Annotated in this window: 50 protein-coding genes and 1 pseudogene (2 of these 51 running past the window's edge); 28 read left to right on the top strand and 23 right to left on the bottom strand. The window is 65.8% G+C overall.

What is annotated here, in order from left to right; translation table 11 throughout:
• The 8 genes from PI87_RS23315 to PI87_RS23280 all read left to right on the top strand — a co-directional run.
• Positions 1-488: the 3' portion of a GNAT family N-acetyltransferase gene (locus tag PI87_RS23315; RefSeq protein ID WP_039600089.1), read on the top strand. 37 nt of this gene lie to the left of the window's left edge; the window shows 488 of its 525 coding nt (coding positions 38-525); its start codon lies beyond the left edge, outside the window; its stop codon occupies positions 486-488.
• A gap of 99 nt (positions 489-587) precedes the next feature.
• A complete protein-coding gene (locus PI87_RS23310) occupies positions 588-1,097 on the top strand; it encodes a methylated-DNA--[protein]-cysteine S-methyltransferase (RefSeq protein ID WP_039600088.1) in 510 nt (169 codons plus the stop codon).
• Complete coding sequence (locus PI87_RS23305) at positions 1,094-1,798, top strand: 2OG-Fe(II) oxygenase (protein WP_052321702.1); 705 nt, start codon at positions 1,094-1,096, stop codon at positions 1,796-1,798. The genes PI87_RS23310 and PI87_RS23305 overlap by 4 nt, the downstream gene beginning before the upstream one ends.
• Positions 1,799-1,808: 10 nt before the next feature.
• Positions 1,809-2,474 carry a DNA oxidative demethylase AlkB gene (gene alkB, locus PI87_RS23300; protein ID WP_039600086.1) on the top strand — a complete coding sequence of 222 codons (666 nt, stop codon included), beginning with the start codon at positions 1,809-1,811 and terminating at the stop codon, positions 2,472-2,474.
• A gap of 13 nt (positions 2,475-2,487) precedes the next feature.
• Entirely contained in the window at positions 2,488-3,126 is a 639-nt protein-coding gene (locus tag PI87_RS23295) for a DNA-3-methyladenine glycosylase family protein (protein ID WP_039600085.1), read from the top strand.
• A gap of 95 nt (positions 3,127-3,221) precedes the next feature.
• Positions 3,222-4,301: a bifunctional DNA-binding transcriptional regulator/O6-methylguanine-DNA methyltransferase Ada gene (gene ada / locus PI87_RS23290; RefSeq protein ID WP_039600084.1), complete on the top strand. Its 1,080-nt coding sequence runs from the start codon at positions 3,222-3,224 to the stop codon at positions 4,299-4,301.
• Positions 4,298-4,561: an Ada metal-binding domain-containing protein gene (locus PI87_RS23285; RefSeq protein ID WP_039600083.1), complete on the top strand. Its 264-nt coding sequence runs from the start codon at positions 4,298-4,300 to the stop codon at positions 4,559-4,561. The genes ada and PI87_RS23285 overlap by 4 nt, the downstream gene beginning before the upstream one ends.
• Positions 4,562-4,599: 38 nt before the next feature.
• A complete protein-coding gene (locus PI87_RS23280) occupies positions 4,600-5,037 on the top strand; it encodes a hypothetical protein (protein ID WP_039600082.1) in 438 nt (145 codons plus the stop codon).
• 82 nt (positions 5,038-5,119) lie between these two features.
• On the opposite strand, the gene purM is transcribed toward PI87_RS23280, so the two are convergent.
• Positions 5,120-6,181 (bottom strand): phosphoribosylformylglycinamidine cyclo-ligase, encoded by a 1,062-nt coding sequence (gene purM / locus PI87_RS23275; RefSeq protein WP_039600081.1) that lies wholly within the window; start codon positions 6,179-6,181, stop codon positions 5,120-5,122.
• 154 nt (positions 6,182-6,335) lie between these two features.
• Between purM and PI87_RS23270 the strand changes: the two genes are divergently transcribed.
• The 9 genes from PI87_RS23270 to PI87_RS23230 are packed head-to-tail and all read left to right on the top strand — an operon-like array spanning position 6,336 to position 13,949.
• Entirely contained in the window at positions 6,336-7,406 is a 1,071-nt protein-coding gene (locus PI87_RS23270) for an AI-2E family transporter (protein WP_039600080.1), read from the top strand.
• A gap of 35 nt (positions 7,407-7,441) precedes the next feature.
• A complete protein-coding gene (gene hda, locus PI87_RS23265; RefSeq protein ID WP_039600079.1) occupies positions 7,442-8,143 on the top strand; it encodes a DnaA regulatory inactivator Hda in 702 nt (233 codons plus the stop codon).
• Positions 8,144-8,195: 52 nt separating this feature from the next.
• Entirely contained in the window at positions 8,196-8,870 is a 675-nt protein-coding gene (locus tag PI87_RS23260; RefSeq protein WP_039600078.1) for an HAD family hydrolase, read from the top strand.
• 12 nt (positions 8,871-8,882) lie between these two features.
• Positions 8,883-10,472 (top strand): polynucleotide adenylyltransferase PcnB, encoded by a 1,590-nt coding sequence (gene pcnB / locus PI87_RS23255; RefSeq protein ID WP_039600077.1) that lies wholly within the window; start codon positions 8,883-8,885, stop codon positions 10,470-10,472.
• Positions 10,469-10,984: a 2-amino-4-hydroxy-6-hydroxymethyldihydropteridine diphosphokinase gene (folK, locus tag PI87_RS23250; RefSeq protein WP_039600076.1), complete on the top strand. Its 516-nt coding sequence runs from the start codon at positions 10,469-10,471 to the stop codon at positions 10,982-10,984. The genes pcnB and folK overlap by 4 nt, the downstream gene beginning before the upstream one ends.
• Before the next feature lie 24 nt (positions 10,985-11,008).
• Entirely contained in the window at positions 11,009-11,653 is a 645-nt protein-coding gene (locus tag PI87_RS23245) for a deoxynucleoside kinase (protein ID WP_039600075.1), read from the top strand.
• 54 nt (positions 11,654-11,707) lie between these two features.
• The gene (gene panB / locus PI87_RS23240; RefSeq protein ID WP_039600074.1) at positions 11,708-12,526 is read left to right on the top strand and encodes a 3-methyl-2-oxobutanoate hydroxymethyltransferase; all 819 of its coding nucleotides are present in this window, start codon (positions 11,708-11,710) and stop codon (positions 12,524-12,526) included.
• 11 nt (positions 12,527-12,537) lie between these two features.
• The gene (locus PI87_RS23235) at positions 12,538-13,245 is read left to right on the top strand and encodes an ABC transporter permease (protein WP_039600073.1); all 708 of its coding nucleotides are present in this window, start codon (positions 12,538-12,540) and stop codon (positions 13,243-13,245) included.
• Positions 13,242-13,949 (top strand): energy-coupling factor ABC transporter ATP-binding protein, encoded by a 708-nt coding sequence (locus tag PI87_RS23230; protein ID WP_039600072.1) that lies wholly within the window; start codon positions 13,242-13,244, stop codon positions 13,947-13,949. Before PI87_RS23235 ends, PI87_RS23230 begins: the two co-directional genes overlap by 4 nt.
• On the opposite strand, the gene PI87_RS23225 is transcribed toward PI87_RS23230, so the two are convergent.
• The 3 genes from PI87_RS23225 to dnaK form a co-directional block, all read right to left on the bottom strand.
• Positions 13,893-15,782 carry a bifunctional chorismate-binding protein/class IV aminotransferase gene (locus PI87_RS23225; RefSeq protein WP_039600071.1) on the bottom strand — a complete coding sequence of 630 codons (1,890 nt, stop codon included), beginning with the start codon at positions 15,780-15,782 and terminating at the stop codon, positions 13,893-13,895. The two genes, PI87_RS23230 and PI87_RS23225, sit on opposite strands and share 57 nt — an antisense overlap.
• Before the next feature lie 39 nt (positions 15,783-15,821).
• Positions 15,822-16,964, bottom strand: a complete 1,143-nt coding sequence (gene dnaJ / locus PI87_RS23220; RefSeq protein WP_039600070.1) for a molecular chaperone DnaJ — start codon at positions 16,962-16,964, stop codon at positions 15,822-15,824.
• A 140-nt stretch (positions 16,965-17,104) separates the two neighbouring features.
• On the bottom strand, positions 17,105-19,057 hold the full coding sequence (gene dnaK / locus PI87_RS23215) for a molecular chaperone DnaK (RefSeq protein WP_039600069.1): 1,953 nt from the start codon (positions 19,055-19,057) through the stop codon (positions 17,105-17,107).
• A 271-nt stretch (positions 19,058-19,328) separates the two neighbouring features.
• On the opposite strand from dnaK, the gene PI87_RS23210 reads away from it, so the two are divergent.
• Positions 19,329-20,624 carry a phospholipase A gene (locus PI87_RS23210; RefSeq protein WP_039600068.1) on the top strand — a complete coding sequence of 432 codons (1,296 nt, stop codon included), beginning with the start codon at positions 19,329-19,331 and terminating at the stop codon, positions 20,622-20,624.
• A 50-nt stretch (positions 20,625-20,674) separates the two neighbouring features.
• Here the strand turns inward: PI87_RS23210 and rnk are convergent, their stop codons facing one another.
• The 4 genes and pseudogenes from rnk to grpE form a co-directional block, all read right to left on the bottom strand.
• A complete protein-coding gene (gene rnk / locus PI87_RS23205) occupies positions 20,675-21,079 on the bottom strand; it encodes a nucleoside diphosphate kinase regulator (protein WP_039600067.1) in 405 nt (134 codons plus the stop codon).
• 163 nt (positions 21,080-21,242) lie between these two features.
• Entirely contained in the window at positions 21,243-21,383 is a 141-nt protein-coding gene (locus tag PI87_RS29705; RefSeq protein WP_232314067.1) for a hypothetical protein, read from the bottom strand.
• Between the two features lie 13 nt (positions 21,384-21,396).
• Positions 21,397-21,537, bottom strand: a pseudogene (locus PI87_RS23200) (thioredoxin family protein); the annotation flags it as partial.
• A 93-nt stretch (positions 21,538-21,630) separates the two neighbouring features.
• Entirely contained in the window at positions 21,631-22,269 is a 639-nt protein-coding gene (grpE, locus tag PI87_RS23195) for a nucleotide exchange factor GrpE (RefSeq protein ID WP_039600066.1), read from the bottom strand.
• Between the two features lie 261 nt (positions 22,270-22,530).
• On the opposite strand from grpE, the gene PI87_RS23190 reads away from it, so the two are divergent.
• Positions 22,531-22,725, top strand: coding sequence for a hypothetical protein (locus PI87_RS23190; protein WP_039600065.1), 195 nt, complete (start codon positions 22,531-22,533; stop codon positions 22,723-22,725).
• A 24-nt stretch (positions 22,726-22,749) separates the two neighbouring features.
• On the opposite strand, the gene PI87_RS23185 is transcribed toward PI87_RS23190, so the two are convergent.
• Entirely contained in the window at positions 22,750-23,145 is a 396-nt protein-coding gene (locus tag PI87_RS23185) for an RNA-binding S4 domain-containing protein (protein ID WP_039600064.1), read from the bottom strand.
• Complete coding sequence (gene hemH / locus PI87_RS23180) at positions 23,142-24,257, bottom strand: ferrochelatase (protein WP_039600063.1); 1,116 nt, start codon at positions 24,255-24,257, stop codon at positions 23,142-23,144. The genes PI87_RS23185 and hemH overlap by 4 nt, the downstream gene beginning before the upstream one ends.
• Positions 24,258-24,496: 239 nt before the next feature.
• On the opposite strand from hemH, the gene PI87_RS23175 reads away from it, so the two are divergent.
• Positions 24,497-25,555, top strand: coding sequence for a CsgG/HfaB family protein (locus PI87_RS23175; RefSeq protein ID WP_084210067.1), 1,059 nt, complete (start codon positions 24,497-24,499; stop codon positions 25,553-25,555).
• Between the two features lie 64 nt (positions 25,556-25,619).
• On the opposite strand, the gene hutI is transcribed toward PI87_RS23175, so the two are convergent.
• The 4 genes from hutI to hutU all read right to left on the bottom strand — a co-directional run bounded on the left by hutI (position 25,620) and on the right by hutU (position 31,200).
• A complete protein-coding gene (gene hutI, locus PI87_RS23170; RefSeq protein WP_039600061.1) occupies positions 25,620-26,843 on the bottom strand; it encodes an imidazolonepropionase in 1,224 nt (407 codons plus the stop codon).
• Positions 26,836-27,822, bottom strand: coding sequence for a formimidoylglutamase (hutG, locus tag PI87_RS23165; RefSeq protein WP_039600060.1), 987 nt, complete (start codon positions 27,820-27,822; stop codon positions 26,836-26,838). The genes hutI and hutG overlap by 8 nt, the downstream gene beginning before the upstream one ends.
• Positions 27,823-27,824: 2 nt before the next feature.
• A complete protein-coding gene (gene hutH, locus PI87_RS23160) occupies positions 27,825-29,381 on the bottom strand; it encodes a histidine ammonia-lyase (protein ID WP_039600059.1) in 1,557 nt (518 codons plus the stop codon).
• A 100-nt stretch (positions 29,382-29,481) separates the two neighbouring features.
• On the bottom strand, positions 29,482-31,200 hold the full coding sequence (gene hutU, locus PI87_RS23155; protein ID WP_039600058.1) for a urocanate hydratase: 1,719 nt from the start codon (positions 31,198-31,200) through the stop codon (positions 29,482-29,484).
• A 153-nt stretch (positions 31,201-31,353) separates the two neighbouring features.
• Here hutU and hutC point away from each other — a divergent pair, with 153 nt between their 5' ends.
• Positions 31,354-32,067 carry a histidine utilization repressor gene (gene hutC, locus PI87_RS23150; RefSeq protein ID WP_039600057.1) on the top strand — a complete coding sequence of 238 codons (714 nt, stop codon included), beginning with the start codon at positions 31,354-31,356 and terminating at the stop codon, positions 32,065-32,067.
• Here hutC and PI87_RS23145 read toward each other — a convergent pair.
• The 7 genes from PI87_RS23145 to hrcA all read right to left on the bottom strand — a co-directional run bounded on the left by PI87_RS23145 (position 32,064) and on the right by hrcA (position 40,328).
• Positions 32,064-32,732, bottom strand: a complete 669-nt coding sequence (locus PI87_RS23145) for a DUF1266 domain-containing protein (RefSeq protein ID WP_039600056.1) — start codon at positions 32,730-32,732, stop codon at positions 32,064-32,066. The genes hutC and PI87_RS23145 overlap by 4 nt on opposite strands.
• 12 nt (positions 32,733-32,744) lie before the next feature.
• Positions 32,745-33,974, bottom strand: coding sequence for a hypothetical protein (locus PI87_RS23140; RefSeq protein WP_198139609.1), 1,230 nt, complete (start codon positions 33,972-33,974; stop codon positions 32,745-32,747).
• Positions 33,971-36,316, bottom strand: coding sequence for a hypothetical protein (locus PI87_RS23135; RefSeq protein ID WP_039600055.1), 2,346 nt, complete (start codon positions 36,314-36,316; stop codon positions 33,971-33,973). Before PI87_RS23135 ends, PI87_RS23140 begins: the two co-directional genes overlap by 4 nt.
• A 106-nt stretch (positions 36,317-36,422) precedes the next feature.
• A complete protein-coding gene (locus tag PI87_RS23130) occupies positions 36,423-37,292 on the bottom strand; it encodes an ABC transporter permease subunit (protein ID WP_039600054.1) in 870 nt (289 codons plus the stop codon).
• Positions 37,289-38,080, bottom strand: a complete 792-nt coding sequence (locus tag PI87_RS23125) for a taurine ABC transporter ATP-binding protein (RefSeq protein WP_039600053.1) — start codon at positions 38,078-38,080, stop codon at positions 37,289-37,291. The genes PI87_RS23130 and PI87_RS23125 overlap by 4 nt, the downstream gene beginning before the upstream one ends.
• Positions 38,077-39,141, bottom strand: coding sequence for a taurine ABC transporter substrate-binding protein (gene tauA, locus PI87_RS23120; protein WP_039600052.1), 1,065 nt, complete (start codon positions 39,139-39,141; stop codon positions 38,077-38,079). Before tauA ends, PI87_RS23125 begins: the two co-directional genes overlap by 4 nt.
• Before the next feature lie 128 nt (positions 39,142-39,269).
• Entirely contained in the window at positions 39,270-40,328 is a 1,059-nt protein-coding gene (gene hrcA, locus PI87_RS23115) for a heat-inducible transcriptional repressor HrcA (protein ID WP_039600051.1), read from the bottom strand.
• A gap of 111 nt (positions 40,329-40,439) precedes the next feature.
• Here hrcA and PI87_RS23110 point away from each other — a divergent pair, with 111 nt between their 5' ends.
• The 6 genes from PI87_RS23110 (at position 40,440) to PI87_RS23085 (ending at position 49,919) form a co-directional block, all read left to right on the top strand.
• Positions 40,440-41,366, top strand: coding sequence for an NAD kinase (locus tag PI87_RS23110; RefSeq protein ID WP_039600050.1), 927 nt, complete (start codon positions 40,440-40,442; stop codon positions 41,364-41,366).
• Positions 41,367-41,388: 22 nt separating this feature from the next.
• Positions 41,389-43,095 (top strand): DNA repair protein RecN, encoded by a 1,707-nt coding sequence (gene recN, locus PI87_RS23105; protein WP_039600049.1) that lies wholly within the window; start codon positions 41,389-41,391, stop codon positions 43,093-43,095.
• 93 nt (positions 43,096-43,188) lie between these two features.
• Positions 43,189-43,647, top strand: a complete 459-nt coding sequence (locus tag PI87_RS23100) for a hypothetical protein (RefSeq protein ID WP_039600048.1) — start codon at positions 43,189-43,191, stop codon at positions 43,645-43,647.
• A 273-nt stretch (positions 43,648-43,920) separates the two neighbouring features.
• Positions 43,921-45,564: an MprA protease, GlyGly-CTERM protein-sorting domain-containing form gene (gene mprA / locus PI87_RS23095; protein WP_039600047.1), complete on the top strand. Its 1,644-nt coding sequence runs from the start codon at positions 43,921-43,923 to the stop codon at positions 45,562-45,564.
• Between the two features lie 180 nt (positions 45,565-45,744).
• Positions 45,745-47,721 (top strand): MprA protease, GlyGly-CTERM protein-sorting domain-containing form, encoded by a 1,977-nt coding sequence (gene mprA, locus PI87_RS23090; RefSeq protein ID WP_039600046.1) that lies wholly within the window; start codon positions 45,745-45,747, stop codon positions 47,719-47,721.
• A gap of 215 nt (positions 47,722-47,936) precedes the next feature.
• Entirely contained in the window at positions 47,937-49,919 is a 1,983-nt protein-coding gene (locus tag PI87_RS23085; protein WP_039600045.1) for a S8 family serine peptidase, read from the top strand.
• Positions 49,920-50,001: 82 nt separating this feature from the next.
• Here PI87_RS23085 and rrtA read toward each other — a convergent pair whose 3' ends face one another.
• Complete coding sequence (rrtA, locus tag PI87_RS23080; protein WP_039600044.1) at positions 50,002-50,619, bottom strand: rhombosortase; 618 nt, start codon at positions 50,617-50,619, stop codon at positions 50,002-50,004.
• Positions 50,619-53,498, bottom strand: coding sequence for a bifunctional [glutamate--ammonia ligase]-adenylyl-L-tyrosine phosphorylase/[glutamate--ammonia-ligase] adenylyltransferase (glnE, locus tag PI87_RS23075; RefSeq protein ID WP_039600157.1), 2,880 nt, complete (start codon positions 53,496-53,498; stop codon positions 50,619-50,621). Before glnE ends, rrtA begins: the two co-directional genes overlap by 1 nt.
• 178 nt (positions 53,499-53,676) lie before the next feature.
• Between glnE and PI87_RS23070 the strand changes: the two genes are divergently transcribed.
• A protein-coding gene (locus PI87_RS23070; protein WP_039600043.1) for a YhdP family protein crosses the window boundary here: on the top strand, positions 53,677-57,671 show its 5' portion. Its footprint extends 265 nt past the window's final position; the window shows 3,995 of its 4,260 coding nt (coding positions 1-3,995); its start codon is at positions 53,677-53,679; the stop codon falls past the right edge of the window.

Raw genomic sequence — 57,671 nt, 5'->3', positions numbered from 1 at the left:
GCCCTGCCACGCCGGATGATTGCGCGGCGCTGGTCCGCCTGATCACCGCGCTGGCCGAGTACGAGAAGCTCACGCACCTCGTGCAGACCACGCCCGAGGCGCTCGCCACGATGCTGTTCGGCCCACGCCCCTATTGCGAGGCGGTGCTGGCGGAAGTCGAGGGCCGAGCCGTCGGCTTTGCGCTGTTCTTCCACAACTTCTCGACCTTCCTGTGCAAGCCGGGCCTGTACCTGGAAGACCTGTTCGTGGAGCCGGAGCAGCGCGGCCTGGGCATCGGCCGTGCATTGCTGGTGCACCTTGCACGCTTGGCGCAAGAGCGTGATTGCGGCCGCTTTGAATGGAGCGTGCTTGACTGGAACGCACCGTCGATCGCCTTCTATGAAGCCATGGGTGCCGACGTGCTGCCCGAGTGGCGCATCTGCCGCGCGACCGGCGATGCACTCGACAAGATGGCCGCCATCCCCATGCCCGCCGCGCTGGCAGCGTAGAACACAACGCCCCGAATTTGACCGCAAGTCCCGGAGTGCCGCGTGCATGCCGGGCGCCTAACCTTCGCTTCATCCAACACCACGTTGATGGAGCGAACCATGAACACCCCCACCACTCTCCGCTACGCCATCGGCACCAGCACGCTCAGCCAGGTGCTGGTTGCGGCCAAGGAACGCGGCATCTGCGCCCTGCTGCTCGGTGATCAGGCCGATGCACTGCGCACCGAACTCGCCCAGGCATTTCCCGATGCACTGCTGACACATGATGAGGTTGCGCTCGCGTCGCAACTTGCGCAGGCCATCGCCTTGGCAGAGACGCCTTCGCGTAGCTTCGAGGGTGTACTCGACATTGGCGGCACGTCATTCCAGCAGCAAGTCTGGCAGGCACTGCGCGACATTCCGCCGGGCAGCACCGCCACCTACACTGAAATTGCCAAACGCATCGGCCGGCCCGACGCAGTGCGCGCTGTCGCCACGGCGTGCGCGGCCAACCTGCTGGCCATTGCCATCCCCTGCCACCGCGTTGTGCGCGCTGATGGCGACCTGGCAGGCTATCGCTGGGGCATCGCGCGCAAGCGCGCACTGCTCGCCATGGAGCACCGGGCATGACTCGCACACGTGTTGACCTCATCGACTGGCACGCCATTGAAGATGCCCTCAACGACGTCGGTAGCGCCATACTGCCCGGCCTGCTCACGCACGACACGTGCGATGCCCTGGCCGCCCTCTACCCGCGCGACAAGCTCTATCGCTCGCGCGTGGTGATGGCACGCCACGGCTTCGGACGTGGTGAATACAAGTACTTCGCTTATCCGCTACCCGATGTCATCGCGCAATTGCGCGGCGCGCTGTATCCGCAACTCGCGCCCATCGCCAACCGCTGGAACCAGGCGATGGGCATCGACGTGCGTTACCCCGCTGAGCATGTCGACTTCCTGCGCCGCTGCCACGAAGCGGGGCAACTGCGCCCGACGCCGCTGATCCTGCAATACGGCCCCGGCGACTACAACTGCCTGCACCAGGACCTCTACGGCGAACACGTCTTCCCGCTACAGGTAGCGATCCTGCTATCCGAACCCGGCGTCGATTTCACCGGCGGCGAATTCGTGATGACCGAGCAGCGCCCGCGCATGCAGTCGCGGCCCGAAGTCGTACCGCTACGCAAGGGCGATGCCGTGATCTTTGCCGTGCACCACCGCCCCGTACAAGGCACACGCGGCGTGTACCGCGTGAACATGCGCCACGGCGTGAGCCGCTTGCATTCCGGACAGCGGCATACTGTGGGCATCATCTTCCACGATGCTCTGTGAGGCCGCGCACATGACAACCGGCGATCTCTTTGCCGACCACGAACACATCGACGACGCGCCCGCGGCACCTCTTGCGCTGGGGCCGGCATCGTTCGTGCTGCGCGGCTTTGCACTGGCCGACGCGCCCGCACAGCTCGCCGCCGTGGAGGCCATCGTGCAGCAGGCACCGTTCCGCCACATGGTCACGCCGGGCGGCTTCGAGATGTCAGTTGCGCTCACCAACAGCGGCACGCTGGGCTGGACATCCGATCGCCACGGCTACCGCTATGCCACACAAGATCCGTTGAGCAACCAACCGTGGCCCCCGCTACCTGACGTGTTCCTGCGCCTCGCACGCGATGCCGCAGCCGAGGCCGGTTTCCCCGGCTTCACACCCGACGCCTGCCTGATCAACCGCTACGTGCCCGGCGCACGGCTGTCGCTGCATCAAGACCGCGATGAGCAGGACTACGGTGCGCCCATCGTCTCGGTGTCGCTTGGCATGCCGGCGATCTTCCTGTTCGGCGGGCACAAGCGCACGGACAAGACACAGCGCGTACCGCTCTTTCACGGTGACGTCGTCGTCTGGGGCGGCCCCGACCGCCTGCGCTATCACGGCGTTGCGCCGCTCAAGGAGCACGCGCATCCGCTGATGGGCGCGCAGCGCATCAACCTGACCTTCCGCAAAGCCGGCTGACCGCATTCGACTCATGACCATCGCCGCCGATCTGTCTGACGACGCGTACACGCGTGCCGCAGATTTCCTCTCATCCCTCGACGACGACTGGGCGCGCCATATCGCTGCTACTGGCCCGTGCCGCCACGCCGCCAAACCCGCACGCGAGCCCTACGAGGCGCTCGTGCGTGCCATCGCCTATCAGCAACTGCACGCCAAGGCGGGGGACGCTATCCTCGGCCGGTTCCTGGCGCTCTACCCCGGCACGGGCTTTCCTTCGCCCGCGCAAGTACTGGCCACAGATGAAGCGACACAACGTGATTGCGGCTTCTCGGCGACCAAGCTGGCCACCATCCGTGGCATTGCACAAGCCACGCTCGATGGCGTGGTACCCACGCGTGATGCGGCGCTCGCCATGCCGGACGAAGCGCTCATCGACCAGCTCGTCACCCTGCGCGGCGTCGGCCGTTGGACGGTCGAGATGCTGCTGATCTACACGCTCGAGCGCTCCGACATCCTGCCCGCCGACGACTTCGGCGTGCGCGACGGTTACCGCCGCCTGAAACGCCTCGACAGCACGCCCACCCGCAAGCAGATGGCGGACATCGGCCGGGCGTGGAGCCCCTACCGCACAATCGCAGCGTGGTATCTCTGGCGGATGCCCGCCAAGTGACACATCCGCCGCGCCGAATTTGACCGCAAGACGCGGAGTGTCCCTGCCGGGACACGCGCCTACAGTACGGGTATTGATCTCTGGAACCTGACGCCATGTCCAACCTGCCGTTCTCCGTCGAAGACGACCCGCGCTGGGCCCGTGTGCTCGCGCGCGATGCCTCCGCCGACGGCACGTTCGTCTATGCCGTGAAGACCACCGGCGTGTACTGCCTGCCGAGCAGCCCGTCGCGTCTGCCGCGCCCGGAGAACGTGGCGTTCTTCGACACCGCCGCCGACGCCGAAGCTGCTGGCTACCGCCCGAGCCGCCGCGCCAGTCCCGACCAGACCACGGCGCGCGCACAGCAAGCCGCGCTGGTCGCCGCTGCATGCCGTCGCATCGAAGCGTCGGACACGCCGCCCTCGCTCGACGTGCTGGCGCAGGACGCCGGCCTGAGCACATATCACTTCCATCGCCTGTTCAAAAGCGTGACGGGCCTCACCCCCAAGGCCTATGCCGACGCCCACCGCGCCCGCAAGCTGCGCGCGCAGTTGGGGCGCGGCAGCTCCGTCACCGAAGCCATCTACGATGCCGGCTTCAACGCCAGCAGCCGCTTTTACGAGGCCTCGGACCACGTGCTCGGCATGACCGCCAGCCGCTACCGTGCGGGCGGCGCGCAGACCACGATCCGCTTTGCCGTGGGTGAATGCTCGCTCGGTTCGATCCTAGTGGCGCAGAGCGACCGGGGCATCTGCGCGATCCTGATGGGCGATGACCCGGATGCCCTCGCGCGCGATCTGCAGGACACCTTCCCCAAGGCCGAGTTGATTGGCGGCGATGCCGGTTTTGAAGACTTGGTGGCCAAGGTGGTGGGACTGATCGAAGTGCCGTCCCTTGGCCTGGATCTGCCGCTGGACGTGCGTGGCACGGCCTTCCAGGAGCGGGTGTGGCAAGCGCTGCGCGAGGTGCCGCCCGGCAGCACCACCAGCTATGCGGAGATTGCCGCACGCATCGGCGCGCCCAAGGCGGTGCGTGCGGTGGCGCAGGCATGCGCGGCCAACCATATCGCCGTGGCCATTCCGTGCCATCGCGTGATCCGGCGGGACGGCAATACCTCCGGCTATCGCTGGGGCGTGGAGCGCAAGCGCGCGCTGCTGGAGCGCGAAGCGCATCCCGAAGCCCTGCCCGTGGCGTGAGCACCTGGACACTGCTGGGCGCCAACGGCCAGCCCTATGAGAGCGCCGTGCCCGGTGCTCTGGGTGGTCACCGGCGTGCGCGCATCTACGGCCAACTCGATTGCCGCGCGGCACGCCAAGCCATCGCGCGCGGCGGTTATGTTCGGCACCGGGTGTTCTTCCTGACTGAAGCCGACGCGCGTGCCGCCGGCTACCGCCCCTGCGCGGTCTGTATGCCGCAGGCTTACGCGGCGTGGAAAAGATCAATGCATTCCGGGTAAAGTCGCGGTCTTATCTTCGAACACACGCTCCGCGCGCCATGATCAAACCCCTGTTTCTTGCCGTGCTCGCCGCCGTTGCGCTGGCGGGCTGCGGCCGTTCTGACGACGCACAAAAGTCCGCTGCGCCGGCATCTGCCCCGGCCTCTGCTCCTGCTGGCCAGCCTGCGAGCGCACCTGCAGCGCCTGGCGCCAGCACTCCCGAACTCAGCGAAGCCGAACAGTCCAAGGCCGCCGACATCGCCCGCGCTGCCATCGAGAAGTACAAGCTGACCAGCCTGTCGCCCGAATGCCTGTCGTTCATGGCCGGCCTGGAAGACGACACGCACTACAACGTCGAAGTGCTGGAGAACCACACGCCGGCTTGCGGTGGCGATCCGAACACCGCGCCGCACGTGGTCACGCTGCTGATCGACAAGAACACCGGCGCGCTGCAGAAGGACGATCCGGCAAACGGCGACTACGTGCCGCTGAAATAAGCCGCTCGCCAGCGCCGCGCATAAAAAAAACCGCCGAACGTATCGGCGGTTTTTTGTTGGGCGCGCGCTTCGCGTCAGCGCATCAGACCACGATCGTCTGCGCTTCGCCAGCCTGGCGGGCGCGGATCTCACCAATCTGGTAGACCGTCTCGCCCGCGTCCTTCAGGTGGGCGATGGCTGCCGGTGCATCCGCTGCCGACACGATCACGACCATGCCGATGCCGCAGTTGAACACGCGGTGCATCTCATCATCAGCCACGTTGCCAGCCTTCTGCAGCCACTGGAACAGCGGCGGCAGCGTCCAGGCGTCCTTGTGCAGCACGGCGGTCAGGTTGTCTTGCAGCACGCGCGGCACGTTCTCGGTCAGGCCACCACCGGTGATGTGCGCCATGCCCTTGACGGTCAGCTTCTCGATCAACGACAGCAGCGGCTTCACGTAGATGCGCGTCGGCGCCATGATGGCGTCCTGCAGGCGCTGGCCGTGGAAATCCGCATTCAGGTCCGGGCGCGACACCTCGATGATCTTGCGCACCAGCGAGTAGCCGTTCGAATGCGCACCCGACGAGGCCAGGCCCAGCACCACATCGCCCTCGGCAATGGTGGTGCCGTCGATGATCTTGCGCTTCTCGACCGCGCCAACGGCAAAGCCGGCCAGGTCGTATTCGCCGTCCGGGTACATGCTCGGCATTTCAGCGGTTTCGCCGCCAATCAGTGCGCAGCCGGCCAGCTCGCAGCCCTGGGCGATGCCCTTGACCACGGTGGCGGCGGTGTCGACGTCCAGCTTGCCGCAGGCGAAGTAGTCCAGGAAGAACAGCGGCTCGGCGCCCTGCACCAGGATGTCGTTCACGCTCATGGCGACCAGATCCTGGCCGACCGTGTCGTGGCGGTTCAGTGCAAAGGCCAGCTTGAGCTTGGTGCCCACGCCGTCGGTGCCGGACACCAGCACCGGCTCTTGATACTTCTTGGACAGCTCAAACAGCGCGCCGAAGCCGCCGATGCCGCCCAACACGCCTTCGCGCATGGTGCGCTTGGCAAACGGCTTGATGCGGTCGACAAGGGCGTCACCCGCCTCGATGTCGACGCCCGCGTCGCGGTAGGACAAACCGCCCGATGCGGATGCGGATGGGGTTTCGGAAGCGCTCATACAGTCGTCTGAATTGAAGAAATCCGGGGGCGCGCGGCGGGAAGTCACAAAATTCGGACCCGCCGGTCCAGTAAAATCGCGATTTTACCGGATGCGGCCCTCCCGATGGCTGCTTTTCGGCTCAGCCCACCCACTTCAGGAACCGTCGTCGCCCATGAACGCCCCCTTGCTGTCGCAGGAGACCAAGCGCACGCTCGCCTGGGTAGCCGTGGCGATCGTCTTCCTGGCCCTGCTCAAGGTGCTGGCGCCGACGCTCACGCCCTTCGTCTTTGCGTTCATCCTGTCGTACATCCTGCACCCCGGCGTGGAATGGCTGCAACGCCATCGCGTGCCACGCGTGCTGAGCGTGTTCCTGATGATCCTGTTGCTGACGGTGGTGGGCGTGGCGCTCACGCTGCTGGTGCTGGCGGTGCTGCAGAAGGAGATTCCGGCCATCCGCGAACAACTGCCCGGCATGCTGGGCAAGATCAATGCCGCCGTCTCGCCCAAGCTGGCGGAGATGGGCGTGCAAGTCCGCTTTGACTTTCCTGGCCTGCGCAAGCTGTTGACCGAGCAACTCGCCTCCAGCCCGGAAGACGTGATGTCCACGGCGCTGGGCTATCTGCGTGTGTCGGGCTCGGCGGCCATCCAGGTGCTGGGCATCTTCTTCCTGGTGCCCATCGTCATGTTCTATCTGCTGATGGACTGGAACATGCTGATGCGCCGCCTGGAAACGGCTGTGCCGCGCCGTTGGCTGGCCAAGACGCGCGAGCTGGCCAGCGAGACCGACGGCCTGCTCTCCCAATACCTGCGCGGGCAGATCATCGTGATGCTGGTGCTGGCGGTGTACTACTCCACCGGCCTGGCACTGGCGGGCTTTGATGTGGCGCTGCCGGTTGGCATCTTCACGGGCCTGGCGGTGTTCATCCCGTACATCGGCTTCGGTATCGGCCTGACGCTGGCGATCCTTTCCGCACTGTTGCAGTTCGGCAACCTGTACGGTTTGCTGGCGGTGGCGGTGGTCTACGGCATCGGCCAAGTGCTGGAAGGCTTCTATCTGACACCACGCCTGGTAGGCGAGCGCATCGGCCTGCACCCGCTGGCCGTGATCCTCGCCTTGCTGGCTTTTGGCCAATTGTTCGGATTTTTCGGTATCCTGCTGGCCCTGCCGATCAGTGCTGTACTACTGGTTGGTTTGCGGCAGATCCGGCAGCTTTATCTCAGCAGCAGGCTCTACCGCGAATAACTTCACCCGCTGCCTTACCGCCTGTTTCACGCCTCATGGCCCAACCAGAACAGCTACCGCTCGAACTCGGCGCGCCACCCGCCCCGACCTTCGACAACTTCGTCGCCGCAGGCAACGAAGAGGCGTTGCTGCGCCTGCGCGCCCTGGTTCCGCAGGTGGTGGACGGCACCGCCACCGACCGCCTCGTCTACCTGTGGGGCGAAGAAGGCAGCGGCCGCAGCCATCTGCTGCAGGCCATCTGCGCCCAGGCAGAGGCCGGCGGCTACGAAGTCCGCACGCTTGAGCCCGACGCACCGGCCGAAGCCTACGACTTTGACCCGGACGTCACTGTCTGGACCATCGACGACGCCGAGCACCTGGACGAATGGGCGCAGATTGCCGTGTTCAACCTCGTCAATGAAGTGCGCGCGCACCCGCATGCCGCCATCGCCATCGCAGGGGCTGCGGCCCCCATGTCGATGCCGCTGCGTGAAGACCTGCGCACCCGCCTGGGCTGGGGCCTTGTGTACTGGCTGCGCCCGTTGTCCGACGCCGACAAGGTCGAAGCCCTGCGCCAGGCAGCCCGCGAGCGCGGCATGCAGCTCTCGGCCGACGTACCCCAGTGGCTTGTCACGCACTCCTACCGCGACATGCCAAGCCTGATGGCCCTGCTGGACGCCCTCGACACCTATTCGCTCGCCCGCAAGCGCGCTGTCACCCTGCCGCTTGTGCGCGACATGCTCGCGCTGATGAAGTGAATCCAGGGGCCTGCGCGGCTGGTTACGTAACCTTCGGGTAAAATCGCGCCCCATGAATCTGGCCCTCTTCGACCTCGATCACACCCTCATCCCCACCGACAGCGACCACGAGTGGGGGCGTTTCCTCGTCCGCCGCGGCGTGGTGGATGAAGCTGAATACCAGCGCAAGAACGACCAGTTCTATGCCGACTACAAAGCCGGCACGCTGGACGTCCACGCCTTCCTGCGCTTTGCGCTGGCGCCGCTGGCAGCGCACTCGCGCGACACGCTGGCCCAGTGGCACGCGGAGTTCATGCACGACGTGATCCGCCCGAGGATCACCCCGCAAGCCCAGGCGCTGGTCTACAAGCATCTGGACGCCGGCGACCTGTGCTGCGTGGTCACCGCCACCAACAGCTTCGTGACCCGGCCCATCGCCGAGGCATTCGGCATCAAGCACTTGATCGCCACCGAACCGGCGACTGCAGACGGCACGCCTGACGGCGCCTTCACCGGCGACGTGTCCGGCACACCGAGCTTTCGCGAGGGCAAGGTCACGCGCGTGCACGAATGGCTGGCCGACATGGGCCGCGGCTGGGGCGACTTCGAGCACAGCACCTTCTACAGCGATTCCGCCAACGACGTACCGCTGCTGGAAGAAGTAACCGACCCCGTGGCCACCAACCCGGACGACACCCTGCGACACCTCGCAGCTTCGCGCAATTGGCGCATCATGGATCTTTTCTAAGCTGAGCGCGGCGTGATCAAGAAACTCATCAACCGCCTGCTGGGCAAGACCACCGCGGAATCCGAATCGACCACCCAGGCCGTCGAGCCGGGAACGCCTCCTGCCAAGAAGGCCCGTGCTCCCAAAGCGCCCAAAACGGCCAAGGCGCGTGGCAAGTCCACCGGCGGTGTGCCGCGCCAGGCGCGCGTGTGGAACGTGGAGGAGCACGGCATCGATCCGAAGCTGCTCTCGCGCAACGCGGTCAAGGTCACCTCTACGCTGCAGGAAGCGGGCTACGATGCCTTCATCGTGGGCGGCGCCGTGCGCGACCTGCTGCTGGGCATCAAGCCGAAAGACTTTGATGTGGCCACCAACGCCACGCCCGAGCAAGTGCAGGCGCTGTTCCGCCGCTCGCGCATCATCGGCCGCCGCTTTCAGATCGTGCACGTGACGTTCTACGGCGGGCGCGATCAGGAAATCATTGAAGTCTCGACCTTCCGTGCGCTGGTTGACGCAGTGGAAAGCGAACAGGTACCGGCCGGCAAGCGCGTCAAGCGCACCGATCTGGACCACCACACGCACGCTGTCGATGCCAGCGGCCGTGTGCTGCGCGACAACGTCTGGGGCACCCAGGCTGAAGATGCCACCCGCCGCGACTTCACCGTCAACGCGATGTACTACAACCCCGCCGACGAAACCGTGCATGACTACCATCACGGCATGGAAGACATGCGCGCCCGCACGCTGCGCATGATCGGCGACCCGCACACCCGTTACCGTGAAGACCCGGTGCGCATGCTGCGCGTGGTGCGCTTTGCGGCCAAGACCGGTTTCGATATCGACCCCGACACGCGCGCGCCGATCGCCGAACTGGGCCCGCTGATCCACAACGTGCCGGCCGCCCGCCTGTTCGACGAGATGCTCAAGCTGCTGATGTCGGGCCACGCCTGGGCATCGCTGCAGGAGCTGCGCAAGGCCGGCCTGCACCGCGGTCTGCTGCCGCTGCTGGACGTGGCGCTGGAGCAGCCGATGGGCCAACGCTTCGTGCAGTTGGCACTCGACAACACGGACGAGCGCGTGAAGGCCGGCAAGCCGGTCTCGCCGGGCTTCCTGTTTGCCTCGCTGCTGTGGCACCACGTGGTCGAGCACTGGAACCGCCGCCGCTCCGCCGGCGAGCCGCTGATCCCCGCACTGCACACCGCCATGGACGAAGTGCTCGACCGTCAGACCGAGCAGCTTGCCATCCAGCGCCGCTTCACGTCCGACATGAAGGAAATCTGGAGCATGCAGCCGCGCTTTGAAAAGCGCTCGGGCCGCATGCCGTATCGCCTGCTGGAGTCGCCGCGTTTCCGCGCGGGGTATGACTTCCTCGTCCTGCGCTGCGCCTCGGGCGAGCTGCCGCAGGAACTCGCCGACTGGTGGACCGACTTCCAGAATGGTGACGGCGAAGCCCGCGATGCCCTCATGACCCAGGCCAAGCACGCCCCAAGCGGCGGGGCCGGCGGTGGCGGCGGAAATAGCGGCAACTCCACCGGCCCGGCCAAGCGCCGTCGCCGCCGACGCGGTCCGGCAAAATCGGATACAGTCGAACGCGTAAGTCCGGAAGGTTCGGAGGGAACGTGAAGACAGTGGCGTACATCGGCATCGGCGCCAACCTGGGCGACGCTCGCCAGGCTGTGAAAGACGCCGTGGTCTGCCTTGCGCAGCAGGTGGGCATCACCATCACCGGCAAATCGAGCCTGTACCGCAGCGCGCCCGTCGATGCCAGCGGTGACGACTACATCAACGCCGTGGTGCGCATCGATACGCATTTCACGGCGGGGCAACTGCTCCGCATCTGTCATCACATCGAAGACCAGTTCGGCCGCGAGCGCCCGTTCCGCAACGCGCCGCGCACGCTGGACCTGGACCTGCTGCTCTACGGCGACCATGTCCTCACCTCACCCGAGCTGATGGTGCCGCACCCACGCGTGGGCCAGCGCGCCTTCACGCTGCTGCCGCTGCATGAGCTCGCGCCCGATCTCGTGATCCCAGGCATCGGCGCAGTGGCCGACCTGCTGGCAGGCGTGGCCGACCAACGCATCGAGAAAACCACGATGTGCCAATGCATGCGCGCCAAGCAGCCCGCTGCCTAACTCTGAATTCTGCATCACCGCCTGATGGCACTTGATCATCTGCGCCGCATCGTTGTTGAAGGGCCCATTGGCGTGGGCAAGACCACGCTGGCCCAACGCTTGGCCGACCACCTGCGTGCAACGACGCTGTTTGAGACACCCGCCGACAACCCTTTCCTCGCCCGCTTCTACGCCGAGCCCGCACGCTATGCGCTGCCGGTGCAGTTGCGCTTCCTGCTGCAGCGTGCGGAGCGGGTCGCCGCATGGCAGAAGGCCACGCTCACGGGTGAGCGCATCGTGGCCGACAGCTTCCTGCCGCGCGATCGCCTCTTCGCCCAGCTCACGCTGCCGGCCGATGAACTCGCGCTGTACGACGCCATGGCGAAAGCGCTGGCGCTGCCGCAGCAACGCATCGATCTCGTCATCTGCCTGCAGGCGCGTGCCGAAGATCTGCTGCCGCGCATTGCCAAGCGCGCCGTTCCTTACGAAACGGGCATCGATGCCGACTACCTTGAACGCATCTGTGCCGCATACGGCGAGCTGTTTCTGTATTACGATGCCGCACCGACGCTGATCGTCGACACCGCTGCCTTCGACCCCGCAGGCAACGACGACGATTTCCGCACCTTGCTCGCCCGCATCGACGCGATGCGCGGCCCCAAGGAATTCATCAAGCTCGCGACCCGGTAGCAGACCCACACGTGGTCTGCCGGATGGTCGCGACGACCAACTGGATCCCAGTCCATGAGCTATCTCCAGGAATCGAACCGCAAGGCTGTCACGGTGACGTCGCTGCAGGCCATGCGTGCCGCCGGCGATCGCATCGCCATGCTGACGGCCTACGACGCCAGCTTCGCCGCCCTGATGGACCGCAACGGCACCGACGTGCTGCTCGTTGGCGATTCGCTCGGCAACGTGATGCAAGGGCAGAAAACCACGCTGCCGGTTACGCTCGACCACATCGTCTATCACACCGAGTGCGTATCGCGCGGCATCGACAAGGCGCTGCTCGTGTCGGACCTGCCCTTCGGCACGTATGGCACGCCTGAGCAAGCGTTCCACAGCGCCGTGCGCGTGATGCAGGCCGGCGCACAGATGGTGAAACTGGAAGGCGGGGTATGGCTTGCGCCTACGATCCAGTTCCTGGTTGAACGCAGCATTCCGGTGTGTGCGCACATCGGGCTGACGCCGCAGTCGGTACATGCCTTTGGTGGTTTCAAGGTGCAGGGCCGTGGCGATGAAGCGGCCGCGCAACTGAAAGCCGACGCGCTGGCGGTGCAGGATGCGGGCGCGCAACTCGTCGTCATGGAAGCGATTCCCGCCGCGCTGGCCGGCGAGGTGACGCGCCTGCTGGCGATTCCCACCATTGGCATCGGCGCCGGGCTGGAATGCTCGGGCCAGGTGCTCGTCATGCACGACATGCTGGGCGTGTTCCCTGGCCACCGGCCCAAGTTCGTGCGCAACTTCATGGATGGGCAGACCACCATCGATGGCGCGGTCGCCGCCTACGTTGCGGCCGTCAAGGACGGCACCTTCCCGGGCCCGGAACACACCTTCGCCTAAGCAGCGCCTGCATGGAAATCTGGTCGGCCACCGTCGACGCGTTCGCCCTGCTCGCCAACGGCGACGCGGCGTTGTGGATGATCGTCTGGGTGTCGTTGAAGGTGGCGATTGCCGGGCTGCTGCTGGCCGCGCCACCGGGCCTGTTGATCGCTTACACCATCGCCATGCACCGCTTTGCCGGACGTCGTGCGCTGGTGGTATTGGCACAGGCGTCGCTATCGTTTCCGACGGTGCTGATCGGGCTGCTGCTGTATCTGCTGCTCTCGCGCCAGGGGCCGCTCGGCGGTTTCGGGCTGCTGTTCACGCAAGGCGGGATGATTCTCGGGCAGGCGGTGCTCGGCCTGCCGGTGATCATCGCGTTTGCGCTGACGACGCTCGAACGCGCTGACCCGCGACTCGTCGAAACGGCACGCGTGCTGGGCGCCGGACGCGTGCGCCTGTTGCTGACCGTGTTTCGTGAACTGCGCTTCGGCTTGATGGCCGCAGTGGTGGCGGGCTTCGGCCGCGTCATCGCAGAGGTGGGCTCTGCACTGATGGTCGGCGGCAACATCGAAGGCGTCACACGCACCATGACCACGGCGATTGCGCTGGAAACCAGCAAGGGTGAATTCGCACAGGGCATTGCACTGGGCATCGTGCTGATTGCGCTGGCGTTGCTCGTCAACCTGGTGCTGGCGTGGTTGCAGGGCGCAGGCACGTACCGCCGCGAGGTCGCATGAACACGCCCGCGCAGCCGATGATGGTCTTCGAACGCCTGCGCTGCCAGCACGGCACGCGTGTGCTGTTCGACATTCCGCGTCTGGCGCTGTCGGCGGGCAATGCGATTGTCATCACGGGCGCCAATGGGGTCGGCAAGACGACGCTGCTGCGTATGCTGGCGGGGCTCGCGCCGGCCAATGGCGCGACGGTCGACCTGCTGGATGGTGGTCGAGGGCCACAACCGCTGTCGCCCTACCCTGCCGATCTGCGTGCGCGGCTCACCTATGTGCATCAGCATCCGTATCTGTTCCGCACGTCGGTGCGGGCCAATCTCGGCTATGGGCTGACCACCGGAGCACATCGCGTGCCGCGCGCCGAACTGACTGGACGCATTGACGAGGCCATCCGTTGGGCCGGGTTGCAGCACGTGGTGGATGTGCCGCCTGAACGCCTGTCCGGCGGCGAGACACAGCGCCTCGCACTGGCCCGCGCTCGCGCACTGCGCACGGATGCGCTGCTGCTTGATGAACCGACTTCAAACCTGGATGGCACCGCGCGCGAACAGGTCATTGCACTGGTGCAGGAGTTGGCCGCAGAAGGCCGCGCGCTGCTGATGGTGTGCCACGACCGCGAACTCATCAACCTGCCCGGCGTGGCGCGCTGGAAACTAGAGAACGTCGACGGCCAGGGGCGACTCGAAATACGCGGGCACCACACCGCGTAGAGCGTTGCACACGGCGACGGCCTCGGCGCGGGCAACATCGGCGCGGGTCAGCGCACGCTCGTGCAGCGGGGCACCCAACCAAGGTGTTGCGTCTTCCAGCAGCACGGCGCGCATCACGCCCGGCAGGACACCCGCCGACAGCGGTGGCGTCCACCATGCCCCATCGAGTTTGACCAGCACAGTACTGCGCCCGCCTTCGGCCAGCGTGCCGTCGGCATTGAAGAACACGGCATCGAACGCACCTTCGCGCTCTGCGGCTTGCCAGGCGGCATCATAGCCCGCGCGCAAGGTGGTCTTGTGCATCGGCAGACTGTGCGTAACTTCGCGCGATTGGGTGGCGACCACCAAGCGCGCAGGCGCCTCCCACGTTGCATGCAGCGGCGGCAACGGCGCTGCCGTTACGGTGGCGGCACCATCCGGTGTGAGCGACAGGCGCATGCGATACGCGCCCTCGCCTTCCAGTGACGCACACACGCGCGCGACTTCATCGGCCAACGCGGCTTGATCCAACGGAAAACCGAACGCAGCCGCTGAGCGCGCCAATCGGTTGAGATGCCGATCCAGCAACGGCACGCCCTCACGCGTAGCACGCATGGTCTCGAACAGCGACAGCGCCGGATCGAGCGCGGTAATGAAACGCGCCTTCAGCTGACACTCCGCGTACTCCTCATCGGCGACGCTGTCATGCACGATGCCCGAGCCGACGCCGAGTTCGCCGCTGCGCAGGCCATCTGTGCCGGGCGCGCTCAGCACCAGCGTGCGGATCGCCACGGAGAAGCACGCATTGCCCATCGCGCGGTCATCGGCAGGTGCGTCGATCCAGCCGATGGCGCCGGTGTAAAGGCCGCGCGGCTCGGGCTCCAGCGCGTCGATGATCTCCATTGTCCGCCGCTTGGGCGCGCCGGTAATCGAGCCACACGGGAACAACGCACGCAGGCAATCGGCGAGGCCGGTGGCGGGCGGAATCTCCGCTTCCACGGTGGAGGTCATCTGCAGCACGCTGCCAAACGGCGTCACCTCGAACAACGCCGGCACACGCACTGAGCCCGGGCGCGCGAGGCGGCCCAGGTCGTTGCGCAGCAGGTCGACGATCATCAGGTTCTCGGCGCGGTTCTTCTCATCGGCGGCCAGGGCGATGGCGCGGGTCTCGTCGACTTCCACATCACCGGTGGCGGGCGCGGTGCCCTTCATCGGTCGCGCGACCAACCGACCTGCGTGATGCGAGAAGAACAGCTCCGGCGAGCACGACAGAATCGCCCCGCCCTCCGGCAACCCGATAAACGCGCCGTACGGCACTGGCTGACGCGCACGCAGACGCCGATACAGCGCAGCCGGCGCGCCAAACGCCGTCATGCGCAGGCGGTAGGTGTAGTTGACCTCGTAGGTGTCGCCCGCCGCAATCCAGTCGTGGATGCGCGCGATGGCGTGGGTGTAGGTGGCATGATCGACGCTGGCGGTGCAATCGAACAGACCGGCTGCGCCCGCCGCTTCGGGCCACGCGTCAAATAGCGCATCGACCTCAGCCGGCGACAGCACCTGCAGCGAGCGGAACAACAGCACGCGCAAGCGGCCATCGTGGCCGGGCAATGATGAGGAAATTTCAGTGGAGGCCGGCAGACCGACCAGCGGCCCACCAAACTCATAGGGCGCGATGATCAGCGCATGCAAACCCTGGCGCCACGCGGCACGAAGATCATCGTCCAGGCCATCGAGCATGCCGGCCGGCCGGAAGAACTCGCCGGCATAGCCGGTGTACCAGCGCGAACACGGTGCGCCGCCCGAGGTGGCATCGTCCAGCAGCGCGAACGGCGCGCCGGCTTGCGGCAACTGCATGACGATGTCCCCCGAATCTCTACTGCGGTAACGCTGTGCTTACGACGAGAAGAAGTTCTTCACCTTGTCCATCCACGTCTGCTCTTGCGGGCTGTGCCGCGAGCCGCCTTCGTGCACGGACTTGTCGAACTGCTTGAGCAGGTCTTTCTGATGCTCGGTCAGCTTGACCGGCGTCTCGATGTTGATATGCACATAGAGATCACCCGCATAGCCCGAGCGCACGCCCTTGATGCCCTTGCCGCGCAGGCGGAACGTCTTGCCGGCCTGCGTGCCTTCCGGCACCGGAAACGCGACGCGACCGCCCAGCGTCGGCACTTCAATGTCGCCGCCAATCGCCGCCGTCGCGAACGAAATCGGCATCTGGCAGTGCAGATCGTCACCGTCGCGCTCGAACACCGGGTGCTGCTTGATGTGGATTTCCACATACAGGTCGCCCGGGGGGCCGCCGTTGATACCCGGCTCGCCGTTGCCCGACGAGCGGATGCGCATGCCCTCGTCGATGCCGGCCGGGATCTTCACTTCCAGCGTCTTCTGGCTCTTCAGCTTGCCCTGGCCGTGGCACTTCGTGCACGGCTTGGGAATGTACTTGCCGCTGCCGTGGCACTTCGGGCAGGTCTGCTGCATCGTGAAGAAGCCCTGCGACACGCGCACCTGGCCGGCGCCGTGGCAGGTCGGGCAGGTCTCCACGCTGGAGCCGGGCTCGGCGCCCTTGCCGTGACAGTGGTCGCACTCGTCCCAATGCGGCACGCGGATCTGCGTGTCATAGCCGTTCGCGGCCTGCTCCAGCGTGATCTCCATGCTGTAGCGCAGGTCAGCGCCACGGTACATCTGCGGGCCACCGCCACGACGGCCTCCCTGGCCCTGTGCCTGGCCAAAGATGTCGCCAAAAATATCGCCGAATGCTTCGGCAAAGCCGCCGCCAAAGCCGGCACCGCCCGCACCAAAGCCGGCGTTAGGGTCAACACCGGCGTGGCCGTACTGGTCGTACGCAGCCTTCTTCTCCGGCTCGGAGAGCATCTCGTAGGCCTCTTTGGCCTCCTTGAACTTCTCTTCCGCTTCCTTGCTGTCCGGATTGCGGTCCGGGTGGTACTTCATCGCGAGCTTGCGATAGGCCTTCTTGATCTCGTCGTCGCTCGCGTTTTTGCCCACCCCGAGCACTTCGTAGTAATCACGTTTTGCCATAGTGGCTTAACTCGTTGCCTGTTCTTACTGCTTGTCGAATAGCAAAAAAGCCGAGCTTGGCATCAGGTGCGTCCCGCGCCACCCGATAGCCACTGCCCGGCGTACCCTCACGTCCGCTTGGCGGACGATTCGGTTGCTGCTTACTTCTTGTCGTTCACTTCCTTGAACTCAGCGTCGACGACGTTATCGTCGTGCGGTGCGCCTTGTCCTGCCTGCGCGCCTGCTTGGGCACCTGCGGCGTGTTCAGCACCACCGGCTTCGCCCTTGGCTTGCATGTCGGCGTAGACCTTCTCGCCCAGCTTCTGCGAGGCCGTGGCCAGCGCTTCAGTCTTGGCGTCGATTGCGGCCTTGTCAGTGCCCTTCAGGGCTTCTTCCAATTCCTTGATCGCAGCGTCGATCTTGTCCTTCTCGCCCGCTTCCAGCTTGTCGCCGTACTCGCCCAGGGCCTTCTTGGTCGAGTGCACCAGCGCTTCGCCCTGGTTACGGGAATCCACCAGCTCACGCAGCTTCTTGTCTTCCTCGGCGTTAGCCTCGGCGTCCTTCACCATGCGCTCGATCTCAGCTTCCGACAGGCCGGAGCTTGCCTTGATCGTGATCTTGTTTTCCTTGCCGGTCGCCTTGTCCTTGGCGCCCACGTGCAGGATGCCGTTGGCGTCGATGTCGAACGACACTTCAATCTGCGGCGTGCCGCGCGGTGCCGGCGGAATGCCTTCCAGGTTGAATTCGCCCAGCATCTTGTTGCCGGAGGCCATCTCACGCTCGCCCTGGTAGACCTTGATCGTCACGGCCGGCTGGTTGTCGTCGGCAGTCGAGAAGGTCTGCGAGAACTTGGTCGGGATGGTCGTGTTCTTGCCGATCATCTTGGTCATCACGCCGCCCAGCGTTTCGATGCCCAGCGACAGCGGCGTCACGTCCAGCAGCAGCACGTCGGTACGGTCACCGCCCAGCACCTGACCCTGGATGGCAGCGCCCACGGCAACGGCCTCGTCCGGGTTCACGTCCTTGCGGGCTTCCTTGCCGAAGAACTCCTTCACCTTCTCCTGCACCTTCGGCATGCGGGTCATACCGCCGACCAGGATCACGTCGTGGATGTCCGACACCTTCACGCCAGCGTCCTTGATGGCGGTGCGGCACGGATCGATCGTACGGGCGATCAGGTCTTCAACCAGCGCTTCCAACTTGGCGCGCGTGATCTTCAGGTTCAAGTGCTTCGGGCCCGAAGCATCGGCCGTGATGTACGGCAGGTTGATTTCGGTCTGCTGCGTGCTCGACAGCTCGATCTTGGCCTTTTCAGCGGCTTCCTTCAGGCGTTGCAGCGCGAGCACGTCCTTGCTCAGGTCGACGCCCTGGTCCTTCTTGAACTCGCTGATGATGTAATCGATGATGCGCTGGTCGAAGTCTTCGCCGCCCAGGAACGTATCGCCGTTGGTCGACAGCACTTCGAATTGCTTCTCGCCGTCCACGTCGGCAATCTCGATGATCGAGATGTCGAACGTACCGCCGCCCAGGTCATACACGGCGATCTTGCGGTCGCCCTTCTCGTTCTTGTCCAGGCCGAAAGCCAGTGCAGCCGCGGTCGGCTCGTTGATGATGCGCTTGACGTCCAGACCGGCGATGCGGCCGGCATCCTTCGTGGCTTGGCGCTGCGAATCGTTGAAGTACGCCGGCACCGTGATCACGGCTTCGGTCACTTCCTCGCCCAGGTAGTCCTCGGCGGTCTTCTTCATCTTGCGCAGGGTTTCGGCCGAGATTTGCGGCGGGGCCAGCTTCTGACCGCGCACTTCCACCCAGGCGTCGCCGTTGTCGGCCTTGCTGATGGTGTACGGCATCAGGCCGATGTCTTTCTGGACTTCCTTCTCTTCAAACTTGCGGCCGATCAGGCGCTTGACGGCGTACAGCGTGTTGCGCGGGTTGGTCACCGCCTGGCGCTTGGCCGGAGCACCGACCAGAATTTCGCCGTCTTCCATGTAGGCGATGATCGACGGGGTGGTACGCGCGCCTTCGGCGTTCTCGATCACCTTGGGGGTGTTGCCCTCCATGATGGAAACGCAGCTATTGGTGGTACCCAGGTCGATACCGATGATTTTGCCCATGGTCTTACTCCTCGAATTTGGTGTCAGGACTGCACTGAATACAAACTTGGATCGGATGTGGGAGTGCAGCCCGGCTTTTCAAGGCCGAATTTTGAAAAGTTGAGCATTTTGGCCGGTTTTTCTCGGGAAAGCACCCGAAAACATGCCCTCCTTGGCAAGAACCAAGCGTTTGCGGCGTCCAAAGCGCGGCAAACAGGGGCGAAAAGGTCGCGATGGTACCCTTGGCCGCATTGCCACTCGCCGGGAGCACAACCCGGCCCCTCATCCCCCGATGCATTTGCCCCCGTTCCGATCCGCTCTGGGCGCGGCCGTGCTTGCCGCCTGCGCCGTGCCCTCCGCCGATGCCGCCGTCGCCCTGCTCCAGCCCGCACGCCGCGTCGACGCCACCCAGCCGTTCACCCTCACGCTCGTCATTTCGGGCGACGCAGCCCAGCGCAGCTATACCGTGCCCGCAAGGCTGCGCGTGACGGCCACCGCTGATCTGCAGGGGCCGGTGGAAGTGATGCTGGATCGACATAGCGCGGGTTCGGAAACGCTCCACCTGCGCCCAGGCCAAGTCCGAACCATCACTTACAGCGGCACGCTACCGGAGGTGCTGCGCGGCGCGGTCCGCATCGACGTACCAGAACTGGATGCCGCACCCGTGCTGGTAACGCTCGTACGCGGCGCAGACGCCACGCAGATTGCCGCCGAAGGCGCGCCGGCCGGCGCGGCCCGCAATGCCGCCGCAGACGCCACGCGCCCAGGTGGCGCGCTGGGCACCAACCCGAGCGCAATCGCAAGCAGCGCCAACGCCGCCCCGACTGCTGCCGTGGCAGTCGCCGGCGCCGGTGAGGCACCCCGCCCGCCCGAAGAAACCGCCCGCCTGACCTTCCACGAACCGATGTTCGCGGCCCTGGGCGCGCACGAAGGCCTGAACATGAAGTTCCAGTTGAGCTTCAAGTTCCGCATTTTCCAGCCGGAGAACCCGGCGTCGACAGCGCTGCTCGACAACCTGTACTTCGGCTACACACAGTTCTCGTTGTGGGATCTGGGCAAGGAATCGGCGCCATTCCGGGATACGAACTATCGGCCGAGTCTCTTCTATTACCGGCCTGATACCGGCATCCGGGGTGGCGCGCTCTCGCGGCTGTCGTTCGCCGGCGGCATCGAGCACGAATCGAACGGCCGTGACGGCGACGCCTCGCGCGCCATCAACACCGTGTTCGTACGCCCGACCTTCCATTTCGGTGACCTGACCGACTATCACTGGAAGTTCGAGCCCAAGCTGTACGCCTATCTCACGCGCACCGGCAACACCGACATCGCGCACTACCGCGGCTTTGGGGATTTCCGCGTGTCGTACGGTGCGCCCAATGGCTGGGAATTGGCGGCCACGCTGCGCAAGGGCACGCGCAAGGGCTATGGCAGTGTGGATGCGCAGCTCTCCTACCCGATGAGCCGCATCTTCAGTGGCACGGCCGGCTACCTGTTCATCCAGTACTTCACCGGCTACGGCGAGAGCCTGCTCGACTACAACCACAAGCTGGGCTCGCAGTTGCGCGTCGGGTACAGCCTCTCGCGTTAAGAACCCACTCGCTGCGGAGCGTGAGCAGGTTCTAGAACACCTCGGCCGCGTTACAGCGTGTGCTGGCCGCTGGCCTCAGGCTGGAAGGCGACGCGCTCGATGCGCAGCGCATGCTTGGCACCGTTGGGTGCGGTGTACTTGACGGACTTGCCCTCGCGCTGCCCCAGCAGCGCCGCGCCCATCGGCGAAAGCACCGACAGTTTGGCCGACGCCAGGTTGGCCTCTTCCGGATAGACCAGCGTCCACTCCTGCGCCGCGCCGGCGTCGTCCACCACACGCACCACCGAGTTCATCGTCACCACGTTGGCGGGAATCTTGCTGCCCGGCACAACGTTGGCACGGGCGATGAGGTCGTCGACGAGTTCGGCCAGTGGCGAGTTGCTGCCAGCGCGGGCTGCGGCGTTTTCCAGGCGGGTGAGGTCGAGCTCGGTCAGGTAGATGACGGCTGCGGACATGGCAATCTCCTACGGAATTGTCTTGAACACTAGGTAAAGCCGCAGCCGATGGCATGGCAGCCGTGGGCATTGGCAAGAAAACCGGCGGGCGCAAATGCCGGCCGGCGGTGATACCGAACTGCAGGTGTGGGGATGAGCCCGGCGGCGACGTGCCGCTAGGGCACTAGAACAACCGCCGGGCGGCGGCAAGGGCCGCGGTCATCGCCTGAGCGGCGCGCGGCAAGGTGCGCGCCACGCGCTTCGGGCGCACGGCACGGGAAGAAGAAGCAATGAGGAAGGCCGCAGCCATCGGCATCGACGTCATGGTGGACGGTGCCTCAGACGAGCGGCTTGCCTGCCAGCGTGTTGCGCGCATTGGCAACCGCGGCAGCGAACTGCGCGTGGCCATGCCAGCCGGTTACCCGGCCGAGCTTTTTGCCACGATGAGCGGACAGGAACACCGGAACGCCACGCATGCCAAGCGCCGCGACCGCGGTCGTATCGACCGGGATCACGGCGGGCGCTGCATGCAACGAAGTAGTGTTCTGGATCATGAACGTGAACGCGTTGGCTTACTTGGGCGCGGCCACCGTCACCAGGGCCGGACGCAGCACGCGGTCGGCCAGGGTGTAGCCGCGCTGGAGCACGGTCACCACGGTGTTGGGCTCCTGATCGGCCGGCACCATCGAGATGGCCTGGTGACGATGCGGATCGAACTTTTCGCCCACCGGGTTCAGCTCGGTCACGCGGCCCTTTTCGAAGGCGGCATAGAGCTGTTTAAGCGTAAGTTCAACGCCCTCACGCTGCTTGGCGACGTCGCCCGACGTGTCAGCCAGTGCGGCTTGCAGGCTGTCCATCACAGGCAGCAGGTATTCAGCAAAGCCTTCGATGGCGAACTTGTGTGCCTTGGCCACGTCGTCCTGACCGCGGCGGCGGATGTTTTCGCCTTCAGCGGTGGCGCGTGCCCAGTTTTCGTAGTTCTGGCGCGCCTTTTCCTCAGCGGCTTCCAGTTGGCGGCGCAGTTCGGTGATGTCCGCGTCAGCTACGGCTTCCGCCACGGCGGCTTCGTCACCGGCAACGGCCTGGGCATCGGCGCTGGCGCGCTGGGCCTGGCTCGAATAGGCATTGGCGGCCTGGCCGGCAGCGGCGGATTGCGTCGGCTGAGCGGCTTGCGTGTCCGGGGTCGAGGGAGTTTCCGAAGTGTGTTTCATAGCGCTGGATAAAGGGATCGACGCACAACACGTGCCGGGCACCGATCCACTGGATTTTCACAAACAATTTCTCCCCGATATGGGGCATTTGGCGCGCCTTTCAAGGGCGCAGGGTGCACGGCAACTGTGCGCCGTGCATCACGAAATATCGCGTTACAAGTTTCATCTGACTGCAACGGCACGGCGATTGCGAGGCCATAATCGGCCGCCTATGATGCAAGAAAAATCTGGGGGGCGCGAGCTTCTTTGAGGGTTCGTACCATGCACAACAAGCTGCCAGTATTCACCGTGCTCCTGCTGTTGACCCTGACCGCAGCGACAACGTTCATTTGCCTGTCTGGCGCCGTCACACCGCGTTATACGGAGTACGGCAGCGGCAAGGCCATCTTCAAGCACTACATCAGCAAACCACTGCAGATGCAGCAGTTGCCGCGCGGCTTGAGTTTCGCAAGTTAGCACACACTCGCGCGTTACGCCCGTTCATTCGCCCAGTTTGTCGATGCGACGCCGGTCACGCTTGGTAGGCCGACCCGTGATCTGCACAGCGGGTTCCTGATATAGCCGGCGCTTGTCGGCGCTTTCCTCGCGTTTTAAGCGACTCGCATCCGTCTCGGCATAGAGTGTTTGCGCAACCGAGGCGGGGCCGCGCAGTTCGGCCAACGCCATCACCTGCACTTCCCATTGCTGCTCATGCGCGTGCACCCGTACGCGGTCACCAATCTTCACATCCTTAGCTGGGCGAACGGGCTGGTCGTTGATCTGCACGCGGCCGCGCTCCACGGCGTCGGTCGCCTGCGAGCGCGTCTTGAAGAAGCGCGCCGCCCACAGCCATTTGTCGATGCGGACGCGGTCTGCCGGGTCGGTACTCACCTTCATGCGGCGGCACCTTTACTCTGCGCGCGCGTGCGGCTGGCTTCCAGCACGTGCGGATGCGTGAGCGTGAGCGGCCAGCCCTGCAGATGCGCGAGCGCAATGTCGGCAATGCCGGCAATCCACGCCTCGTTGTCGTTCAGGCAGGGGATGTAGTGGAACTCCTTGCCGCCCGCGACACGGAAGGTGGACTGCCCTTCCATGGCGATCTCTTCCAGCGTCTCCAAGCAATCCGTGGGGAAGCCGGGGCAAAACACGTCGACACGGTTGGTGCCGACACGGCCGAGTTCTTCCAGCGTGGGCGCGGTGTACGGCTGCAGCCATTCCGCGCGGCCGAAGCGGGATTGGAACGTGACTAGGTACTGCCCCGGCTGCAGGCCAAGCGCCTCACCCAGCAGACGGCCGGTCTTCAGGCATTCGCAGTGGTATGGATCGCCCAACTCGAGCGTGCGGCGCGGCACGCCATGGAACGACAGCAGCAGCTTGTCGCCGCGCGCAAAGTCCGGCGCACCGTGCTGTGCCCAGTACGCACCCACCTGCTGGTGCAGCGCGTTGATGTAGGCCGGGTCGTCGTGGAAATGCTTGACCAGCCGCAGCTCCGGCTGATTGCGCATCTCGCCGAGCACACGAAAGACTTCGTCGAAGGCGGTGGCGGTGGTGGTACCGGAATACTGCGGATACATCGGCAGCACGAGGATGCGCTCGACGCCCTGCTTGCGCAGCGCCTGCATGACGGATGGGATCGACGGATTGCCGTAGCGCATCGCGCAGGCGACCACCACGTCGTGGCCCTGTGCATTCAGCAACTGCTGGAGCGCATGCGCCTGGCGCTCGCTATAGACCAGCAGTGGCGAGCCCGTCATGTTGGCTTCGCGCAGCCAGATGCTCTCGTACTTGTGCGCAGACGCGCGCGAGCGCAGCGGCAGGATCAGCACGTTGAGGATGAACCACCACGCGGCGCGCGGAATCTCCACCACGCGTGGGTCGGACAGGAACTGGCGCAGGTAGCGGCCGACCTCGCGCGGCGAGGTGCCGTCCGGCGTGCCGAGGTTGACCAGCAGGATCGCCGTGCGATCGGGCTGGCCGTGCTGGAACAGAGGTTCGGGCAAGAAGGGCATGAGGCGCGGGTTCGCGATAGACCCGGCTGATTATACGAGCGGCAGTATTGCGTACCGCTTGCAGGGCAACGCGCAACACGCGATTGACTCAAGGCTCGCAATGGCGTCGGCTACACTCGCGACTCAATAATGGCAGCCCCCGGTCTTTGAGCATCAAGAAAATGGGGTCGCTGTTTAGCCGCGGTGCAACGCACCAAGCCATCGACCATAGCGCTCGACGAACAAGAATAAGGTGATTCATGGGAGTGACAAAAACGGTTCGACTGCTTTCAAAGTCGACATACCGTACCGGTGCTGCGCTGCTGATTGCGCCGTTGCTGCTGCTCGGATGCGCAAGCAATACGGCCCCTGTGGCGATGCAGTTTGCTGCGAAAACCGATGCAGCAAAATATCGCCGCGTTGCCGTACTGCCGTTTGACGGGGATGGCGGCGCGAAGGCCACCATCGACTTCGAAAGCATGCTGGCTTCGGTACGGTACGAGCAAAAGCCTTACTTCACGATCGTCGATCGGTCACAACTGCAGAATGTGATCGGAGAACTCGCGCTGCAGCACAGCGGACTGGCGGATCCTCGTACAGCCGCGAAGATCGGGCGACTCACCGGCGCTGAAGCGCTGTATGGCGGCTCGGCCATCATTTCCCCAATCGCGTATCAGTACTCCACTGAGCCCCGATCCGTCTGTCCAAAGGACCGAAAGTGCTACACAACGCAGGTTCGCTGCACGACGAAAACCGCGCGATTCGAACTGACCCCGCGACTCGTTGAAGTGGCTCGCGGCACCGTTGTCTACAGCGAAACCAAGGTGGGTTTGGCGAGTTCGTACCGATGCGAAGACCAGGCCACCGATGACCCGGAACAGGTTCTGGTGACCAAAGCCGCGGCCAATGCCTTTGCGCAGGCCCGAGAAGATGTGGCGCCGTACGAAAGGAATGTCCTTGTGAAGTTCCAGAGCAGCACGGACGGCATCAACCCGCAGTCTGTCGAGATCTTCAAAGGAAGTTTGGAATTTGCGAATGCGGGAAGGTTTGATCGTGCGTGCACGCAGTGGGCGGATCTTACGCGCGCCAACCCATCCAGCTTTGCGCTGCAATACAACCTTGCCGTGTGCGATGAGGTCAGTGGTCGCCTCGACGCAGCGCTGCTGAAATACCAGCAAGTTGACGCTACGCTCACAAAGCCGGATGCAGACGTCAATGCGGCACTCGCTCGGGTCCGCAGCGGGATCGCGGAGCAGGAGAAGTTGAAGAAGAAACCCAGCGACCCGCGCAGTTCAGCTCCGCAGACGACCCGTCGTTGAACGGTAGCGATTGCTGAACGGCTCAATGCTGTGCTGATTTGCACAGCATTGAGCGCATCTACCTCTACACCACCACCCCATCCTTGACCACGCCCATGCATGGGTTGAGACCCATCGCATAGGCCAGATCAGCGGGCCGATCAATGCGCCACAGCGCGAAATCAGCCGCGCAGCCCGGGGCGAGCACACCGCAGGTGCCTGCCAAGCCGAGTGCCGCCGCTGCATGCCGCGTGGCACCGGCCAGGGCTTCCAGCGGCGTCAGGCGGAACAGCGTGCACGCCATGTTCATCGCCAGCAGCAGCGAGGTCAGCGGCGAAGTGCCGGGGTTGCAATCGGTCGACACGGCCATCGGCACACCAGCGGCACGCAGGGCGTCCATCGGCGGCAAACGGGTCTCGCGCAAGCAATAGAACGCGCCGGGCAACAGCACAGCCACCGTGCCCGCTTGCGCCATGGCAGCAACGCCTGCGTCCGTCAGGCATTCGAGGTGATCAGCAGACAGGCCGCCGTAACGCGCTACCAGCGCCGCCCCACCCTGGTCGGAGAGCTGTTCCGCGTGCAGCTTGACCGGCAGCCCCAAGCGTTGCGCCGCATCGAACATGCGCGCCGTCTGTGCGGGCGAGAAGCCGATGGTTTCGCAGAAGGCGTCAACGGCATCGACGAGGCCCTCGGTAGCGAGTGCGGGCAGCACGTCGGCGCAGAGGTGGTCGATGTAGTCATCTGCACGGCCGGCGAACTCGGGCGGCACGGCGTGCGCGCCGAGGAAGGTCGTGCGCACCCGCACCGGCAGCGACTGGCCGAAGCGGCGTGCGACGCACAGCATGCGGCGCTCGGTTTCCAGATCCAGGCCGTAGCCGGACTTGAGCTCGACGGTGGTGACGCCTTCGGCGCGCAGCGCGTTCAGACGCGGCAGGCTGGCTTCGGCGAGTGCGTCTTCGCTTGCCGCACGCGTGGCGCGCACGGTGGAGAGAATGCCGCCACCCGCGCGCGCAATCTGCTCGTATGGCACGCCGTTCAGGCGCGCCTCGAATTCATTGCTGCGGTTGCCGGCGTAGACGAGGTGCGTGTGGCAATCGATCAGGCCGGGGGTGAGCCACGCGCCGCCGCCATCGTGCTCGCGTGCGGCGTGAGCGTTGGCGGGCAAGTCGGCACGCGCGCCGAGCCATGCAATACGACCGTCCTTGACGGCGATAGCGCCGTCGCGGATCTCGCCATAGCCGTCAGCATCCGCCGCCAGCGTGGCCAGGTGGACGTTGGTCCAAAGCGCATCCCAGTGCATGTCAGCCATGTACGGTTCCTTGCAGGCCAATGCCGTCGGCCACCCGCGCAACCAAGCGGGCCGCGACGCGTGCCGTGTGGTTATCGATGTCGAGCGATGGATTCAGCTCCGCCACATCCGCCAGCCGCAGCTTGCCCGAGCTGACCACGCGATCGACGATGGGCTCGATCACATCCATCGACACGCCGCGTGCGGACGGTGCGCTCACGCCAGGGGCAACGCCCGCCGGCAGCACATCCAGGCACATCGTCAGATAAACGTGATCGACCTGGTTCAAGAACACGTCGACCACCTGCAGCACGTGTGCGAGCTGCATGATGTCCATCTCGTCGTCATGCATCCAGCGCACGCCGAGTTGGCGGGCGCGGGCGAACAGTGCTTCGGTGTTGGCGTAGGTGCTCACGCCCAGGCAGGCGTAGTGGAACGGCCAGCCGCGTCGCGCACAGTCTTCAGCGATCTGGCGGAACGGTGTGCCGGAGCTGCCGCGCTCGCCTGCGCGCAAGTCGAAATGCGCATCGAGGTTGAGGATGCCGATGCGCGGCGCTTGCTGCGACTTGCCAGCCAGATGCCGCGCCAGGCCGCCAAACGACGCCCATGCGATCTCATGCCCCCCGCCCAGCGCGATCGGGAACGCGCCACGATCGAGCAGATCGTGCAGCACGCCGGACAGCTCGCTCTGCGCATCTTCAAGCGCATCACCCTGGCACGTCACATCCCCCGCATCGACGACCACGCGGCCCGCGCGCGCCGGCAGGTTGGCGAGCATCTTGCGGATGGCGTTAGGGCCAGCTTGCGCACCGGTGCGCCCATGGTTGCGCGCAACGCCTGCGTCGCACGCAAAACCCGCCAGCGCAACGGTGTTGGCCAGCGGCGTCGATGCGTCAATGCGATGGACCGTCTGGTGCCAGCGCAGGCCCAGCGGGCCCTCCTCCGCATCGACGCGGCCTTGCCAGACGTTCCCGGCGTCCATTTGGGCTTGGGCCAACATGATCAGACCAGCGCGAGCGCGGCCAACTGGGCGCCGCACGAATCGCCCAGGTTACCGTCGAGCACGAGGCGGCGGGCCGCTTCGATGTCCGGTGCGAAGAGGCGGTCTTCACCGTAGTACGCCACGCGCGAGCGGATGCAGCCATGTGCCTTCTGCAGCGTGTCGGACGTCGCCAGCGGCTTGTGGAAGTCAACGCCCTGCGCAGCCGCCAGCGCCTCGATACCGACAATGGTGGCGGTGTTGTCTGCCATGTCCTGCAGACGGCGCCCAGCGAAGGTCGCCATGCTGACGTGGTCTTCCTGGTTGGCGGAGGTCGGCAGGCTGTCAACGCTGGCCGGGTGGGCAAACGTCTTGTTTTCCGACGCCAGTGCGGCGGCAGTGACATGCGCAATCATGAAGCCCGAGTTCAGACCCGGTTGCTCGACCAGGAACGGCGGCAGGCCCGACAGCGTGGAATCGATCAGCAGCGCAATGCGGCGCTCCGACAGCGCACCGATTTCGGCAATCGCCATCGCCAACATGTCAGCGGCAAAGGCCACCGGCTCGGCGTGGAAGTTGCCGCCCGAGATCACTTCACCAGCTTCAGCGTAGACCAGCGGGTTGTCCGTCACCGCGTTGGCTTCGGTGAGCAACGTGCCGCCGGCCTGACGGATCAGGTCGAAGCACGCGCCCATGACTTGCGGCTGGCAGCGCAGGCTGTACGGGTCTTGCACGCGCTTGTCGCCCACCAGGTGCGACTTGCGGATGGCGCTGCCCGTCAACAGGTTGCGGTACACGGCGGCGGTGGCGATCTGCCCGGCCTGGCCGCGCACGGCGTGCACACGCGGATCGAACGGTGCATCGCTGCCCTTGGCGGCGTCCACCGACAGCGCACCAACCACGGTGGCTGCTTGCAGCAGGCGCTCGGCCAAGAACAAGCCGTTCAATGCCAGCGCAGTCGACACTTGCGTGCCGTTGATGAGCGCCAGGCCTTCCTTGGCAGCCAGTGCGATCGGCTCGATGCCGGCGGCGGCCAGCGCTGCACGTGCCGGGGTACGCACACCGTTCACGCGCACATCGCCCTCGCCCAGCAGGGCCAGCGTCATGTGAGCCAGCGGTGCCAGGTCACCCGACGCGCCCACTGAACCCTTGGATGGAATGCACGGTGTGATGCCCGCGTTCAGCAGCGCCAGCAGCGTGTCGATCACGACACGGCGCACGCCCGAATAACCGCGTGCGAGGCTCGCTGCCTTCATCAGCAGCACGAGGCGCGCCACGCTGTCGCTCACGTCTTCACCGGTACCAACGGCGTGCGACAGGATCAGGTTGCGTTGCAGGCGCTCCAGCTCGTGCGTGGGAATCTGCGTTTTGGCCAGCAGGCCGAACCCGGTGTTGATGCCGTAAGCAGGATCGCCCTTGGCAACGATGGCCTGCACGGTGGCAGCCGACGCTTCGATGGCGGCAGCGCAGTCGCCGGACAAAGCAACAGGCGTTGGGGCGAGCCACACGCGGCGCAGGTCGGCAAAGGTCATCTCGCCCGGTTGCAGCGTGAGGATGGGGGGCGTGGTCATGGTGTTCATGGTCAATGCGTTTGGATGTTTCATTGTCACCCCGGCGCGCGACCGGGGCACATCGTTTAGTCGTACAAATCCCCGCCCGCGCGGGGATCGCCGTATCGGCTCAGCCGATCATCGGCAGGTTCAGACCGTTGCGCTTGGCGCAGGCAACGGCGGTCTCATAGCCCGCATCCGCGTGGCGCATGACGCCCGAGCCGGAATCGTTGACCAGCACGCGGCCCAGGCGCTTTGCGGCGGCTTCCGTGCCGTCAGCAACGATCACCACGCCCGAGTGCTGCGAATAGCCCATGCCGACGCCGCCACCGTGGTGCAGCGACACCCAGGTCGCGCCGCCAGCGGTGTTGAGCAGCGCGTTGAGCAGCGGCCAGTCCGACACGGCATCGGTGCCGTCACGCATCGATTCCGTCTCACGGTTGGGGCTGGCGACGGAGCCGGTGTCGAGGTGATCGCGGCCGATCACGATCGGGGCCTTCAGCTCGCCGTTCTTGACCATCTCGTTGAAGGCCAAGCCGGCCAGGTGGCGCTCGCCCAGACCCAGCCAGCAGATACGTGCGGGCAGGCCCTGGAAGGCGATGCGATCACGCGCCATGTCGAGCCAGCGGTGCACGTGCGTGTTGTGCGGGAAGAGTTCCTTGATCTTGGCATCCGTCTTGTAGATGTCTTCCGGGTCACCCGACAGCGCGACCCAGCGGAACGGGCCCTTGCCCTCGCAGAACAACGGACGGATGTAGGCCGGCACGAAGCCCGGGAAGTCGAAAGCATTCTTCACGCCCTGGTCGAACGCGACCTGGCGGATGTTGTTGCCGTAATCGACGGTCGGGATGCCCATGGCCTGGAAGTCGAGCATGGCTTGCACGTGCACAGCGCACGACTTGGCGGCCTCGTCGGTCAGGCGGGCGTGCTGCGACGGATCGCGTTGCGCAGCACGCCATTGCTCGACCGTCCAGCCCACCGGCAGGTAGCCGTTGACCAGATCATGTGCCGAGGTCTGGTCGGTCACCAGATCCGGCTTCAGGCCGCCGGCGCGGGCACGCTTGACCAGCTCCGGCAAGATTTCCGCCGCATTGCCCAGCAGACCGATGGAAACGGCCTCGCCGCGCTCGCAATGGTGGCGGATCAGGTTGAAGGCGTCGTCGATGTCCTTGGCTTGCTTGTCGAGGTAACGCGTGCGCAGGCGGAAGTCGATGCTCGATTGCTGGCACTCGATGTTCAGCGACACGGCGCCAGCCAGCGTGGCAGCCAGCGGCTGTGCGCCGCCCATGCCGCCCAGGCCGGCGGTCAGGATCCACTTACCAGCCAGCTTGCCGTCGTAGTGCTGGCGGCCGGCTTCAGCAAAGGTCTCGTACGTGCCTTGCACGATGCCTTGGCTGCCGATGTAGATCCAGCTACCGGCCGTCATCTGGCCGTACATGAACAGGCCCTTACGGTCCAGCTCGTTGAAGTGTTCCCAGTTCGCCCACTTGGGCACCAGGTTGGAGTTGGCGATCAGCACGCGCGGTGCGTCCGGGTGCGTCTTGAACACGCCGACCGGCTTGCCGGATTGCACCAGCAGCGATTCGTCATCGTTCAGCTCGCGCAGCGTTTCGAGGATCTTGTCGTAGCAGGCCCAGTCGCGCGCCGCACGGCCAATACCGCCGTAGACAACCAGGTGCTTCGGGTTCTCGGCCACGTCTGGATCCAGGTTGTTCTGCAGCATGCGGTAGGCGGCTTCGGTCAGCCAGCTCTTGCAGTGCAGCTCGGTGCCGCGCGGGGCGCGAATCTCGCGCGATGCGTCGTAACGCGGGTCGTTGGTCAGGTGTGCAGCGTTGGTCGGGGCATTCATGTGAGGTCTCCTGCGAACTCCTTGGGTGTGCTGAGCATCTTATGTTGTATATACAACTTAGGCAAGAAAACTTTACAAGCTAAGAGCAAACCCTGATGATGACTGTCATCCGCACATCACATCGGCCGCCAGACCGCACAAAAAGTCGCCCCCATGTCACAAGATCAGTCCGCCAGCACCCCCGCCTTCCAGCGCATCAAGGAAGACATCCTCACGCGCATCCGCAGCGGCGAGTGGCAGGAGGGCGAAATGATTCCGGGGGAGACCACCCTGGCGCAGACCTTTGGCGTGTCGCGCATGACGGTCAATCGCGCGCTGCGCGAGCTGACCGCCGAGCAGATCCTCACGCGCGTGCAGGGGTTGGGGACGTTCGTCGCGCAGCAGAAGTACCAGGCGACGCTGGTGGCGATCCGTAACATCGCCGAGGAAATTGCTGCGCGTGGCCACCTGCACCGCGCCGAACTGCACAAGCTCGAACGCGCACGCGCCAACGACGCGATGGCCGCTTCGTTTGGCGTACCGGTTGGGCGCGTGCTGTTCCATTCATTGATCGTGCATTTCGAGAACGACCTGCCGATCCAGGTGGAAGACCGCTGGGTGAATGCCACGCTCGCGCCCGAGTACATGGAGCAGGACTTCACGCAGACCACGCCGAATGCCTACCTGATGCGCGCCGCCCCGCTGCAGGGTGTGGACTACGGCATCGAGGCCCGCCTGCCCCCGCGCGAGATCGCCGAGATGCTGCACATGGACGTGCGTGAGCCATGCCTGATGCTGCGGCGCAAGACCCTGTCGCAGGGTCAGGTCGCCTCGCTGGCGACCATGTGGCACCCGGGGGGGCGCTACCAGTTCACGGGGAGTTTCTAAGCCGCCGCCGGTGCTGCACTGGGACTCAGCGCAGGTTCACCAGGCCACGGCAGCCCGGCCCATGCACCCTTGGGGCCAAGCAGTTGGCGCAAGTGGGATTCATCAAAACCGCTGCCCAACGGATCAGCGCGAAACGCGGCCACCCACTGCCGCCGCCCGGCGATACAGGCGTGGCCGAAGTCTTCCCAACCCGCAAAACAATCCTGCGCGCGCTGCGCGTTGAGCAGCAGCACCCGCCACGCCACCATCGGGTCAGCCCACCCAAAGAGCACAGCATTGCGCGCCAGAAAAGCCATGCGCACGCAGGCGAACGCCAGCGCGGCGCGCGGGTCATCGGCGGGTTGCAACGCGTGCAGGTCAGCGCGAAACCATTGGGCTTCCAGCACGCGTGACAGATGCGCCCTCACCTCGTCGTCGGATGTGGTCGGGCGCAGTTCCATCTGGTGCAGCAGCGGCGCGCGAAACAGCTTGCGCGTTTCCTCATTGAGTTCGGTCGTCACGGGGCTCATGAAGCCCGTTAGACCGGTCGCGTCCACCATGGGTTGTGCCAGCGCCAGCGCCCAGTGCTTGCGCGGTGTGAAGGCAGCCCGCTTGGCCGGGCGGAAGTACCGGACCACGCGCCACAGCACCAACACCGCCAGCAGGATCTTGAGCCAGGTGGGCATCGATGGTCTCGCTTATCCGAGTTGTGTGCCGGCCAACGCTTCCGCTTCGCGTGCGGACATGTCTGGCCACGGTACGTCTTCCGTCACGAAGCTGGCATCGGTGCCCGACGATGTCGTGCTTGCGCCCCGCTTGGCGCGCGCCTGGCGCGTGGCGTAGGCAACCGACGCGGCACGCGGCGGATGCTCAGCCAGCAACGCTGGCTGGCGCGCAGCAATCAGCCACTCCACCATCGGCGTGGGCGCACGCAGGCGCGGGAACAGTTGCGGATGGTGCGCCACCAGTTGGGTCTGCGTGGCGGCATCGGTCACGTCTTCAATGCGTTGCCAGCCGGCAGGCGTGTGCACCAGGCCGATGGCAATGCAATCCGCAGGCGTATCACCGCCGGGTGCCAGCGCGTTGAAGCAGGCCAGCACATCGCCGACATAGCGGTCGATCGGGGGCCGGTTCTGCTTGCCCTTGACCTGCTCGACGGTCAGCGCGCCATCGGCCCCGACGATCAGGCTGATGGTGATGTGCGGCTGCCCACCGGCGTCACGAAAGCTCAACAGGCGCAGGCGTTGTTGCTCGATGGCTTCGGCATAGCGCTCGCCGTAGCCGCCGGACAGCGTGCGGCGATCTGCAAACTGGCCAAGGCAGTGGCGCATGACGTAGCTCTCGAAAGCCATCTCCGCGCGCAACAAGGTACTGTCATGCCGGAACTCGACAAAGCTGCCATTGGGAGTGCTCAGCAGGGCGCGCAGGGCGTCGGGTTGGCTCTCGCGCCAGCCGCGCTCAATGCGAGCGGCCATCTCGGCATGCTCGCGTTCCCATTGCGCCAGGGCCTGCGGACAGTTGATGCGGTCGAGCTTGCCTTCCAGCGCGGTGCCCCGGCGCGAGGTCAGGAACTCCAGCAACCGCTGTTCCAGCGCCAGCAACTGGGGCTCGACGGGGTCGATCCACACCACCGGTGCCAGCGATGCGGCATCCGCACCGGGCGCAGCCTTGGCAGTCGCAAAGCGCAATGCCACCCATTCGGGCAGCGTGGCGGCACCCAGCGCCTTGCGTGCCTCGTCCAGCGAGGCAATCGGCCGTGCCGGCTCGAAGTTGGCGACCAGGTGCCGATAGAAATGATTCAGCAGCCAGGCACGCACCGGCGCCGCATCGCCACGCGCTTCACTGCGCGCCGCGATGCCGGCTTTGAGCCGATCGGCGTTGAGCGCGTTACGCGGGGCGTAGCCGGTCGTCCGGGCTGCGCGACTCATTTCCAGATTTGCCACCACGACTTGCCAGACGCCGCGCCGTTGCCGCCGCGCTTGTACGAGGCCTGGAGCGTCTTCATGGCGTCGTAGTCCTGGCGAGCGGAGGCGTCATCACGCGGGTTGCAGTCCATCGAGCGTTGACACAGGGCTGCGGCTTCATCAAAGCGCGCCAGTGCACCCATGACCTGGGCAGCCTTGGCCAATGCCCAGTAATCGTCGCAAGCATGCACCTGCGGTTCCAGGCGATTCCAGTAGGTCGCTGCCTCTTGCTCCAGTGCCTGCCCCATGTAAAGCAGCACGCGCAGGCGCGCGCCCAGTGCACCGGATGTCAGGGCGTCTTCCTTCTCGCCGTTCTCCACCTGCCAGTGCGCCAGGCGCTCCAGCCAGATCGAGATTTCGTGCGGCCGCTCCAGGGTCAGCAGGGCACGCGCCACATCGCCCACGTAGTCGTTTGGTTCGTGCCGGCTGTAACCGTAGTCGGCCGAGAAGTTCCAGAGTGCCTCGGCGGCGTCCAGCACACCGGCGTGGTCTTCCTGCTCGATGCGGGAGCGCAGGATGCCGTCGTAGTGCTCGGCAAACGGGCTGGCGGCGATGCCGCGGCGGTGCAGTTCAACGGCGTCGTCGTAGCGGCTCTCGTAGTAGCGGTACTGGATCGCGAGGTTGTTGCAGAGCATCGAGTACAGGTGCGCGCATGCATCGTACGGATGCCCGGTGCCGGTCGCAAAATAGCGCTCCATGCGAGCCTGCGCCTGCTCGTAGACCGTGCACAGCAGCTTGCGGTACAGCTTCTGCGCTTCGTCCTGTTGCTTGGCCGGCAGGTCACCGAGCTGCTCTTCGTACTCGTTGTCGACGGTCACGGCAAAGGCGTAGCCCCACAGCCCGCTGGGCACCGCCGGCACCGGCAGCCGGAGCGTTTCCAGCAGCCCCAGCGAGCGTGCACGCGCGTGGAAGAGGGAGTACGCCGTGCGGTTGTCCTCCATCTCGATCTCGTGCGTGGCGGCCAGCAGTTGCGCCGCTTCGGTGGTCGGGTCGATGCGCCCTGCCATGCCGTTGCGCACGGCCATCAGGCGCGTGGTCCACGGGTGCTTGGGCGCGCGGGCCTCAGCCAGCGCGTGGGCCGTAACCACGACTTCCGGCAGGGCATCTTCGGCGTCCTTGTCCGCCAGCGCGGCAAACAGCGTGCGGTGCACGTCGGAGCGCTCGTGCAGCGCGCCGCCATGCCCTTGCGCCAGTTGCACGAAGCGTTCGAAGGTCTCGTCCAGGTGGCAGGCACGCAAGACGCACAGCGCCCACCAGACCGAGGTGTCTGCCGGATCGGCCAAGCGCGCGCTCACGATGGGCGGCAGTCCTTCCCACATACCGGTTTCGACCTGGTAGATGTGGAAGAACGCACGCTGTCCGGCCTCGTCAAAACGGCCGGCCTCGATCAGCCATTCGAGCTCGTATTCGATAAAGTCGTCGCTGCCGTCGGACGACAGGCTGTAGCGCGCGGCGGCACAGGCCTCCAGCGCGCCGGCCAGGTCGCCCTGCTTGCGCTTCGCACGCGCAGCCAGGCGTGCCAGACGGACTTCTGCCTCGCGGCGACGCGGCGATGACCAGTCGGCCGTAAGCGCGGTCACCGGTTGCACAAATGCGTTCAGGTGGTCCGGCACGATCTCGATCAGCGCATCGCCCAGGCGCAGCCAATCGTTTTCGTCGACGTCCTGATCGGGGGCGGCGGTCTGCAGCGCGGCGATGCTGGCCTCAGCCGCAGCACGCGCTTCGGCAACCTGTTCATGCCGGGAATACGCCCAGGCCCGGCGGCGGCGGTGGTCAGCCGTATCCCACGCGCGGAACGCCGCCCGGCCTGGAATCGCTTGGTCGATGGCCTCGCGCAGGTCGATGGTCGGCAGCGCGACAGGAAACGCGGCGTATTCGAGCTGATCGAACACACGCAGTTGGCGATACGCATCGGCGTCCAGATCGGGGCGCTCGCGGACGATGGCGTGCATCTCGGACAGCGCCTGCTGGGCGGCCGCTTCATCGCGCAGGTAACTGGCCATCTGCAGACGATACAGCGCGAGCTGCATCTGCACACCGGTCTGGGCGTCTGCGGGCGCGGCGGCCAGCACGGCGGCGCCATCACCATCGACCACGGCGCGCGCGGCCGGTGTATCACCCGCGCGCATCCACAACGTGTGCAGGCGGTCGATCGCATCGAGCGTATCGGCACGCAACGGCTTGGCACGCAGGCGCGCCAGCAGGTCAGCCGCTTCGCTCGAATCGCTTTCTTCCAGATCGGCTTCGAGGCGGTCGAGCAGTTGTTCAAGTTGCGCGCCGCTCAGGGCATCGCGATCGGGCGTCATCTCTTCTTCTCCGGAGGGAACGCCGCGCAGCTTAGCGCCCAGCCGGGCGAGACTGGATTAAGGTTTGGTAACACCGCCCGCGCCGAAACGACGCGCAAGCAAGACGTCAGGCATGTCCCTTCCAGGGCACTGCGCGCGCTTCGATGACACGCATTGCCAGATCGAACGCCCACGCAATCGCACCGATCAGCACGATGCCCATCACCACCAGATCCGTACGCAGGAAACTCGACGCATTGAGCACCATCTGCCCGAGACCGACGGTGGCCGCCACCATCTCTGCCGCCACCAGCGTGGTCCAGCCGAAACCGATGGCGATGCGCAAGCCGGTGAGGATTTCCGGCAGCGCCGCCGGCAGGATCACGTGCCGCACCACCTGCGTGAAACTCGCTCCCAGCGCATAGGCGGCGTTGATCTGCTCGCGCGTGGCGCTGCGCACACCGGCGCGTGCGGCCATGGCGATTGGCGCAAAGCACGCCAGGTAGATGACGACGATCTTGGCGCGCTCATCAATGCCCAGCCAGATGACCACCAGCGGCAGGTAGGCCAGCGGCGGCAGCGGGCGGTAGAACTCGATGGGTGGGTCGAGCAGGCCACGGGCGGTGCGCGACACGCCCATCGCCAGGCCGACCGGTATGGCAGTCACCGCCGCCAACGCAAATGCGCCAAACACGCGCAGCGCGCTCCAGCCCAGGTGCGCGGCCAGCGGCTGACCGCCTTGGATATCCCCACGCCACGCATCGAGGAAGGCGCGCCCGACTGCCTGCGGCGATGGCAGAAACAGCGGCGGCACCCAATGGAAGGTCGTGGCTGCCCACCACAGCAGCAGCAACGCGCCCACCGAAAGCAGGCTCAACCCCAGCGCACTGCCCTCACCGGGCAAACGGTAGCCGCGCAGCTTGCGTTGCGGTTTGACGGAGGGCGCCGCCGTTTCGACGGGAACACCCTTGAACACTGCGGTTTCGATCGCACTCATGCGGCCAGCTCCTCCGGCGCGCGGTGGATCAGCGCCAGTACACGCTCGCGCCACGCAATGAATTCCGGCGACGACTTCACGGCCCGAGCATCTGCGCCCGCCAGCGCCTGCCGCGAGAACGGCAGATCAAACGTCTGCACAATCCGCCCCGGCGACGGCGACATCACCACCAGCCGCGTCGCCAGGAACAGCGCTTCTTCCACATCGTGCGTGATGAAGAACACGGTGGTGCCCGTGCGTTGCCACACATCCAACACCAGCGTCTGCATGGTTTCGCGCGTGAAGGCGTCGAGCGCCCCCATCGGTTCGTCCATCAGCAAGACGCGCGGTTCGGTCGCCAGCGCACGCGCGATGCCGACGCGCTGCTGCATGCCGCCTGACAGGGCATACACGGGCGAGGTGGCATGCGTCTCCAGGCCAACCAGCCGCAGCAGCTCGAGCGCCCGCGCGTGGCGTGTCTTGCGATCCAGGCCGCGCAGCTTCAGGCCGAGCGCCACGTTGTCGCGCACGTTCAGCCACGGCATCAGGCCATAGCGCTGGAACACCACGCCGCGCTCGGCACCCGGACCGTCCACTTCCCGCCCGTCAAGCAGAATGCGTCCCGCTGTTGGCGCGACAAAGCCAGCCAGGCAGTTCAGCAGCGTGGTCTTGCCGCAGCCCGACGCGCCCAGCGCAACGACAAACTCGCCGGCGTCGATGGCCAGATCGACGCCACCCAGCGCTTGCGTCGTGCGGCCGCGCGCGTCGGTGTAGTCGACGCGCAGGCCGCGCACGTCAATGCGGCTCATCGGGATGCGGCAGCCACAGCCTTGGTGGCCCCGCCGGCCGCGCGCTGCACGAAGCGTGCGTCGATGGCCGCACCGTAATCCGGCAGCACCGCCTGGATCGTGCCCTGCGTCTTCAGGAACTGCGCCGTCGCCAGCAGCGATTGCGCTGCACCCGACTGCGCGCCGCCGCCCAGCCAGCGCTTGGAAGCCTGCTCCGCCGCATCGGGGAAGGCATACAACGCAAGGCTGGCCGGCACGTCAGCGGCCGTCGCGCCCGAGGTCTTGGCCACCGCTGCCACCTGCGGCGAGGTCACCGTCCACGCGGCCTTGTTGTCGCGATAGGCGGCATCGGCCTTGGCCAGCACCTCGACAAACTTGGCGATGAACTCCGCATGGTCACGCGCAAACTTGCGGTCGGCCACGAAGCCATCGAAGGTCGACTTGCCGGTGGCGGCGGCGATCTTGCCGGAGGTCGTCAGCACCGTGCCATTCTTCTTCACCTTGGCGAGCACCGGGTCCCAGATGAAGGCGGCATCCACATCGCCACGGTCCCACGCGGCAGACAGCTCCTGCGGGCGCAGGTTGACGACCTTCACGTCGCGCGGCTCAAGCCCCGCCTGCTGCAGCGCCACCAGCGCATGGAAGTGCGAGGTCGACACATACGGCACGCCCAGGGTCTTGCCCTTCAAGTCCGCCACGCGCGTAACGCCGCTGCCGTTGCGGGCGACCAGCGCCTCGGCATCGTTGATGTTGTCGAGAATCCAGAACAGCGACAGGTCCACACCCTGCGACACACCGGCCGCAATCGGGCTCGACCCCGCCTCGCCAATCTGCACCGAGCCCGACGCAATGGCGCGCACCACATCGGCGCCGCTGGCGAGCTGGCGATACGTCACCTTGTAGCCGGTGGCGCGCTCGACTTCGCCGGTGGCCTGGGCGTAGCGCCAGGGCAGCACCATGTCCTGATAGGCGATGACGACCTCGCGGTCCGCGGCACGCGCAGGGGCGGCACCAAGCAAGGCAAACGAGATGGCCACTGACGACGCAGCCGCCAGCAAACGGGGGAGAGAAAAACCAGCCATGAAGGACTCCGGCAGAAGAAGAACGCGCACATGCGCCGGAGTCGATTGTGGGAGACGGCAGACGGGGCTGTCGTCGAAGAAAATCGGCTGAGCTTATGCAGCCCGCATGCAGACCTAAACGCGGTAGATCAATACTGGCTGAGCGTGCTGGACAACAGCTTGGCGGTAATGTCCACGATGGGGATCACGCGCTCATACGCCATGCGCATCGGCCCGATCACGCCCAGCGTGCCGACGATCTTGCCGTCCACCTCGTACGGCGCGGTGATGACAGCCATGTCTTCGTGCGGCACCAGGCTGCTTTCGCCACCGATGAAGATCTGCACGCCCTCTGCGCGGCTCGATACGTCCAGCAGTTGCAGCAGGCCCGTCTTCTGCTCGAACACCGCAAAGAGCCGGCGCAGCTTGTCCATGGACGAAGACAGGTCTTCCACGTCCAGCAACTTGCGCTCGCCGGAGATCACCACTGGCTCTTCATCCGACACGGCGCTGCTGCCCGCCTCCACCGCCGCCTGCATCAGCGAGGTCATGTCGGCCTGTAGCACCGACAGCTCGCCACGCAGGCGCTCGCGCACGGCGTCGAACGTCAGGCCGCCGTAGTGCGCGTTGATGTAGTTGGCCGCTTCCACCAGCTGCGACGGGCTGTAGGGCGTATCGGTATGGATGATGCGGTTCTGCACGTCGCCCTCGGGCGTGACGACGATCAGCAGGATGCGGTTTTCCGACAGCCGCAGGAATTCGATCTGCCGGAAGGCGTGCGAGCGGCGCGGCGTCATCACGACGCCGGCAAACTGCGACAGGTTGGACAGCGTCTGCGCCGCCGCCGCAATCACCCGCTGCGACGACTCCGACCCATGCGACGCCAACTGCGTACGTACCTGCTCGGCAATCACGCCGGCCATCTGCTGCGCCATGCGGTCGTGCGCGCCGAGCACATCGAGCGGGCTGGCCGTCAGCATGGTGTCGACGAAGAGGCGGTAGCCGCGCGGCGTCGGAATGCGCCCGGCCGAGGTGTGCGGGCTGGCGATAAAGCCCATCTCCTCCAGGTCGGACATCACATTGCGGATGGTGGCCGGCGAGAGATCGAGCCCCGAATACTTCGACAAGGTGCGCGAGCCCACGGGCTGGCCCTCGGCGATGTACCGTTCGATCAGGGTCTTGAGGAGGATGGTGGCGCGCTTGTCCATGGTTCTTCAATTTTACGCAAATTCGGCGCCCGCTTACGGGTGACGCAAGCGTTTCTTCGTGAAACGCGCGCCAACGTAGCGGGGGTCATATCGATATGGTGTAATGCGCGCATGTCGATTTCCCCGTCCGCCGTGGCCCCGCAACCTCCCGCCTCGCCTTTCAAGACCGTCGCGCTGGTCGGCCGGTATTCGGCCTCCAACATTGCCGGCCCGCTCATGGATCTGGCGTCGTGCATTGCCGCGCGCGGACATGACATCGTGTTCGAGCGCGAAACCGCGCTCAATATCGGCGTCCAGGATTACCCTGCCCTGCCGCCCGAAGAAATGGCGCGCCAGGCCGATGTGGCCGTGGTGCTCGGCGGCGACGGCACGCTGCTCGGTATCGGTCGCCACCTGGCCGGCGCCAGCGTGCCCGTGATCGGCGTCAACCACGGGCGGCTCGGCTTCATGACCGACATCCCGTTCGACGATGTGCACACTGTGCTGCCCGACATGTTGTCCGGCCGCTACGAAGCGGAAACCCGCACGCTGCTGCAGGCGCAGGTCGTGCGCGATGACGAGGTCATCTTCTCCGCCCTGGCCTTCAACGACGTGGTGGTCAACCGCTCGGGCACCTCGGGCATGGTGGAGCTGGCCGTGTCGGTCGATGGCTTCTTCATGTACAACCAGCGATCCGACGGCCTGATCGTCTCCACGCCCACCGGGTCGACGGCATATGCGCTGTCCGCCGGCGGGCCGATCCTGCATCCGGCGCTCTCGGGCCTCGTGCTGGTGCCCATCGCACCGCATTCGCTGTCGAACCGGCCGATCGTCATTCCGCAGGATGCAGAGGTGGTCATCCAGGTCACCAGCGGGCGCGATGCCAGCGTCAACTTCGATATGCAGTCGCTCACCTCGCTGCTGCCGGGCGACCGCATCGTCGTGCGTCGCTCCGAGCGCACGGTGCAACTGCTGCACCCGGTCGGCTACAACTACTACGCCACGCTGCGCAAGAAGCTGCATTGGCACGAGTACCCGACCGAAGACAACCGGCTGTAACCCAAACTCCGTCCCACGCACCATGCTGCGCAGCCTCACCATCCGCGATTTCGTCATCGTTCACGCGCTGGACCTCGATCTGGCCGACGGCTTTACCGTGTTCACTGGCGAGACGGGCGCGGGCAAGTCCATCCTGATCGACGCACTGGCCCTCACGCTGGGCGAACGTGCCGACGCCGCCGTGGTGCGCGAAGGTGCACCGCGCGCCGACATCACGGCCGAGTTCGATGTGCATCCGCACGTTGCCGCCTGGCTGGAAGCCCACGAGCTGCACGATGACGAAGGTGTGATCCTCCTGCGCCGCACGGTCGATGCTGCCGGCCGCAGCAAGGCCTTCATCAACGGGGCGGCTGTCACGCTGGCGCAACTGCGCGAAGTGGGCGAGCAACTGGTCGACATCCATGGCCAGCACGCGCATCAACTGCTGCTCAAGACCGACGCGCAGCGCAGCCTGCTCGATGCCCACGCCGGCCTGGAAGGCGCTGTACGTGTGGTGGGCGAGCACTATCGCGAATGGCACACCGTGGTGCGCCTGCGCGAAGCCGCCGAGCAGCAGTCGCGCGAAGCCCAGCTTGAGCGCGAACGCATCGAGTGGCAGGTCAACGAATTGCAGAAGCTTGGTCCCCAGCCCGGCGAATGGGAAGACATTCAGGCCGAGCACCATCGCCTATCGCATGCCGCCAGCCTGATGGAAGGCACGCGCGCGGCGCTGGATGGCCTGTCCGAATCGGAAGGCGCGGTGCTCACACAACTGGGTGCCACGCTCCACACGCTGCGCGAACTCGCCGAGATCGACCCCGCGCTGGCCGATGTGCTGGCCGCGCTGGAACCGGCCGAAGTGCAGATCCAGGAAGCCGTGCACACGCTCGCGCGCTATGCCGACCGTGCCGAGCTGGACCCGGACCGCCTGGCCGAAGTCGACGCGCGCATGCAGGCGCTGCACACCATGGCGCGCAAATATCGCGTCGCACCGGAAACGCTGCCGGCCGAACTGGCCGAGCGCCAGGCACAACTGGCTGCGCTGCAGGCGGCGTCCGATCTGGAGGCACTGCAAGCACAGGAAGCACAAACCCACGCCGCCTACATGGTGGTCGCCCAGGCGCTGTCGCGCGCTCGCGCCAAGGCCGCGCGCGAGTTGGCCGAGGCCGTGACCGACGCCATGCAGGGCCTGTCGATGGCCGGCGGACGTTTTGATATCGCACTGCACGCACTGGAGCACGGCGGTGCGGCGGGCCTGGAGCAAATTGAATTCCTCGTCGCCGGGCATGCGGGCGTATCGCCGCGGCCGCTGGCGAAGGTCGCGTCTGGCGGCGAACTGGCGCGGATCAGCCTGGCGATCTCCGTGATTGCCAGCGAAGCGAGCCCGACCCCCACGCTGATCTTCGACGAAGTCGATTCCGGCATCGGCGGCGCCGTGGCAGAAGTGGTGGGACGGCGCCTGCGCGAGCTGGGTACGCGTCGCCAAGTGTTGTGTGTGACCCATCTGCCGCAGGTGGCAGCACTGGCGAATCACCACATCCAGGTCGCCAAGCAGACGGTGGCCGGCAGCACGCGATCGGACCTCGTGGTGCTGGATGCCACCAGCCGCGTGGATGAAATCGCCCGCATGCTGGGCGGTGCGTCGCTGACCGACACCACACGCCGCCACGCCGACGAGATGCTGGCCGCTGGCCGTGCACAACCTGCACCAGCACCTGCCGCACGTAAATCGCGGCGCGTGGCGCAGTGATCGCCTATACCGGAAGCATCGCCGCCATCTCTGGCGCGAACGCTCCGGCGCCGCACGCAGCCAACACCATTGATTGCATTCAAGGAGAACCCCATGGCCCAACCGGCTGCCCGCCCCCCGCTGTCTTCACGCTCGCTGCTGTCGTCCGCCAAGCCCGCGCTGGTGGCAGCGCTTGGCCTGTGCCTGCTGACGGCGTGCAAGTCGGTGCCCGCCATTGACCCAGGCCAGCCGCCTGCCATGGACCCCGCCTCCGCCAACACCCAGCCGCCGGCTTCGGTATCGGCCGCGCACGCCCTGGGTGACATCATTGTCGGCTTGAGCACGCCAACCACCGCTTCCGCCACCGTGCAAGGCCTGCTGGACGCAGCCGGCGCACGCGCAACACCGCGCTTGGCCTTTGCAGTGGTGCGGCCGATGTCGGGCGGGTTCTGGGTCGTGCGCGCCAGCTCGGGCGACGCGGCAGCCACGCTGGACGGCGCGGTCGCTGCCTTGCGCTCCGCCCCCGGCGTCGCCTCAGCCGACCCGGATCGTGTGATGAAGATTCAGCGCTAAACACGACCAAGAGCGATTAAGCACCGCGCACATCAGACCTCCACACTGTGAAAAACGCATGGGCCCGATTCTGGGCCCATCGTGCTTTCTGCGGGGCGCATATCCTGCTACGGCGCCAGCGCACAGGCGGGCTTTCCCCACCTTAAGCCATCGGGTTTCTGCCATCACAGGCGGGCAGGTCGCGTGCTACCTTTGATTTTGTGTAATGAACTGTCAACGATCACATCCTGACGACGTTTCTCATCACAACAAGATGCCACGGAGCGTGCACCGATGACCCCTTCCTCTTTCCGGTTGAAGTCCTGGCTCCGCGCAGGCGCGGGCGTCGCCTGTCTCGCCTGGCTGATGGGCGGTTACACAGCCACTGCGGTGGCTGCCACGGCGCGGCCGCAATATACGGGCGACCTGATCATCAAATGGCGCGACGACACCAGCGGCACACGCAAGACACTGTCGGCCGCGGAATCCAGCAACCGGCTGCTGTCAGTCGCGCAAACGGCCGGCAGCACGCTGCAAGTCAAACGCACGTTGGCCACCGCTGCGCAGCTCATGCACACCGGCCTGACCGACGCTGCCAGCATTGAAGCCACCGCCGCCAAGATCGCACAGGACGCACGCGTGGCCTATGCGGTGCCCGATCGCATCCTGCGGCCCAACACCATCCCCAACGACCCGTTGTTTGCTACGCAGAACAACCTCGCCTCGCCTACGCTCGTGCCGGGCGGCATCAACGCGGCGGCGGCGTGGAGCATCACGCAGGGCTCGGGCAACATCGTGGTGGCAGTGGTCGACACCGGCTATACCGACCACCCGGATCTGGTCGGCAAGATCCTGCCCGGCTACAACTTCATCTCCGACCCTGCCCGCGCGGGCAACACGTTTGGCCGTGGAACGGACGCGCATGACCTGGGCGACGGCGTGACCTCGGCGCAGGTGTCCACCATTTCGGGCTGCACCAGCAGCGACGTCGCCAACAGCAGCTGGCACGGCACCGAGGTCAGCAGCGTGCTGGCGGCCAACACCAACAACGCGCTCGACATTGCCGGCGTGGGCTGGAACACACAGGTCGTACCGGTGCGCGTGTCGGGCAAGTGCGGCGCGCTGCTGTCCGATACGGTAGACGGCATGCTGTGGGCGGGCGGTATCGCCGTCACAGGCGCACCCACCAATGCCAACCCGGCACGCGTGGTCAACGTGAGCCTGGGCAGCACGGGTGCGTGCTCGGCCGCCGAGCAGGATGCGGTGAACCGGCTGGCGTCAATCGGCACCACGGTGGTGGCGGCCTCCGGCAATGAAGCCGCACAAAGCGCCGATGCGCCGGCCAACTGCACGGGCGCGATCGCCGTCACGGCAAACGTGGATAGCGGTGAAAACGCCAGCTACGCCAACGTTGGGCCACAAGTTGCACTGTCGGCGCCAGGCGGCGGCTGCGCCAACTCACAGGCCACCAGCAGCGGCTGCACGGGCACCACGTCAGTCATCCAGGCCGATTCCAACGACGGCGCCCAAACCCTCGGCAACTATGTCGTCAAATCCGTGGCGGGCACGAGCTTCTCCACACCGGAAGTGGCCGGCACCATTGCGCTGATGCTGAGCGTGCAACCACAACTGTCGAACGCGCAAATCCTGGCCGGCTTGCAGCAGACGGCGCGCCCGCACCCAAGCGGCACGTACTGCGCCGTCAACACCGGCCTGTGCGGTGCAGGCTTGCTGGATACCGCAGGCGCGGTGGGTTACGCCCAACGAACGACGCCTGCCGGCATCGGCAGCGGCACGTCGAACTCGGGTAGCTCCGGTGGATCCAGCGGTAGTAGCGGCGGCGGTGGCGGTGGCGGCGGTGCCATCCCGCTAGTGGCGGCGGCCATGCTGCTGGCCCTGGGGCTGGCGTGCCGGCGCAAGCGCACGCTGTCGCCGTAGCGTCATCATCAGGTTGAGCAAGACCGCCTCCCATGTGGAGGCGGTTTTCTTTGGGCGTTTGCTTCAAGCCGATTTCGCCAGACTAGGGTTTTTACTTGGCTCGACCCGGACCACCCCATCTCAATCCTTTTGGACAATTCATCCATCAATTCAGCAATTCTTTACAAAAAGGGCATTCTGATGAAGACGATGGTTCCCGGGGGGGTAGTCCGTGCACTGGTGGCGCTCGGGCTGGTGTCGTATCACACCGTGCCAGTGCTGGCGGCTGAAAAATCGACCACGTTCAACACGCGGCTGCAGTGGGTCACCCAGTTGATCGTCAAAGAAAAAGCGACCACAGCAGGCGCGTTGAAACCGCAATCCACATCAGCGGGCAACGTCGACAACCCGACGGATGTCATGACCGTACAACGCTGGTCAGCTGCAGCGCAATTGCCGGTGACTTACAAGCGCGCAATGTCGGACGGCGCCCATGTAGTCACCCTGCCCAGGATCATGACGCTGGATGACGCACAAACCATCGCACAGCGCATGGAAGCGAGCGGCCAGTTTGAATATGTGTCACCCGATCGCATCCTGCGACCGATGGCGCTGGCCAAGGACCCGCTGCTCAGCCAGCAATGGAACCTGCTGCCAGGCACCAGTGTGGCCGGTGGCGCTAACATGACATCCGCCTGGGACACCACCACCGGCGCGCCCACCATTGGCATCGGGATTGTTGACACCGGCATCCGCGCAGACCACGCCGACTTTGCCGGCACGCACTTCGGCATCGGCCGCAACTTCGTCAGCAGCGGCGCGATGGCAGGCACCGCCGACCCCAAGACCGGCGCCACCATCCCTAACGGATTCGTGAACAACGGCGCCGACAACAGTGCCGGCAATACTGCCCCCTCCGACCCCGGCGACTGGATCAGTGCCAGCGATGCCGCCTCCTTCCCTACGCTGTGCGGCAGCCAAAGCAACAGCAGTTGGCACGGCACCTTCGTAGCCGGGCAGATTGCGGCGCAGCGTAACAACGGTATCGGCGTTGCGGGCATCGCACCTGGCTTGCGTGTGCAGATGGCGCGGGCGTTGGGCGAGTGCGGCGGCGTGACGTCCGACATCATGGATGCGATGACGTGGCTGGCTGGCGGCGCCGTCCCTGGTGTTGTGAGCAACCCGACGCCTGCCAAGGTCATCAGCATGAGCCTGGGCGGGCCGGGAGCCTGCTCTGCGCTGGAGCAGAGCCGGATCAATGCGGCGCGAGCGCTGGGCACCACCATCGTGGTGGCTGCGGGCAACGAGTCGGGGCCGGTGGATGCGCCCGCCAATTGCACCGGGGCTATCGCCGTGACGGCCCACACACAGGAGGGCGACAACGCCTGGTACGCCAACGTGGGCGCGCAAACCGCCATCAGCGCGCCGGGTGGCGGCAGAGGCACAGTCGTCTCGGGCTCGGGCAGCACCATCGTGTCGCTCTCCAACAGCGGCACAACGGCACCCATTGCCTCGCCCGGTGGAGACACGTACGCCAACGACATAGGCACGTCGATGGCCACGCCGCATGTGGCTGCTACGGCCGCGCTGATGCTATCGGTCCAGCCTGCGCTCGCGCCCGACGACATCACCGCGATCCTCAAGCAGTCGGCTCGCCCCTTCCCGGCGGGCACGTACTGCGCCACGCATGCAGGCAGTTGCGGGGCCGGTATGCTGGACGCTGGTTCGGCCATCGCTCAGACCCAGGGTGTGCCGACCGTGCACGCCGTCACATCGGCAGCAACCGTCGCGCCCAATGTTTCCGTCACGCTGACCGCCGTGAGTGGCGCCGGATACGGCAGGACAGCAGGCAACCCGGTCTGGGCACAAACCGCCGGAAGCCCTGTCACCCTGACGACCTCCGGCCCGGATGCCAGTGGCAATAGCAAGGCAACCTTCACGCCGATAGCCGCAGGCACCTACACCTTTAGCGTCTCTCTGACCAACAACCTGGGCGCGACAGCCACGGATACCGCCAGCGTGACCGTCACAGGATCACCCACCGACACGGGCGCCGGTTCGGGCTCTGGCGTCGTGCCCAGCAATGGAGGTGGTGGTGGCGCTGTCTCACCAGTGGGGGCGGTCCTGCTGCTGGCGACAGGCCTTGCTCTATATAAACGCCGGCGCGTGACCGCCTGAGCGCCCTGCATTCTCCTTTCCCTTGCCCCGTGCCGCTCGGCACGGGGCGCGCCTTTCCTCCCTCCTCACAGCCCTTGAACACTGCAACAGCCCGTTATGTATGCCTAGGCTATAAATATTCTTGAAATTCGTCTTTAGTCAAATTTCGATCTGAAAATGCAATTTTTTGTGATAATTCGGTCTCTTTTTTGTTACAAAAAAACGGGATTGCTCAGATGAAGGCGATTGTTTCAGGGGGGATGGTTCGTGCGCTGGCGGCGCTCGGACTGGTGTCGTATCACGCTGTGCCGGCGCTGGCTGTCGGTCAGGCAGCAAACGTTAGCGCCCAAACGCAATGGGTGTCGCAGTTGATCGTCAAGGAAAAGGGGGGTGCGAGCAGCACGTACCAGCCTCAATCAGCCGGGACGGCAGCACGGGTGGATGTTGCGACGGTGCAACGCTGGTCTGCCGCCGCACAGTTGCCAGTGGCGTATAAGCGCGCCATGTCGGGGGGTGCCCATGTGGTCACGCTGCCGCAAACCATGTCGGTGGCAGACGCCCAAGCCGTGGCACAGCGCATGGAAGCCAGCGGCCAATTTGAATATGTGTCGCCTGACCGGATCTGGCATGCGGCTTCCACGCCGTCCGATCCGCTTTTCCCGCTCCAATGGAGCCTGCTGCCCAAGACTGGCACGGCCACCAACGTTGTAACGGTCCCCGGCGTTGTGTCAGCCAATGGCGCGACAACAGTGGGCGGCGCCAACGTGACCACCGCCTGGGACACGACTAAAGGTTCGAGCAGCGTCAGCGTTGCCGTGCTCGATACCGGCATTCTTCCCGGCCACGCGGACTTGTCTGGGGCACGGATCAATCAGGGTTACGACTTCGTCACGAACCCCTTTGTTAATAACAAAGGCGGCGCCGGACGTAGCAGCGACCCAACCGATCCAGGCGACTGGGTCACCAGCGCGGACATCACCAGCAACCCGACTGTATGCGGCGGCCTGTCGCCTTCCAACAGCTCGTGGCACGGCACCTTTGTCACTGGCCAACTCATCGCGCAACATAACAGCACCGGCATCGCCGGTATTGCGCCGGGCGTTAGCCTGCTGATGGCACGTGTACTGGGCAAATGCGGCGGCGCGAGCTCTGACATCATCGATGCGCTGACATGGGCCACTGGTGGCACCGTCTCTGGCGTCACCACGGTCAATACGGCACCCGCCAAGGTGGTCAACATGAGCCTGGGCGGCGTCGGCAGTTGCGATACCCCCACGCAAAACGCTATCTCGGCGGCACGCGCCCGCGGGGCTGCCATCGTGGTTGCAACCGGCAATGATGGCAGCGCAAGCACCATTGGCACGCCCGCCAACTGCGCAGGCACCATCGCCGTCACCGCACATACCTTCGAAGGCGACAGGGCCAGCTACGCCAACGTCGGCACCGGCACGACGCTGAGTGCGCCTGGCGGTGGCAACGGTTCGGTGATCAGCGGTCTGGGGGCACTGGTAGCGTCGCTGACGAACAGCGGCACAACCACGGCTACCACCGACGCTTACACCGGCGAAGGCGGCACCTCGATGGCCACGCCGCACGTGGCAGGCGTTGCGGCGCTGATGCTGTCGGTCAACAATGCCCTGACGCCAGCTCAGATTGCCACCGTCCTCCAGCAGTCGGCTCGCCCGTTCCCGGCGGGCACATACTGCGCAACGCATGCGGGCGTCTGCGGAGCGGGCATGCTGGATGCGGGCGCCGCTGTTGCCCTGGCGAAAGGCAATCCAAGCGTGCACGCATCGACGTCGGCAAGTACAGTCGTGACAAACAACGCGGTCACGCTCACAGCGAGCGGCAATGCAGGCCTCGTCAATACCATCACGAGCGTGCAGTGGGCGCAGACTTCCGGCCCGTCCGTCAGCCTCACCACTGCGGGACCAGATAGCAACGGCAATTACACCGCCAAATTCACACCATCGACCGCAGGCACCTATGCCTTCACGGTAATGCTGACAAGCAACACCGGCGCGACCGCCACCGATACCACCAACGTGACAGTCACTGCCGCAGTAAGCAGTGGCGGTGGCAGTAGCAGTGGCACCACCACTACCACCACGCCTGCAACGACCTCCAGCAGCAGCGGGGGCGGCGGCGCTATCGGCCTAGGCGGCGCAGCATTGCTGCTGGCTGCTGGCTTGGCTGGCCGTCGACGTCGTGTGAAGTAAGCCTGTTGTTTCTCTCAGCCCGCGCCTTCCTGGGGCGCGGGCTGACATTCTCGCCGCTCTACCGCTTCCAGCATCCGGCTGCTCACCTACGCAGCCGCTTACCGCGAGCGCGCCACTCTCCCAACACCCAGATCAGCAGCCCGCTTGCCGCACCAAGGGCATGCGCGACCCGCACCACGCCAAAACCCCAGTGCGGGTCATAGGCAATGGGCGACAGCCACGATTGCTCGAACCACACCTTCACCAGCACACCCACGCACAGCAACAGGCCGATCCAGCGCGAGAAGCGATCGTCCAGATCCTCCATCGGTGCCCGCAGCAGACGCAGCCCGCCCCAGGCTGCAAGACCATGCAGCGCGCCCGAGAGCCCGCCGTACCACTGCACGCCCGGCTGACTGAGCAACGCAATCTGCACCAGCACGCCACACGCCACCAACGCGCCGACGATGGACTGCAGCCGCAGCACACGTGCAAGCAGAAGGATGAGCCCCGCCGCAGCCATCGCGTCGGCCAGCCAGTGCCACGTATCAAGATGCACCCACATGGCCGTGACAATGCGCCACCATTGGCCTGCGCGCACAGCGTCGCGCTGATACAGCCCGACGGCATACAGCCACGGCACAAACGAGAACGCAGCCGACAACGCAGCCACACCCAGGCACGCCGCCCAGGTATGCACCGCGTGCAGGCGCGCGCTCATCAGGCGTGCGAGCCTGACGGTGCGGACGCCGCGCCGAACACCTGTGCCCATAAGGACCGCACGTGGGCTGCTTCATGTGCGCAGGTACCGGCGGGGACGCGCGCGGCAGATTGCCCATCCAGCCGCAGCTTGTGCTGGCGCGCTCGGAAATCGCGATAGGCATCGGCCACCTGTGCGGCCTGCGCGGCATCGATCAACCCCAACTCGCCCGCCATGTGCAGCAGCGCAATGTTGCCCTTGTTGCGGGTGAGTTCGGCATGTGCAGCGCTATGTAGCAGCACCAAGAACTGCACGGTGAATTCGATATCGACCATGCCGCCGCGGTCGTGCTTGAGGTCGAACAGTTCTGTCGGATTAGCGTGACCTTCGAGCACGCGCTCACGCATCGCCACGATCTCATCGTGCAGCGGGGCGGCCTCGCGTTCCTGCCGCAACACGGCGGTCCGCAACGCCTCGAAGCGCGCGCCGATCTCCGCATCGCCCGCACAGAACCGCGCGCGCGTAAGCGCCTGGTGTTCCCATACCCACGCGGCGTTGTCGCCCTCGCGCATCTGGTAGCGGCGGAAGGCTTCGAAGTGCGTGACCATCAGCCCGGCCGCACCGTTCGGGCGCAGCCGCGTATCCACGTCAAACAGCATGCCGGCAGCGGTATGACTGGTCAGCCAGGTGATGAGCTTGCGTGCAAACGACGCGTATACCTCGGGAGCACGCTCGTGGTCATCGTCGTAGAGAAAGATGATGTCGAGATCCGACGCGTAACCCAGTTCCTTGCCGCCCAGGCGCCCGTAGGCCACCACGGCAAAGCGCGGCACCTCGCAGTGGCGCGTGGCCACCTGCTTCCACACGGTCTCCAGCGTCAGGTCCAGCATGGCGTCGGCCAGGTCGGAGAGCCGATCGCTGATGTGCTCCACGCTCAGCATGCCCTGCAGGTCTTGCAGCAGGATGCGGAAGGTCTCGGCGTGATGCTCCTGGCGCAGGATGTCCATTTGCATCTCGACGTGGTCTTCTGCAGCGCGCAGCCGATCGCGCACGCGCTCGCGGAAGGCAGGCCAGTCGGGGTCAGCTGACAGCGCTTCAACGTCGAGCAATTCATCGAGCAGCTGCGGATGGCGCGTCAGGTAATCCGATGCCCAGCGCGACGCGTGCAGCGTGTGGGCCACGCGCTCGAGCGCCTGCGGGTACTCGCACAACAGCGAGAGATACGACGAGCGCCGGCTGATCGCATCGAAAAAGTTGAGGAAGCGCGCAATGGTGACGTCCGCATCGGTCTGCCGCGCAGCGTGGTCGAGCGCACGATTGATCAGCAGGTCGAAACGCTGGCGGCTCACCTCGGTCAACGCACGGTAACGCGGCGAATTGCGCGACGCACGCAGGCGTTCGAGCACGCTGTCGGGGTCGGTATAGCCCAGGTCGGCAAGCTGCGTGCGGGCGGACTCGGTGCGCTCGTCGTCAAGCAGATCGGCGTGCCAGATGGAGGCGCACGGCGGTTGGCTGTCTTGTTTGTCAGAGAAGGTCTGCTCGAACTGCTGCGCCACCTCGTCCTGATAGGCCTCCAGTTGGGCGACCAGCGCTGCGTAGCTCTCAAAGCCCATCATGCGCGCCACGCGCAGCTGGTCTTCAGGTGCGCCCGGCAGGTTATGCGTCTGCGCGTCTTCGATGTACTGCAAGCGGTGTTCGAGCTGGCGCAGGAAGCGGTAGGCCTCGGTCAGGCGGGCCACCACATCGTCGTCGATCAGGCCACGCTCGGCAGCGGCGCGCAGCACCTCCAGCGTGGGCCGCACACGCAGCCCGAAATCCTGGCCGCCGCGAATCAGCTGGAACACCTGTGCGACAAACTCGATTTCGCGGATGCCGCCGCGCCCCAGCTTGATATTAGGGGCGCGCGCATGCACCTGGCCATCACCTTCGCCGGGCTGCCCGCCTTGTTGACGATTCGCGCCATTGCTCCGCTTGGCCGCCTCTGCGCGAATCTGCGCGTGCAGCGCGCGGATGGCGGCGATCACGCCGTAGTCCAGATAGCGCCGGAACACGAATGGCCCAGTCACGCGATCGAGCTGCTGGATCACGCGCGCTGCGTGCGGGCTGGTCGGATCGGTGATGACGCGGCCCTTGATCCAGGCATAGCGCTCCCATTCGCGGCCCTGCACGACGAAGTATTCCTCCAGCATGCCCAGGCTGCAGGCCAGCGGACCGGCATCGCCATTCGGGCGCAGGCGCATGTCGACACGGAAGACATAGCCGTCTTCGGTCACGTCGGCCAGCGCGTTGATCAGGCGCCGGCCCAGCTTCGTGAAGTACTCGTGGTTGGACAGCGGACGCGGCCCGCCTTGGGTGTCGCCATCGTCGTCGTAGAGGAAGATCAGGTCGATGTCGGACGAGACGTTCAGCTCGCGCCCGCCCAGTTTGCCCATGCCGACCACCACCAGCTCCTGCACCTCGCCGGAGGATTGCCCGATCGGCTGACCGTGCAGCGCCTGCAGTTCCTGGCCAATCACGGAGATGGCCGCGCGCACGGCAAACTCGGCCAGGTCGGTCATGCTGCCGGTCACCTCATCGAGCGTGGCAGCGCCAGACAGATCACGCTCGATCAGCACGGCAAACACCTCGTTGCGCAGCAGGCGCAGCGCGCGCTTGAGCGCGGGCTCGGTCTCCACGGCCTTGGCGTCGAACAGCTCGGTGAAGCGCGTGGACAACCACGCGACGTCAACCGGGCCCGCCGCGGCGGTCTGCACGCGCTCGGCCCAGCCTTCGCGCGCCTGCGCCAGGCGCTGGACATAGCGGGAATAGGCCTGCGCATACGGCAACGCGGCGGTAGCGGTTTCTGGCGTGCGGGCCGGGGCTTGCAGGAACGGCTGGGCAGACAAGGTGGAATCGGTCATGCGGGTCATGCGAACCAATCAAGGGAACTGCGAAGGAAAGGTCCATTCTCGCTGAAATGCGCGCAGGCCGGTCGGTGGTCACGCACTTTCACGGGCATCGGGCGTGCTTGCCGCTCTACGAGGGTCGTGCCCAGCTTCAAATGTGGCACTGCGCCACGAATATCGGATAATCCCGGACATGCCCCGCCCGCCCCAGCCCCCAGAATCGCCGAAGTCCGATGGCGGACACACCAGCACCCTGTCCACCCGCCGGACAGGCCTGCGCGCGGCCGGCGCAATCTGGACATGGATCGCCCGGCTGGTCAGCAGGATTGCTGGTGGCTTTGTCGCCTGCATCCGCGCGCCGATCTGGCGCAAGCTGTGGCGCATCCTGTGGAAAACGGCACTTGCGCTGGTCGTCCTGGCCTTCGTCGGCATGCTGCTGGTGCGCTTTGTCCTGTGGCCGCGCGTGAGCGTGGCACGCGAATGGATGGAGCACGAGGCGTCGAGCGCACTGCACGCCAACGTCGGCATCGGCTCGCTGGAGACCTACTGGGAAGGCTGGCACCCGGCCTTTCGCGCGCAGCGCATCGAGGCGCGAGACACCGCCGGCCGCCAGACCTTTGCCGTGCAGGACGTGCAGGCACGGCTGTCGTGGCGCTCGCTGCTGCGCATGCAGATCACGTTTGCCGCACTGCATGCCAGCCACGCCGATGTGCTGGTCCGCCGCACCCCGGAGGGCGCCCTGCTGGTCGCCGGCATGCCACTGGGGCCTGACACCGGCGGCGACAGCAATTTCTTCGACCAATTGCTCTCCCAGGGCGACATCGATTTCCGCGAAGGCGCCGTACGCTGGCTCGACGAGCAGCAGAAGCTGCCCGAGGTGGCGCTGGGCAACGTCCACGTTCAGCTGCGCAGCGGCCCGACCCGCCACCGGTTGGACGCCAGCGGCACCTCGCCCAGCCTCTTCAACGGCCCGATCAAGCTGCACGCCGATTTCCGCCATGACCTGCTGGCCCGCCCGGGCGATTGGCACCACTGGCACGGCCAAGCCAACTGGCAGGTCGACACGCTGCAACTGGCGGCGGTGCAACGCTATGTGCCAGTCATGGCCGCCGCCAAGAGCGGCACGGTCAGTTCGGACGGCTCGGTGGAGTTTGCGGACGGCGTCTTCACACGCAGTCAAGCGCGGCTGACCGGCCAGCAGCTCGACCTGCAGATCCGCAAGGATCTCGATCCGCTCCAGTTGCGCAGCCTGCAGGCGCTCGCCTCGCAGCAGCGCACATCAAGCGGTGAACACACGCTGCGCATCGACACGCTGCTCTGGCAGCCGCTGAACCTGCCCACGCAACCCGCGCCCGCGCCCGAACTGGTCGGCCCCGGTATCGAAGCCCCAGCCAACCCGGCCGGTACCCCGCGCGGGCTGCGCAATGCAAGCGTCGGCTGGGCCATGGACACGCGCAACGAACTGCGCAGCCTGCAGATCAAGGCCACGACGCTGGATCTGGCCGACCTGCGCGGCATCGCCACCGCCCTGCCGCTGCCGGCCGGCGTGCTGGAACCGCTGCGCGCCAAGCAACCCGCCGGCCGCATCGACGATCTCGACATCAACTGGCAGCGCGACGTATCCCGTTGGCGGCCCGAATTGCCAACATCGGCACCGGCGCCGGTGCACTTCACAGGGCGCGCCACGCTGCGGCAGGTGTCGTTCGGGCCGGGTGCACTACCTGCCGTGCCCGCTGGCCATCACCCTGAGCCCGCCGTCCCTGGCGTCGAAAACCTCTCCGGCAACGCCGTCTTCTCCGACGACAAGGGCACGCTGCGCATCGATTCCTCCGATGCCGCCCTGCTTCTGCCCGGCCTCTTCGACGACGCGCGAGTGCCGCTGGACCGCCTGCAAGGCACCTTCAACTGGACGTATCGCAAGCAGGAACTGATCGTCAGCAGCGACAACCTGACGTTCTCTAATGGCGATCTGTCGGCCCGGTTTGCGGGCAACTACCGCCACGCGCCGGACACCAGCCATGTCGGCACCATCGACCTGAAGGGCACGCTGGAACACGCCGTCGTCACGCGTGTGCCGCGCTATCTGCCGCTCTCCGTAGGGCCGCATACGCGCGAGTACCTGGCCGGCGCCCTGCAGGGCGGTACAGCCAACAACGTCACCCTTATCCTGACCGGCGACCTGTACGATTTCCCGTACCGCCCACCGCACAAGGGCGTGTTCCGCGTGGAGGTGCCGGTCAAGGACGTGACCTACCAGCCTGCCCCCGCCGACGCATCGCACCCGACCAGTTGGCCAGCATTCACCGACACTGAAGGCACGGTTGTGTTCGAAGGGCCATCGATGTCGTTCAAGGTGGCGCGAGCCAAGGTCGGCGACGTGACCTTGACCGACGTAACTGGCAGCCTGCCCGATATGGGTGACCACCATCCGCTGCTCACCATCGACGGCCATGCCGATGGCGCCACGCAAAGCTTCCTGCAATACGTCGAGGCCAGCCCGGTTGGCGGCTGGATCGGCCACTTCACCAAGGACGCACGCGCGCAAGGCAACGCCACGTTGGCGCTCAAGCTGGACCTGCCGCTCAACGAAATGCACACCGCCCGCGCCCAGGGCAGCGTCACCTTCCTGCGCAACGACGTCACGCTGATCCCGCAGGCGCCGCCCCTCACCGACGTCACTGGCGCGCTCACCTTCACGCACAAGGGCATCGGCTTCGACAACCTGCGCGCCCGCTTTGCCGGCGGCGAAATTCGCCCGACCGGCGGCACCGCACCTGATGGCACGATCCGCATCCAGGTGGCCGGCACCGCAACGGCCCAGGGCCTACGCGAGACCACCCCGGAAGGCAGCCCCATCGCCGCGATTGCGCGCGCGCTGGACGGCAGCGCGCCGTATAGCGCCACCATCAGCGTCAAGCAACATCGGCCCGTCATCCAGGTGCAATCCGACCTGACGCCGATGACACTGCACCTGCCCGCACCGCTCAACAAAGCCGCCGGCCAACCGCTGCCGATGCGCTTCGACATGCAGCCGCTGGCGGCCAACAACGCACTCGACGAAGTCACACTGCAGATCGGGAGCATCGCCACCGCACGCTACGAACTGCGCAGCAACGGCAATGGCACCGAGGTACTGCGCGGCGGTATCGGCGTACGCCAGCCCGTGCCGCAACCCGCCGAGGGTGTGCAAGCCAATCTGACGCTGGACCGACTCGATATCGACGCCTGGCGCCAGGTCTTCGCCACACCGCCGGGTGAAAAGAGCGCCGCTCAACTCGCCGCGGAGCATGCTGCCGCCAACAGCCACAACGCTTACCTGCCCACCCGCCTGAGCGGGCGCGCACAGGCGCTGCGCATCCTTGGCCGCGATTTCAGCAACGTCAGCATCGATGCCGCGCGCGATGGCGCCAACTGGCAATCGACCATCGATTCGCGCGAGATCGCAGGCACCGCACGCTGGCATGCGGAGAGCACCGCCGTGCCCTTCGGCGAGCTGACCATGCGCCTGTCGCGCATGAGCATCCCTGACGCGCAGGAAGAGACCGCGCTGACCGAATCGCTCGCACGCAGTTCGCAGGAGATCCCCTCGCTTGATCTGGTGGCCGACAAGTTCGACCTGCGCGGCAAGACACTCGGCAAGCTGGAGATCAAGGCGCGCAACCAGATCACCGACGGCACCCCGGTGTGGACGCTGGAGACGCTCAAGCTCGAGCAGCCCGCCGCCACCTTCACCGCACAAGGCACGTGGCGCATTCCGCGCCGTCTGCGCGGCGGCGGAGATGACCCTGAGCGCCGCACGTTGCTCGACTTCCACCTCGACCTGCGTGATTCGGGCGAACTGCTGGAGAAGATGGGCTTCGCCAAGGTGCTCGACGGTGCCAAGGGCAAGTTTGAAGGCCGCGTTGTGTGGCGCGGCTCGCCCATGTCGATCGACTATCCGACGCTCAACGGCCGCATGGCGCTGAACCTGGAGCGCGGCCAGTTCCTGCCGGTGGACCCGGGCCTGGCCAAGCTGGTCGGCGTGTTGAGCCTGCAGGGCTTGCTGCACTTCGCCACCGACCTGCGCAGCGCTACCGGCCGCGGTACCCCGTTCGAGAGCGTGGCGGCCACCGGCACGATTGCCAGCGGCGTCGCGCGCACGGAAGACTTCACGGTCAGGGGCCCGCAGTTCCAGGTGGCGATGCAGGG

Source organism: Ralstonia sp. A12, from assembly GCF_000801955.1.
GTDB lineage: Bacteria > Pseudomonadota > Gammaproteobacteria > Burkholderiales > Burkholderiaceae > Ralstonia.
This window is presented reverse-complemented; position numbering and strand designations above follow the sequence as displayed.

What these genes read in the sequence shown, in the direction of transcription:
- dnaJ (WP_039600070.1), bottom strand. Translation starts at nt 16,964, where the DNA reads ATGGCAAAACGTGATTACTACGAAGTGCTCGGGGTGGGCAAAAACGCG.
- PI87_RS23185 (WP_039600064.1), bottom strand. Translation starts at nt 23,145, where the DNA reads ATGAAGGTGAGTACCGACCCGGCAGACCGCGTCCGCATCGACAAATGG.
- rrtA (WP_039600044.1), bottom strand. Translation starts at nt 50,619, where the DNA reads ATGAGCGCGCGCCTGCACGCGGTGCATACCTGGGCGGCGTGCCTGGGT.
- hutH (WP_039600059.1), bottom strand. Translation starts at nt 29,381, where the DNA reads ATGAACACCATGACCACGCCCCCCATCCTCACGCTGCAACCGGGCGAG.
- hutG (WP_039600060.1), bottom strand. Translation starts at nt 27,822, where the DNA reads ATGTTGGCCCAAGCCCAAATGGACGCCGGGAACGTCTGGCAAGGCCGC.
- PI87_RS29705 (WP_232314067.1), bottom strand. Translation starts at nt 21,383, where the DNA reads ATGACGTCGATGCCGATGGCTGCGGCCTTCCTCATTGCTTCTTCTTCC.
- PI87_RS23190 (WP_039600065.1), top strand. Translation starts at nt 22,531, where the DNA reads ATGCACAACAAGCTGCCAGTATTCACCGTGCTCCTGCTGTTGACCCTG.
- hutU (WP_039600058.1), bottom strand. Translation starts at nt 31,200, where the DNA reads ATGAATGCCCCGACCAACGCTGCACACCTGACCAACGACCCGCGTTAC.
- PI87_RS23295 (WP_039600085.1), top strand. Translation starts at nt 2,488, where the DNA reads ATGACCATCGCCGCCGATCTGTCTGACGACGCGTACACGCGTGCCGCA.
- hemH (WP_039600063.1), bottom strand. Translation starts at nt 24,257, where the DNA reads ATGCCCTTCTTGCCCGAACCTCTGTTCCAGCACGGCCAGCCCGATCGC.
- PI87_RS23310 (WP_039600088.1), top strand. Translation starts at nt 588, where the DNA reads ATGAACACCCCCACCACTCTCCGCTACGCCATCGGCACCAGCACGCTC.
- grpE (WP_039600066.1), bottom strand. Translation starts at nt 22,269, where the DNA reads ATGAAACACACTTCGGAAACTCCCTCGACCCCGGACACGCAAGCCGCT.
- dnaK (WP_039600069.1), bottom strand. Translation starts at nt 19,057, where the DNA reads ATGGGCAAAATCATCGGTATCGACCTGGGTACCACCAATAGCTGCGTT.
- rnk (WP_039600067.1), bottom strand. Translation starts at nt 21,079, where the DNA reads ATGTCCGCAGCCGTCATCTACCTGACCGAGCTCGACCTCACCCGCCTG.
- PI87_RS23270 (WP_039600080.1), top strand. Translation starts at nt 6,336, where the DNA reads ATGAACGCCCCCTTGCTGTCGCAGGAGACCAAGCGCACGCTCGCCTGG.
- PI87_RS23110 (WP_039600050.1), top strand. Translation starts at nt 40,440, where the DNA reads ATGTCGATTTCCCCGTCCGCCGTGGCCCCGCAACCTCCCGCCTCGCCT.
- PI87_RS23125 (WP_039600053.1), bottom strand. Translation starts at nt 38,080, where the DNA reads ATGAGCCGCATTGACGTGCGCGGCCTGCGCGTCGACTACACCGACGCG.
- ada (WP_039600084.1), top strand. Translation starts at nt 3,222, where the DNA reads ATGTCCAACCTGCCGTTCTCCGTCGAAGACGACCCGCGCTGGGCCCGT.
- PI87_RS23140 (WP_198139609.1), bottom strand. Translation starts at nt 33,974, where the DNA reads ATGAGTCGCGCAGCCCGGACGACCGGCTACGCCCCGCGTAACGCGCTC.
- glnE (WP_039600157.1), bottom strand. Translation starts at nt 53,498, where the DNA reads ATGACCGATTCCACCTTGTCTGCCCAGCCGTTCCTGCAAGCCCCGGCC.
- PI87_RS23145 (WP_039600056.1), bottom strand. Translation starts at nt 32,732, where the DNA reads ATGCCCACCTGGCTCAAGATCCTGCTGGCGGTGTTGGTGCTGTGGCGC.
- PI87_RS23225 (WP_039600071.1), bottom strand. Translation starts at nt 15,782, where the DNA reads ATGCAGTTGCCGCAAGCCGGCGCGCCGTTCGCGCTGCTGGACGATGCC.
- PI87_RS23210 (WP_039600068.1), top strand. Translation starts at nt 19,329, where the DNA reads ATGCATTTGCCCCCGTTCCGATCCGCTCTGGGCGCGGCCGTGCTTGCC.
- PI87_RS23085 (WP_039600045.1), top strand. Translation starts at nt 47,937, where the DNA reads ATGAAGGCGATTGTTTCAGGGGGGATGGTTCGTGCGCTGGCGGCGCTC.
- PI87_RS23235 (WP_039600073.1), top strand. Translation starts at nt 12,538, where the DNA reads ATGGAAATCTGGTCGGCCACCGTCGACGCGTTCGCCCTGCTCGCCAAC.
- PI87_RS23280 (WP_039600082.1), top strand. Translation starts at nt 4,600, where the DNA reads ATGATCAAACCCCTGTTTCTTGCCGTGCTCGCCGCCGTTGCGCTGGCG.
- mprA (WP_039600047.1), top strand. Translation starts at nt 43,921, where the DNA reads ATGACCCCTTCCTCTTTCCGGTTGAAGTCCTGGCTCCGCGCAGGCGCG.
- recN (WP_039600049.1), top strand. Translation starts at nt 41,389, where the DNA reads ATGCTGCGCAGCCTCACCATCCGCGATTTCGTCATCGTTCACGCGCTG.
- hda (WP_039600079.1), top strand. Translation starts at nt 7,442, where the DNA reads ATGGCCCAACCAGAACAGCTACCGCTCGAACTCGGCGCGCCACCCGCC.
- PI87_RS23130 (WP_039600054.1), bottom strand. Translation starts at nt 37,292, where the DNA reads ATGAGTGCGATCGAAACCGCAGTGTTCAAGGGTGTTCCCGTCGAAACG.
- mprA (WP_039600046.1), top strand. Translation starts at nt 45,745, where the DNA reads ATGAAGACGATGGTTCCCGGGGGGGTAGTCCGTGCACTGGTGGCGCTC.
- alkB (WP_039600086.1), top strand. Translation starts at nt 1,809, where the DNA reads ATGACAACCGGCGATCTCTTTGCCGACCACGAACACATCGACGACGCG.
- PI87_RS23100 (WP_039600048.1), top strand. Translation starts at nt 43,189, where the DNA reads ATGGCCCAACCGGCTGCCCGCCCCCCGCTGTCTTCACGCTCGCTGCTG.
- hrcA (WP_039600051.1), bottom strand. Translation starts at nt 40,328, where the DNA reads ATGGACAAGCGCGCCACCATCCTCCTCAAGACCCTGATCGAACGGTAC.
- tauA (WP_039600052.1), bottom strand. Translation starts at nt 39,141, where the DNA reads ATGGCTGGTTTTTCTCTCCCCCGTTTGCTGGCGGCTGCGTCGTCAGTG.
- PI87_RS23135 (WP_039600055.1), bottom strand. Translation starts at nt 36,316, where the DNA reads ATGACGCCCGATCGCGATGCCCTGAGCGGCGCGCAACTTGAACAACTG.
- hutC (WP_039600057.1), top strand. Translation starts at nt 31,354, where the DNA reads ATGTCACAAGATCAGTCCGCCAGCACCCCCGCCTTCCAGCGCATCAAG.
- PI87_RS23175 (WP_084210067.1), top strand. Translation starts at nt 24,497, where the DNA reads ATGGGAGTGACAAAAACGGTTCGACTGCTTTCAAAGTCGACATACCGT.
- PI87_RS23230 (WP_039600072.1), top strand. Translation starts at nt 13,242, where the DNA reads ATGAACACGCCCGCGCAGCCGATGATGGTCTTCGAACGCCTGCGCTGC.
- hutI (WP_039600061.1), bottom strand. Translation starts at nt 26,843, where the DNA reads ATGGCTGACATGCACTGGGATGCGCTTTGGACCAACGTCCACCTGGCC.
- panB (WP_039600074.1), top strand. Translation starts at nt 11,708, where the DNA reads ATGAGCTATCTCCAGGAATCGAACCGCAAGGCTGTCACGGTGACGTCG.
- PI87_RS23305 (WP_052321702.1), top strand. Translation starts at nt 1,094, where the DNA reads ATGACTCGCACACGTGTTGACCTCATCGACTGGCACGCCATTGAAGAT.
- PI87_RS23260 (WP_039600078.1), top strand. Translation starts at nt 8,196, where the DNA reads ATGAATCTGGCCCTCTTCGACCTCGATCACACCCTCATCCCCACCGAC.
- PI87_RS23245 (WP_039600075.1), top strand. Translation starts at nt 11,009, where the DNA reads ATGGCACTTGATCATCTGCGCCGCATCGTTGTTGAAGGGCCCATTGGC.
- purM (WP_039600081.1), bottom strand. Translation starts at nt 6,181, where the DNA reads ATGAGCGCTTCCGAAACCCCATCCGCATCCGCATCGGGCGGTTTGTCC.